Annotated in this window: 61 protein-coding genes and 1 riboswitch (2 of these 62 cut by a window edge); of the genes, 27 read left to right on the forward strand and 34 right to left on the reverse strand. The window is 75.3% G+C overall.

Annotated features, from left to right (window positions below):
- Positions 1–518, forward strand: the 3' portion of a protein-coding gene (locus ACI78S_RS06295; protein WP_456971376.1) for a response regulator transcription factor. Its footprint begins 142 nt before the window's first position; the window shows 518 of its 660 coding nt (coding positions 143–660); its start codon lies off the left edge, out of view; its stop codon occupies positions 516–518.
- A gap of 22 nt (positions 519–540) precedes the next feature.
- Here the strand turns inward: ACI78S_RS06295 and ACI78S_RS06300 are convergent, their stop codons facing one another.
- Both ACI78S_RS06300 and ACI78S_RS06305 read right to left on the reverse strand, forming a co-directional pair.
- Positions 541–1,275 carry a DUF4386 family protein gene (locus tag ACI78S_RS06300; RefSeq protein ID WP_456971377.1) on the reverse strand — a complete coding sequence of 245 codons (735 nt, stop codon included), beginning with the start codon at positions 1,273–1,275 and terminating at the stop codon, positions 541–543.
- 183 nt (positions 1,276–1,458) lie between these two features.
- Positions 1,459–2,073: a GNAT family N-acetyltransferase gene (locus ACI78S_RS06305; RefSeq protein ID WP_456971378.1), complete on the reverse strand. Its 615-nt coding sequence runs from the start codon at positions 2,071–2,073 to the stop codon at positions 1,459–1,461.
- Positions 2,074–2,276: 203 nt separating this feature from the next.
- On the opposite strand from ACI78S_RS06305, the gene ACI78S_RS06310 reads away from it, so the two are divergent.
- Positions 2,277–2,447, forward strand: coding sequence for a hypothetical protein (locus tag ACI78S_RS06310; RefSeq protein ID WP_456971379.1), 171 nt, complete (start codon positions 2,277–2,279; stop codon positions 2,445–2,447).
- A 173-nt stretch (positions 2,448–2,620) separates the two neighbouring features.
- On the opposite strand, the gene ACI78S_RS06315 is transcribed toward ACI78S_RS06310, so the two are convergent.
- A complete protein-coding gene (locus ACI78S_RS06315) occupies positions 2,621–4,453 on the reverse strand; it encodes an ABC transporter ATP-binding protein (protein WP_456971380.1) in 1,833 nt (610 codons plus the stop codon).
- An 84-nt stretch (positions 4,454–4,537) separates the two neighbouring features.
- Here ACI78S_RS06315 and ACI78S_RS06320 point away from each other — a divergent pair, with 84 nt between their 5' ends.
- Entirely contained in the window at positions 4,538–4,966 is a 429-nt protein-coding gene (locus tag ACI78S_RS06320; protein ID WP_456971381.1) for a MarR family winged helix-turn-helix transcriptional regulator, read from the forward strand.
- A 20-nt stretch (positions 4,967–4,986) separates the two neighbouring features.
- Here ACI78S_RS06320 and ACI78S_RS06325 read toward each other — a convergent pair whose 3' ends face one another.
- From ACI78S_RS06325 to ACI78S_RS06340, 4 genes are all read right to left on the reverse strand, one after another.
- Positions 4,987–5,736 (reverse strand): alpha/beta fold hydrolase, encoded by a 750-nt coding sequence (locus tag ACI78S_RS06325; protein ID WP_456971382.1) that lies wholly within the window; start codon positions 5,734–5,736, stop codon positions 4,987–4,989.
- 151 nt (positions 5,737–5,887) lie between these two features.
- A complete protein-coding gene (locus tag ACI78S_RS06330; RefSeq protein WP_456971383.1) occupies positions 5,888–6,313 on the reverse strand; it encodes a hypothetical protein in 426 nt (141 codons plus the stop codon).
- Entirely contained in the window at positions 6,310–7,065 is a 756-nt protein-coding gene (locus ACI78S_RS06335; protein ID WP_456971384.1) for an SDR family oxidoreductase, read from the reverse strand. Before ACI78S_RS06335 ends, ACI78S_RS06330 begins: the two co-directional genes overlap by 4 nt.
- 19 nt (positions 7,066–7,084) lie before the next feature.
- Entirely contained in the window at positions 7,085–8,008 is a 924-nt protein-coding gene (locus ACI78S_RS06340; RefSeq protein ID WP_456971385.1) for an RNA polymerase sigma-70 factor, read from the reverse strand.
- Between the two features lie 88 nt (positions 8,009–8,096).
- Between ACI78S_RS06340 and ACI78S_RS06345 the strand changes: the two genes are divergently transcribed.
- On the forward strand, positions 8,097–9,305 hold the full coding sequence (locus ACI78S_RS06345; RefSeq protein WP_456971386.1) for a globin domain-containing protein: 1,209 nt from the start codon (positions 8,097–8,099) through the stop codon (positions 9,303–9,305).
- A 60-nt stretch (positions 9,306–9,365) separates the two neighbouring features.
- On the opposite strand, the gene ACI78S_RS06350 is transcribed toward ACI78S_RS06345, so the two are convergent.
- The gene (locus tag ACI78S_RS06350) at positions 9,366–10,130 is read right to left on the reverse strand and encodes an alpha/beta fold hydrolase (protein WP_456971387.1); all 765 of its coding nucleotides are present in this window, start codon (positions 10,128–10,130) and stop codon (positions 9,366–9,368) included.
- Between the two features lie 105 nt (positions 10,131–10,235).
- On the reverse strand, positions 10,236–10,853 hold the full coding sequence (locus ACI78S_RS06355) for a dihydrofolate reductase family protein (RefSeq protein WP_456971388.1): 618 nt from the start codon (positions 10,851–10,853) through the stop codon (positions 10,236–10,238).
- A gap of 140 nt (positions 10,854–10,993) precedes the next feature.
- Here ACI78S_RS06355 and ACI78S_RS06360 point away from each other — a divergent pair, with 140 nt between their 5' ends.
- Positions 10,994–12,229 (forward strand): EAL domain-containing protein, encoded by a 1,236-nt coding sequence (locus ACI78S_RS06360; RefSeq protein ID WP_456971389.1) that lies wholly within the window; start codon positions 10,994–10,996, stop codon positions 12,227–12,229.
- A gap of 55 nt (positions 12,230–12,284) precedes the next feature.
- A complete protein-coding gene (locus ACI78S_RS06365) occupies positions 12,285–13,115 on the forward strand; it encodes an SDR family oxidoreductase (RefSeq protein ID WP_456971390.1) in 831 nt (276 codons plus the stop codon).
- 19 nt (positions 13,116–13,134) lie between these two features.
- On the opposite strand, the gene ACI78S_RS06370 is transcribed toward ACI78S_RS06365, so the two are convergent.
- The 5 genes from ACI78S_RS06370 to ACI78S_RS06390 are packed head-to-tail and all read right to left on the reverse strand — an operon-like array spanning position 13,135 to position 15,455.
- Positions 13,135–13,659, reverse strand: a complete 525-nt coding sequence (locus ACI78S_RS06370) for an SRPBCC family protein (protein WP_456971391.1) — start codon at positions 13,657–13,659, stop codon at positions 13,135–13,137.
- On the reverse strand, positions 13,656–13,973 hold the full coding sequence (locus ACI78S_RS06375) for an ArsR/SmtB family transcription factor (protein ID WP_456971392.1): 318 nt from the start codon (positions 13,971–13,973) through the stop codon (positions 13,656–13,658). Before ACI78S_RS06375 ends, ACI78S_RS06370 begins: the two co-directional genes overlap by 4 nt.
- Positions 13,974–14,028: 55 nt before the next feature.
- Positions 14,029–14,361, reverse strand: coding sequence for a thioredoxin (gene trxA / locus ACI78S_RS06380; protein WP_456971393.1), 333 nt, complete (start codon positions 14,359–14,361; stop codon positions 14,029–14,031).
- A 23-nt stretch (positions 14,362–14,384) separates the two neighbouring features.
- Positions 14,385–14,810 carry a winged helix-turn-helix transcriptional regulator gene (locus tag ACI78S_RS06385; RefSeq protein WP_456971394.1) on the reverse strand — a complete coding sequence of 142 codons (426 nt, stop codon included), beginning with the start codon at positions 14,808–14,810 and terminating at the stop codon, positions 14,385–14,387.
- Between the two features lie 57 nt (positions 14,811–14,867).
- On the reverse strand, positions 14,868–15,455 hold the full coding sequence (locus tag ACI78S_RS06390; RefSeq protein ID WP_456971395.1) for a TetR/AcrR family transcriptional regulator: 588 nt from the start codon (positions 15,453–15,455) through the stop codon (positions 14,868–14,870).
- Between the two features lie 96 nt (positions 15,456–15,551).
- Between ACI78S_RS06390 and ACI78S_RS06395 the strand changes: the two genes are divergently transcribed.
- Genes ACI78S_RS06395 through ACI78S_RS06410 form a run of 4 tightly spaced genes read left to right on the forward strand, consistent with a single transcriptional unit; the run spans position 15,552 to position 21,275 of the window.
- Positions 15,552–16,175 carry a hypothetical protein gene (locus tag ACI78S_RS06395; RefSeq protein WP_456971396.1) on the forward strand — a complete coding sequence of 208 codons (624 nt, stop codon included), beginning with the start codon at positions 15,552–15,554 and terminating at the stop codon, positions 16,173–16,175.
- Positions 16,166–17,296 carry an FAD-dependent monooxygenase gene (locus tag ACI78S_RS06400; protein WP_456971397.1) on the forward strand — a complete coding sequence of 377 codons (1,131 nt, stop codon included), beginning with the start codon at positions 16,166–16,168 and terminating at the stop codon, positions 17,294–17,296. The genes ACI78S_RS06395 and ACI78S_RS06400 overlap by 10 nt, the downstream gene beginning before the upstream one ends.
- A gap of 11 nt (positions 17,297–17,307) precedes the next feature.
- Positions 17,308–19,386, forward strand: coding sequence for a hydantoinase/oxoprolinase family protein (locus ACI78S_RS06405; protein ID WP_456971398.1), 2,079 nt, complete (start codon positions 17,308–17,310; stop codon positions 19,384–19,386).
- Complete coding sequence (locus ACI78S_RS06410) at positions 19,383–21,275, forward strand: hydantoinase B/oxoprolinase family protein (protein ID WP_456971399.1); 1,893 nt, start codon at positions 19,383–19,385, stop codon at positions 21,273–21,275. Before ACI78S_RS06405 ends, ACI78S_RS06410 begins: the two co-directional genes overlap by 4 nt.
- On the opposite strand, the gene ACI78S_RS06415 is transcribed toward ACI78S_RS06410, so the two are convergent.
- Together ACI78S_RS06415 and ACI78S_RS06420 are read right to left on the reverse strand one after the other, a co-directional pair.
- Positions 21,276–21,767: a DnaJ family domain-containing protein gene (locus ACI78S_RS06415; RefSeq protein ID WP_456971400.1), complete on the reverse strand. Its 492-nt coding sequence runs from the start codon at positions 21,765–21,767 to the stop codon at positions 21,276–21,278. It lies immediately after the preceding gene.
- Positions 21,768–21,789: 22 nt separating this feature from the next.
- Positions 21,790–22,365, reverse strand: a complete 576-nt coding sequence (locus ACI78S_RS06420) for an NADPH-dependent FMN reductase (protein ID WP_456971401.1) — start codon at positions 22,363–22,365, stop codon at positions 21,790–21,792.
- A gap of 250 nt (positions 22,366–22,615) precedes the next feature.
- On the opposite strand from ACI78S_RS06420, the gene ACI78S_RS06425 reads away from it, so the two are divergent.
- Positions 22,616–23,632: an ATP-dependent DNA ligase gene (locus ACI78S_RS06425; protein WP_456971402.1), complete on the forward strand. Its 1,017-nt coding sequence runs from the start codon at positions 22,616–22,618 to the stop codon at positions 23,630–23,632.
- 4 nt (positions 23,633–23,636) lie between these two features.
- Here ACI78S_RS06425 and ACI78S_RS06430 read toward each other — a convergent pair whose 3' ends face one another.
- From ACI78S_RS06430 to aceB, 6 genes are all read right to left on the reverse strand, one after another.
- Entirely contained in the window at positions 23,637–24,152 is a 516-nt protein-coding gene (locus tag ACI78S_RS06430; RefSeq protein ID WP_456971403.1) for a MarR family winged helix-turn-helix transcriptional regulator, read from the reverse strand.
- Positions 24,149–24,997 (reverse strand): SDR family oxidoreductase, encoded by an 849-nt coding sequence (locus tag ACI78S_RS06435; protein ID WP_456971404.1) that lies wholly within the window; start codon positions 24,995–24,997, stop codon positions 24,149–24,151. Before ACI78S_RS06435 ends, ACI78S_RS06430 begins: the two co-directional genes overlap by 4 nt.
- A gap of 55 nt (positions 24,998–25,052) precedes the next feature.
- Positions 25,053–26,036, reverse strand: a complete 984-nt coding sequence (locus ACI78S_RS06440; RefSeq protein WP_456971405.1) for an anti-sigma factor RsbA family regulatory protein — start codon at positions 26,034–26,036, stop codon at positions 25,053–25,055.
- 106 nt (positions 26,037–26,142) lie between these two features.
- Positions 26,143–26,868, reverse strand: coding sequence for a DUF5701 family protein (locus tag ACI78S_RS06445; RefSeq protein WP_456971406.1), 726 nt, complete (start codon positions 26,866–26,868; stop codon positions 26,143–26,145).
- Between the two features lie 70 nt (positions 26,869–26,938).
- Positions 26,939–28,150, reverse strand: coding sequence for a DUF6986 family protein (locus ACI78S_RS06450; RefSeq protein WP_456971407.1), 1,212 nt, complete (start codon positions 28,148–28,150; stop codon positions 26,939–26,941).
- Positions 28,150–29,721, reverse strand: a complete 1,572-nt coding sequence (aceB, locus tag ACI78S_RS06455) for a malate synthase A (RefSeq protein WP_456971408.1) — start codon at positions 29,719–29,721, stop codon at positions 28,150–28,152. Before aceB ends, ACI78S_RS06450 begins: the two co-directional genes overlap by 1 nt.
- A gap of 44 nt (positions 29,722–29,765) precedes the next feature.
- Between aceB and uraD the strand changes: the two genes are divergently transcribed.
- From uraD to pucL, 3 genes are read left to right on the forward strand one after another with little or no spacing between them, the layout of a single operon-like run.
- Positions 29,766–30,260: a 2-oxo-4-hydroxy-4-carboxy-5-ureidoimidazoline decarboxylase gene (gene uraD, locus ACI78S_RS06460; protein WP_456971409.1), complete on the forward strand. Its 495-nt coding sequence runs from the start codon at positions 29,766–29,768 to the stop codon at positions 30,258–30,260.
- Complete coding sequence (gene uraH / locus ACI78S_RS06465; protein WP_456971410.1) at positions 30,257–30,574, forward strand: hydroxyisourate hydrolase; 318 nt, start codon at positions 30,257–30,259, stop codon at positions 30,572–30,574. The genes uraD and uraH overlap by 4 nt, the downstream gene beginning before the upstream one ends.
- 57 nt (positions 30,575–30,631) lie before the next feature.
- Positions 30,632–31,522, forward strand: coding sequence for a factor-independent urate hydroxylase (gene pucL / locus ACI78S_RS06470; protein ID WP_456971411.1), 891 nt, complete (start codon positions 30,632–30,634; stop codon positions 31,520–31,522).
- A gap of 40 nt (positions 31,523–31,562) precedes the next feature.
- On the opposite strand, the gene ACI78S_RS06475 is transcribed toward pucL, so the two are convergent.
- Positions 31,563–32,063, reverse strand: coding sequence for a hypothetical protein (locus tag ACI78S_RS06475; protein WP_456971412.1), 501 nt, complete (start codon positions 32,061–32,063; stop codon positions 31,563–31,565).
- A gap of 65 nt (positions 32,064–32,128) precedes the next feature.
- Here ACI78S_RS06475 and ACI78S_RS06480 point away from each other — a divergent pair, with 65 nt between their 5' ends.
- Positions 32,129–32,620, forward strand: a complete 492-nt coding sequence (locus tag ACI78S_RS06480) for a phosphoribosyltransferase (protein WP_456971413.1) — start codon at positions 32,129–32,131, stop codon at positions 32,618–32,620.
- A 50-nt stretch (positions 32,621–32,670) separates the two neighbouring features.
- Here the strand turns inward: ACI78S_RS06480 and ACI78S_RS06485 are convergent, their stop codons facing one another.
- The 4 genes from ACI78S_RS06485 to msrA all read right to left on the reverse strand — a co-directional run bounded on the left by ACI78S_RS06485 (position 32,671) and on the right by msrA (position 37,370).
- Positions 32,671–34,254 carry a methyl-accepting chemotaxis protein gene (locus tag ACI78S_RS06485; protein ID WP_456971414.1) on the reverse strand — a complete coding sequence of 528 codons (1,584 nt, stop codon included), beginning with the start codon at positions 34,252–34,254 and terminating at the stop codon, positions 32,671–32,673.
- Between the two features lie 127 nt (positions 34,255–34,381).
- Positions 34,382–35,470: a class I SAM-dependent methyltransferase gene (locus ACI78S_RS06490; protein WP_456971415.1), complete on the reverse strand. Its 1,089-nt coding sequence runs from the start codon at positions 35,468–35,470 to the stop codon at positions 34,382–34,384.
- Positions 35,471–35,525: 55 nt separating this feature from the next.
- Complete coding sequence (locus tag ACI78S_RS06495) at positions 35,526–36,692, reverse strand: class I SAM-dependent methyltransferase (protein ID WP_456971416.1); 1,167 nt, start codon at positions 36,690–36,692, stop codon at positions 35,526–35,528.
- A 24-nt stretch (positions 36,693–36,716) separates the two neighbouring features.
- Positions 36,717–37,370, reverse strand: a complete 654-nt coding sequence (gene msrA / locus ACI78S_RS06500) for a peptide-methionine (S)-S-oxide reductase MsrA (RefSeq protein ID WP_456971417.1) — start codon at positions 37,368–37,370, stop codon at positions 36,717–36,719.
- Between the two features lie 59 nt (positions 37,371–37,429).
- Between msrA and ACI78S_RS06505 the strand changes: the two genes are divergently transcribed.
- Positions 37,430–37,840 carry a hypothetical protein gene (locus ACI78S_RS06505; RefSeq protein ID WP_456971418.1) on the forward strand — a complete coding sequence of 137 codons (411 nt, stop codon included), beginning with the start codon at positions 37,430–37,432 and terminating at the stop codon, positions 37,838–37,840.
- A 100-nt stretch (positions 37,841–37,940) separates the two neighbouring features.
- Positions 37,941–39,218 carry a class I SAM-dependent methyltransferase gene (locus ACI78S_RS06510; protein ID WP_456971419.1) on the forward strand — a complete coding sequence of 426 codons (1,278 nt, stop codon included), beginning with the start codon at positions 37,941–37,943 and terminating at the stop codon, positions 39,216–39,218.
- 38 nt (positions 39,219–39,256) lie between these two features.
- Here the strand turns inward: ACI78S_RS06510 and ACI78S_RS06515 are convergent, their stop codons facing one another.
- Complete coding sequence (locus tag ACI78S_RS06515) at positions 39,257–40,279, reverse strand: 1-aminocyclopropane-1-carboxylate deaminase (protein WP_456971420.1); 1,023 nt, start codon at positions 40,277–40,279, stop codon at positions 39,257–39,259.
- Complete coding sequence (locus tag ACI78S_RS06520; RefSeq protein ID WP_456971421.1) at positions 40,263–40,928, reverse strand: GntR family transcriptional regulator; 666 nt, start codon at positions 40,926–40,928, stop codon at positions 40,263–40,265. Before ACI78S_RS06520 ends, ACI78S_RS06515 begins: the two co-directional genes overlap by 17 nt.
- A 122-nt stretch (positions 40,929–41,050) precedes the next feature.
- On the opposite strand from ACI78S_RS06520, the gene ACI78S_RS06525 reads away from it, so the two are divergent.
- Positions 41,051–41,485 carry a rhodanese-like domain-containing protein gene (locus tag ACI78S_RS06525; protein WP_456971422.1) on the forward strand — a complete coding sequence of 145 codons (435 nt, stop codon included), beginning with the start codon at positions 41,051–41,053 and terminating at the stop codon, positions 41,483–41,485.
- On the opposite strand, the gene ACI78S_RS06530 is transcribed toward ACI78S_RS06525, so the two are convergent.
- Both ACI78S_RS06530 and ACI78S_RS06535 read right to left on the reverse strand, forming a co-directional pair.
- Positions 41,469–42,026 (reverse strand): GNAT family N-acetyltransferase, encoded by a 558-nt coding sequence (locus ACI78S_RS06530; protein WP_456971423.1) that lies wholly within the window; start codon positions 42,024–42,026, stop codon positions 41,469–41,471. The genes ACI78S_RS06525 and ACI78S_RS06530 overlap by 17 nt on opposite strands.
- A gap of 24 nt (positions 42,027–42,050) precedes the next feature.
- Complete coding sequence (locus ACI78S_RS06535; RefSeq protein ID WP_456971424.1) at positions 42,051–42,569, reverse strand: VOC family protein; 519 nt, start codon at positions 42,567–42,569, stop codon at positions 42,051–42,053.
- A gap of 71 nt (positions 42,570–42,640) precedes the next feature.
- On the opposite strand from ACI78S_RS06535, the gene ACI78S_RS06540 reads away from it, so the two are divergent.
- From ACI78S_RS06540 to ACI78S_RS06550, 3 genes are all read left to right on the forward strand, one after another.
- A complete protein-coding gene (locus ACI78S_RS06540) occupies positions 42,641–44,101 on the forward strand; it encodes an aminotransferase class I/II-fold pyridoxal phosphate-dependent enzyme (protein WP_456971425.1) in 1,461 nt (486 codons plus the stop codon).
- Positions 44,102–44,117: 16 nt separating this feature from the next.
- Complete coding sequence (locus ACI78S_RS06545) at positions 44,118–44,816, forward strand: Mut7-C RNAse domain-containing protein (protein WP_456971426.1); 699 nt, start codon at positions 44,118–44,120, stop codon at positions 44,814–44,816.
- Between the two features lie 94 nt (positions 44,817–44,910).
- The gene (locus ACI78S_RS06550) at positions 44,911–46,197 is read left to right on the forward strand and encodes an Nramp family divalent metal transporter (RefSeq protein WP_456971427.1); all 1,287 of its coding nucleotides are present in this window, start codon (positions 44,911–44,913) and stop codon (positions 46,195–46,197) included.
- A gap of 59 nt (positions 46,198–46,256) precedes the next feature.
- Here ACI78S_RS06550 and ACI78S_RS06555 read toward each other — a convergent pair whose 3' ends face one another.
- On the reverse strand, positions 46,257–47,147 hold the full coding sequence (locus ACI78S_RS06555; RefSeq protein WP_456971428.1) for an alpha/beta fold hydrolase: 891 nt from the start codon (positions 47,145–47,147) through the stop codon (positions 46,257–46,259).
- A 64-nt stretch (positions 47,148–47,211) separates the two neighbouring features.
- On the opposite strand from ACI78S_RS06555, the gene ACI78S_RS06560 reads away from it, so the two are divergent.
- The 6 genes from ACI78S_RS06560 to ACI78S_RS06585 all read left to right on the forward strand — a co-directional run bounded on the left by ACI78S_RS06560 (position 47,212) and on the right by ACI78S_RS06585 (position 51,955).
- Positions 47,212–47,817: a TetR/AcrR family transcriptional regulator gene (locus ACI78S_RS06560; RefSeq protein ID WP_456971429.1), complete on the forward strand. Its 606-nt coding sequence runs from the start codon at positions 47,212–47,214 to the stop codon at positions 47,815–47,817.
- A 19-nt stretch (positions 47,818–47,836) separates the two neighbouring features.
- Positions 47,837–47,939: riboswitch (TPP riboswitch) on the forward strand.
- Complete coding sequence (locus tag ACI78S_RS06565; protein WP_456971430.1) at positions 47,936–48,550, forward strand: ECF transporter S component; 615 nt, start codon at positions 47,936–47,938, stop codon at positions 48,548–48,550. It overlaps the preceding riboswitch by 4 nt.
- Positions 48,551–48,593: 43 nt before the next feature.
- Positions 48,594–49,991 carry an ABC transporter ATP-binding protein gene (locus ACI78S_RS06570; protein ID WP_456971694.1) on the forward strand — a complete coding sequence of 466 codons (1,398 nt, stop codon included), beginning with the start codon at positions 48,594–48,596 and terminating at the stop codon, positions 49,989–49,991.
- A complete protein-coding gene (locus tag ACI78S_RS06575) occupies positions 49,988–50,755 on the forward strand; it encodes an energy-coupling factor transporter transmembrane component T family protein (RefSeq protein ID WP_456971431.1) in 768 nt (255 codons plus the stop codon). The genes ACI78S_RS06570 and ACI78S_RS06575 overlap by 4 nt, the downstream gene beginning before the upstream one ends.
- A 37-nt stretch (positions 50,756–50,792) precedes the next feature.
- Entirely contained in the window at positions 50,793–51,326 is a 534-nt protein-coding gene (locus ACI78S_RS06580; RefSeq protein WP_456971432.1) for a DUF1697 domain-containing protein, read from the forward strand.
- A 185-nt stretch (positions 51,327–51,511) separates the two neighbouring features.
- Positions 51,512–51,955, forward strand: coding sequence for an ATP-binding protein (locus ACI78S_RS06585; RefSeq protein ID WP_456971433.1), 444 nt, complete (start codon positions 51,512–51,514; stop codon positions 51,953–51,955).
- A gap of 9 nt (positions 51,956–51,964) precedes the next feature.
- Here the strand turns inward: ACI78S_RS06585 and ACI78S_RS06590 are convergent, their stop codons facing one another.
- Both ACI78S_RS06590 and ACI78S_RS06595 read right to left on the reverse strand, forming a co-directional pair.
- Positions 51,965–54,511 (reverse strand): SpoIIE family protein phosphatase, encoded by a 2,547-nt coding sequence (locus tag ACI78S_RS06590; protein ID WP_456971434.1) that lies wholly within the window; start codon positions 54,509–54,511, stop codon positions 51,965–51,967.
- Between the two features lie 148 nt (positions 54,512–54,659).
- Positions 54,660–54,666 carry the 3' end of a gamma-glutamyltransferase family protein gene (locus ACI78S_RS06595; protein ID WP_456971435.1) on the reverse strand. The gene runs 1,799 nt beyond the window's last position, so the window shows 7 of its 1,806 coding nt (coding positions 1,800–1,806); its start codon lies off the right edge, out of view; its stop codon occupies positions 54,660–54,662.

Below are 54,666 nucleotides of genomic sequence, written 5' to 3' on the forward strand. Positions count from 1 at the left end.
GGCCCGACGTCGTCCTCACCGACATCCGCATGCCCGGCACGGACGGGCTGACGGCGACCAAGCAGATCCTCGCGCTGCCCGACCCGCCGCAGGTGGCCGTCCTCACGACCTTCCACGTCGACGAGTACGTGTACGCGGCGCTGGCCGCGGGCGCGGCCGGGTTCCTCCTCAAGGACACCCCGCCGCGCGAGATCGCCGCGGCCGTTCGGGCGGTCGCCGACGGGACCGCGACGCTCTCCCCCGCCGTGACCGCGGCGCTCATCGAGTCCTACGTCGACCGCCGGGCCGCCCCGCGGCGCGCCGAGGCCCTGCGCAGGGTGGCGGGCCTGTCCGAGCGCGAGCGCGAGGTGCTGCAGCTGCTGGGCAGCGGCGACTCCAACGCCGAGCTCGCCCGCAAGCTCTACGTCAGCGAGGCGACGGTGAAGACCTACGTCTCCCGCCTGCTGACCAAGCTGGACCTGGCCAACCGCACGCAGGCGGCGATCCTCGCCCACGAGGCCGGGCTGCTCGAGAGCTGACCGAGGACCGCCGCCGCGGCGCTCAGGCGTGCGCCCGGGCCGTCGTGCCGGGCCGCAGCACCAGCAGCACGCTGGCGGCCACGGTCCACACCAGGACCAGCAGGAACCCGACGAACCCCACCACGCCGAGGGCGCCGGTCTCGACGCCGTCGTCGAAGACCGCGGCGAAGCCGACCAGCAGGCACACCGCGGCCAGCGCGGCCAGCCACCCGAGCCACCGCGGGAACGCCAGGGTGCTCTGGACGCCGGCCGCGACGGCCAGCAGCATCGCGACGCCCGCCGGGAGGGCCGCCCCGCCCACCCAGTTGTCGAGGACGACGAGCGTGCGGACGATGCTCGGTTCGTCCTCCGCGTCCACGGAGCTCTGGACCAGGGCCAGGTACAGCCCCTCGGAGACCGCGATCACGGCCACGAACGCCGCGGCGGCGATGGCGAACAGGCCGGCGAAGAGCCCGCCGAGCCCCTCGGCCCGGCGCAGCCGGCCCCAGACACCGGCGAGGAAGAAGAGGAAGGCCACGTCGGACAGGAAGCCCAGCAGCAGGGACCACTGGTGGCCGGTGCGGTCCTCCTGGACCGCCCGGACGATCGCGTCCGCCCCCTCGTCGGCGGTGGGCGTCGACGGCGTGAAGAAGCTCGCTATGACGAGGACGAGGAAGACCAGGCCGGCCACGCCGGCGATCAGGTCCCACCTCCGCGCCGAGGCGTGCTCCACGCCTCCCGTCCGGCTGTCCGCAGCAGTTCCCAGGGTGTGGTCCATGACGTCGCCTCCCCGTGTCGGGACCCGGCACGCCGGATTCTCGGCCGGTCGAGTGTGGACCCATCCGGGTCGGGATGGGGACCGTTCCGTCACGCGGGCAGCGCGAGCTCGTGCCGTCACCCGGCGCGGGCGAGCTCGGGGTCGTCGGCCGGTGGTCGGATCACGTGGATCTCGCCCCGGCAGCTAGCTGCTACTGGGGTCGCGCCACATGGGGTACATCACCGGACCACCGTCGGGCAGGGGAAGGGGATCCAGGTCGGCGAAGCCGTGGCGCACGTACAGCTGCCGGTTCCTCTCGCAGCTCGCCTCCAGGTAGGCAGGTGTTCCGTCGTGGTCGCACCGCTCCAGGACCGCACGCAGCAGCGAACTGCCCACCCCGCGGGACTGACGTCGGGGCTCGGCGCCCAGGTACAGCAGGTACCAGTGCGGCGCCAGGGCCTCGTGGCGAGCCTGCATGGCCTTGCGCGCCCGGTCGGCGGCGGGGGCCCGGCTCCCGAGGAGGGCGAGCCAGCGCGGCCCCTGGAGCAGGTCCTCGGAACGGGTGCTCTGCCACTGCCCGGGTGGGAACCAGACTGCGGCACCGCTCCCGTCGGCCGAGACCCAGGTTCCTCCTCGGCGCGCACTGCGCGCCGCCTCCAGCGCGAAGAACTGGCGCAGTCGCGCCTCGCGTCGCCACAGGGACGGCGGCAGGAGGAACGTGAACACCGGGTCCTCGGCGAAGGCGGTCGCCAGGACGTGCACGAGCCGCCGCTGGTCGGAGCGCGTCGCAGGGCGGGCCTGGGGTCGGACGTCCTCCATGCGGCGCAGACTGGACGGCCGGCCGGGATCCACCCAGAGGGCGGCGTGCCGCCCGGGTCCCCTGCGGCGTGGCGCTCACCGCTCGTCGTCACGGCCGCGCCGGAGTACGAGCGGGTTGCCCACGGATCCACCCCTTGCATCGCCGCGACGGGGAACGTGCGCGCGAGCTTCCCCTCGTCCGTCCCGGGTGCCACGCTGAGCCCATGCCGGACAACAGGTTCCGCCTCCCGGACCACGAGCTCTACGCCAGCGCCCGGGTGCCGCTGGACGAGCAGGTCGAGGTGCAGTCCGAGCCGGTTCCCCCACCCGTGGACTGGCGAGGCGACCCGATGCCGTGGGTCGACGGCGGCTCCGGCGACGCGGACGGCGACTGACCGAGCCGCGGGCGAGGAGTGGCGCGAGCAGGACGGAGGCGGTCGTCTTCGACCTGCGGTCGCCCTCACCCGAGAGCAGAGGTGACGCCCGCCGGCACGTCCTGAGCGCGACGACTGCCGTTCCCGCACACCGCACAGCGGTACGAGCCCGCCCGGTCCCTTGCGCGGACCCCTCAGGCGGCCAGCACGACCTCGCGCTCGGCGGCGCCGACCAGCTCGGCATAGCGCCCGCCGAGCGCGAGCAGCTCCTCGTGCGTGCCCTGCTCGACCACCCGCCCGCCGTCGAGGACCGCGATCCGGTCGGCGTCGCGCACGGTCGAGAGCCGGTGGGCGATGGTGACCGTCGTCCGGCCGCGGCTGGCCTCGTCCAGCGCGGCCTGCACCGCCCGCTCGGTGGTGTTGTCCAGCGCGCTGGTCGCCTCGTCGAGCACGAGGACCCGTGGATCGCGCAGCAGCGTGCGGGCGATGGCCAGCCGCTGCTTCTCCCCGCCCGAGAACCGGTGCCCCCTGGCGCCCACGACGGTGTCGTAGCCGTCGGGGAGCGCGGCGATCACGTCGTGCACCTGGGCCCGCCGGGCGGCGTCCTCGATCTCCGCGTCGGTGGCGTCGGGCTTGGCGTGCCGCAGGTTCTCGCGCACCGTGGTGTGCAGCAGGTACGTCTCCTGGGAGACGACGCCGACGATGCGGGCCAGCGTGGCCAGCGGCAGGTCGCGCACGTCGACCCCGTCGACCAGCACCCGGCCGGTGCTCGGGTCGGCGAGCCGCGCGACCAGCGAGGCCAGCGTGCTCTTGCCCGAGCCGGTCGGCCCGACGAGGGCGAGCGTGGTGCCGGGCGGCACGGTCACGTCGACGCCGGCCAGCGCCGGCCGGTGCGCGTCGGGGTAGGTGAAGCCCACGCCCTCGAGCCGCACCTCGCCGCGCACGGCCGCCGGGTCCAGCGCCACCGGATCGGCCGGGTCGGCGATGTCGACCGGCAGGTCGAGGTACTCGAACACGCGGCTGAACAGGGCCATCGAGCTCGTCACCGAGACCCCGACGTCGAGCAGGCCCATGAGCGGGCGGAACAGCGCGGCCTGCAGCGTGGTGAACGCGACGAGCGTGCCGATGGTCATGCCGCCGGACGTGGCCGGCAGCCCGGCGGCCAGGTAGATCAGCGCCGGGATGCCGGCGAAGACGATGCTCATGGTGGCCATGCGCCACCGGCCGGCGAGCTGCGAGCGCACCTCGAGGCCGACCAGCCCGGACGACGTCTCGGTGAACCGCTGCGACTGCGCGGGACCGGCCCCGATGGTCTTCGACAGCAGCACGCCGCTGATCGACAGCCCCTCCTCCACCTGCGCGTGCAGGTCGGCGAGCGCGCGCTGCCGCTGGGCGGTGACCGCGCGGCGCATCCGCGCCACCCTGCGGGTCAACCAGACGGCCGGCGGCAGGACGATCAGCGAGAAGAGGGCCAGCCGCCACGAGAGGGCCACCATGGCGACCACGGTGCCGACGACGGTCGTGGCGTTCGAGGCCAGCGAGGTCGCCGTCGACGTCACCACCGACTGCATGCCGCCGATGTCGTTGGTCAACCGCGACTGCACCTCGCCGCCACGGGTGCGGGTGAAGAAGCCCAGGGACTGCCGCTGCAGGTGGGCGAAGACCGCGGTGCGCAGCCCGTGCATGACCCGCTGGCCGACCGTCGTCGACAGCCACGTCTGGACGACGCCGAGCACGCTGGTGACGGCGGCGACGGCGAGCATGCCGGCGACGGCGGCGACGAGCAGGCCGACGTCCTGGTGCGGCAGGGCGTCGTCGATGACCAGCCGGACGAGGAACGGCGAGGCCAGCGCGACCACCGACGAGACGACGATCAGCGCCACGACCACGGCCACCTGCCAGCGGTACGGGCGGAACAGCGCGGCGACCCGCCGCAGGGAGACCGGGGAGCGTTCCAGCTGCGCGCGGTCGGCGGGGTCCACGGTGCGGCCGGAGCCGCCCCGCCCGCCACCGCCGCCGGGGTTCATGGGGTCCAGAAGGCACCACCTCCGAGTAGATGCTGAGGTTACCTCATGATGTGGTAACCGCAGCGGTGGCGCTACTCTTCCCCCGTGGTCGACGACGATCCGGCGGTGCTCGGCGAGCTGGTGCTGCGCGTCGGCCGCCTGCAGCGGCACCGGTGGCGCGCCGCCCTGGCGCCGTGGGACCTGACGCCGCACCAGGCGCGGGCGCTGCGGGTGGTGGGCAACCGGGACGGCGTCCGCCTCTCCGAGCTGGCCGAGGCGCTCCGCATCGCCCCGCGCTCGGCGACCGAGGTCGCCGACGGCCTGGAGGCGCGCGGGCTGGTGGAGCGCACACCCGATCCCCGGGACCGCCGTGCGGTGGTGCTCCGCCCGACCCCCGAGGGGCGACGGGTCACCGCCGAGGTCGACGCGGCACGGGCCGCGGACTCCCGGGAGCTCTTCGGCCGGCTGCCGGCCGAGGACCGGGCCGGGCTCGAGCGGATCCTCCGCGCCGTCGTCGACGACGCCGGGTCCTGACCCCTGCCGGGGCGGCCGGGTCAGCCCGCTCCCAGCAGGGACCACACCGCCTCGGGCCGCGCCCAGTGCGCGTTGTGACCGGCGCCCTCGATGAGCTGCGCCGAGGGGTCGATCCGCCGCATGGCCTCGAGCGAGGCCATGGCGTCGCCGTCACCGGCCGCCAGCCGCAGCGGCGCGAGGCACCGCTGCAGGATGGCGGGCACCGACGGCCCGACGGCCGAGAAGGCGCGGTTGTCGAGGGCGACCGCCCAGCCGCCCTCGACCTCCCGGACGCCGGCCAGCGCGACGTCGTCCGACGGCTCGGCGAGCCCGCGCAGGCCGGCGAGCGTGAGGTGCCGGGCCGCGGCCTCCTCGCGGGTGGGGAAGACCGTGGGCGGGCGCTCGGCGAGCGTCCGCGCGCCGGCCTCCTCCTCCGCCGTCCAGTCGATCTTCGTGCCGACGGCGACCACGCGGTCGACCGCGACCCCGTACTCGCCGCTGCCCAGCAGAGCGCCGACCACGCCACCGAAGGAGTGCGCGAGCACGGTCACGCGGGTGGCCCCCAGCTCGGTGACCAGCGTGGCCATGTCGGCGGCGTGCACCCCGTACCCGTAGGGCGGCTCGGCCGGCGAGCGGCCGTGGCCCCGCAGGTCGGGCGCGGCCCACCGGCCGGGGACCAGCGGCAGCAGGCGCTCCCACACGGCGCCGGTCGCACCGAGCCCGTGCAGCAGGAGCAGCAGGTCCTCGCCGTCGCCGCCGGTGGCGCAGGCGATGCCGGTCCGCGTGATCACCGATCGCCTCCCTGCAGCCGCGCGAACCGGTGCCGCGCCGCCCGGATCAGACCACGGAGTCGTCCGGGCGACAACGACGGGGTCCGGTCCGCGGGACGGCCGGGCGGGTGCGGCGCGGGTCCGCCGCCGGCCGGGGGCTCGACCGACGTGCTCAGACGAGGGCGTCGTCGCGCTCCCGCGGGGCCGGCCGAGGCGTGAGCAGCGCGATCGCCAGCAGCGCCAGCGGCAGGGCGACCGAGCCCAGCAGGGTGATGACCAGCACCGACGCCTCCAGCTCCGTGGCCCCGTGCAGATGTGCCACGTGGAACACGAGGTGCGGCACCGCGAACGCCAGGTACGCCAGCAGCGCCGTGACCACCAGCCGCCGCTCGAGCCAGACGGCGGCCGCGGTGAGCACGATCGCCAGCCCCAGCGTCGCCCCGCCGAAGTCGCGCATCAGGTGCTCGCTGAACGGTGGCGTGAGGTCGACCGTCGGCACGTCGTCGTAGAAGCTCCGGGGGAAGAACGCCGTCCACAGGCCGAGCGCCCACTCGACCGCGGCCAGCAGCGCCAGCCCCGGCCGCAGCAGGCCGCTCACCGGAGGGCCCCTTCCCGGCCGGCCAGCCACTCCTCGTACGTCTGCCGCCCGTACGCCGGCCCGGGCACCATCGCCGCGCCCGACCGGTAGGCGGCGAACAGCTTCCCGTGCGCCCGCACCGGCAGCACCGGCCGGCGCACACCGGCCGAACGCGCCCACGCCCGCGCCAGCGACGGCAGCGACCTCTGCTCCGGGCCGCCGATGTCGGCCACCCGCCCCGCCGGCGCCGACGACGCCAGCTCGGCCAGCCGGTCGGCCACCTCCTCGACCGCGATGGGCTGCAGCGCGATCGCCGGAGCCACCACGACCGGCAGCCACCGCTGCGCGGTGAACATCATCGTCACGAACGGGTGGAACTGGGTGGCCCGCAGGATCGTGTGCGGCAGCCCCGACTGCTGGATCATCCGCTCGATCTCCACCTTCGACCGGTAGTACGGCAGCGGGATGTCCTCGATGCCGACGATCGAGATGAACACGAGGTGCCGCACGCCGGCTCGCTGCGCGGCGGCCAGCAGGGTGCGCGTGCCCTCGACGTCGGCGCCCTTCGTCCGCGGGTCGCTGGCCAGGTGCAGGACGACGTCGACGCCGTCGAGCGCCGCGTCGAGGCCCGCGCCGGACACCAGGTCCCCGGTCACGAGACCGGGCCCGCTGCGCCGGCTGAGGGAACGGACGTCGTGCCCGGCGGCGCGCAGGCGGGCGACGGTGGGCACGCCGAGCGTGCCGGTGGCTCCGGTGACCAACGTGGTCGTCATGGGAAGGTCTCCTCTCTCCTCACCCGCTCAGACCAGGTAGCCCTCCGATCCGTGACAGCTGCCCCTCGGCGAAGGCGAGCTTGACCGGGTTGAGCACGAAGTCGAAGCCGGTGAGCCGCTCGCCGTCGGTGCGCACCACCAGCACGCCGCGCAGCCCGTCCGGGCCGACGGCGGCGATCGCCGGGGCGCCGTTGACCTCGACGAACGCGGCCGACAGCCCGCCGGTGAACTTGCGGAACAGCCCGACGAGGTAGCGGGCCACCTTCTCCCGGCCCACCACCGGCACCCGCGCCGCGTTCACCACGCCGCCGCCGTCGGCCCGCGAGACGACGTCGTCGGCCAGCAGCGCCTCGAGACCGGCCACGTCGCCGTCCCGCGCGGCGGCCAGGAACCGGGAGACCAGCTCCTGCCAGCGCTCCGCCTCCACCTCGCGGGTCTGCTCGGCGGCCACGTGTCTGCGGGCCCGCGAGTGCAGCTGCCGGGCGTTCGCCTCGGAGACGCCGATCAGCTCGGCGACCTCCCGGGGGCTGTAGGCGAACGCCTCGCGCAGCACGTACGCCGCGCGCTCGGCCGGGGACAGCCGCTCCAGGACGGCGAGGAGGGCGAAGGAGACGCACTCGCGCTGGACGGCGTCCTCCAGCGGGCCGAGCGCGCCGTCGGCGGTGATCACCGGCTCCGGCAGCCAGGGCCCGACGTAGACCTCGCGGCGGGCGCGGGCGGAGGTCAGCGCGGTGAGGCACAGGTTGGTGACCGTGCGGGCCAGGAAGGCGCCCGGGTCGCTCACGCGGGCGCGGTCGGCGCCCTGCCAGCGCAGCCACGCGTCCTGCAGCACGTCCTCGGCGTCGGCGACCGACCCGAGCATCCGGTAGGCGATGCCGAAGAGCCGGCCGCGCTGGGCCTCGAACTCCTCCAACGCGTCGGTCGCCGTCGTCACGGGCAGCATCCTGGCACCCGAGATCCATGGGTAGGGCGCCCCCGGACGGGGCAGGGGCGGGACACGGGGACCGTCGCAGACCGCCTCAGGGGGAGAGATGCTCACCGAGAAGTCCCGGCCCGTCATCGAGGCCACCCTGCCCGTCGTCGGGGACAACATCGGCAAGATCGCCGAGCGCTTCTACCAGCACCTGTTCGGCGAGCACCCCGAACTGCTCGACGGCACGTTCAACCGCGGCAACCAGGCCGAGGGCACCCAGCAGCAGGCGCTCGCCGGGTCGGTGGCCCTGTTCGCCAGCGCGCTGGTGAACCACCCCGACCACCTGCCGGAGCACCTGCTCAGCCGGATCGCGCACAAGCACGCCTCGCTCGGCATCACGCCGGCCCAGTACCAGGTCGTGCGGGACAACCTGTTCTGGGCGATCGCCGACGTCCTCGGCGACGCCGTCACGCCCGAGGTCGTGGCCGCCTGGGACGAGGTGTACTGGCTGATGGCGCGCGCCCTGATCAACCAGGAGCGCGGCCTCTACAGCGCCCGCGGCGTGCGCCCCGAGACCGTCTGGCGCGACTGGGAGGTCGTGGAGAAGCGCCGGGAGACCGACGACGTCGTCACCTTCACCGTCCGGCGCATCGACGACCGGCTGGTGAAGACGTCGCTGCCCGGTCAGTACGTCACCGTGCAGGTGCCCATGCCCGACGGCGTCCGCCAGCCGCGGCAGTACAGCCTCACCCGGGCCGACGACGGCGAGCACCGGTCGTTCGCGGTCAAGCGGGTCACCGGCGACGACAAGCCCGACGGCGAGGTCAGCAACTACCTCCACGACCGGGTGGACGTCGGCGACCGGCTGACCATGTCGCTGCCGTTCGGCGACGTCGTCCTCGACGACTCCGGGCGGCCGGTGGTGTTCGCCAGCGCGGGCATCGGCGTCACCCCGATGGCCGGCATGCTGTCGCACCTGACCGCGGCCGGCTCGCACCTGCCGATCACCGTGCTCCACGCCGACCTGCACGAGGGCTCGTTCGCGCTGCGCCAGCAGGTGCTCGACGACGTCCGGAAGCTGCCGAACGCCCGGATGTACGTCTGGTACGAGCACGGCCCGGACGGCGAGCTGCCCGTCGACGGCCGGTTCGGCGGGATCATGGACCTCGACGACGTCGAGCTGCCCGGCGACGCCTTCTACTACCTGTGCGGGCCGCTGCCGTTCATGCGCGGCATCCGCAGCGTGCTGCTCGACCGGGGCGTGCCGGCGGCCGACATGCAGTACGAGGTCTTCGGGCCGGACCTCTGGCAGGCCGACGTGGACTGAGCAAGGACCCCGCCGCCCCCCACGCCTCGCGCGCTCGGCGCGGGACCCCGCAGCAGGGCCTCACGGGACCACCTCGAGCCGCTCGTGGACGAGGTTCACCAGCAGCTCGGGCGCCTCGACGTGCGGGAAGTGGCCGGTGGGGGTGACGACGAAGGAGACCTCGGGCACCTCGGCCGCCAGGGCCGCCAGCCGCTCGTCGGTCCACCGCTCGTAGGCGACCCAGGCCGGCTGCGCCTCGGCGGGCACGAGCTCGGCCAGCGACTCGCCGGCCCGGGTGAGCAGCAGCGGGCAGCGCGCCCGCCGGTACGCGGCGTGCACGTCGAGCTCGTCGATGGCCCGCATGACGTCGGCCATGTGCTCGCCGAGCAGCAGGGTCGCGGCCTCGGCCAGCCAGGTGACCAGCGCCTCGACCGACGGGTCGTCCGAGGGCAGGCCGGCGTACCGGTCGCGCCGGGTCGGGTTGCCGTGCCCGTCGAGGTTCACCGCCAGCGGGCACTCGGGGTGCCCGGTCGCCCACAGCGCCGCGACGATCCCGCCCACCGAGTGCCCGACCACGGCCGGCCGGTCGAGCCCGAGCTCGCGGACGACCGCCTCGACGTCGGTGACGACGGCGTCCCAGGTCCACGGCGCGACCGGCGTCCCGCCGTGCCCGCGCAGGTCGATCGCGACCGGCCGGTGGCCGAGCGCCCGCAGGCGGTCGGCCGCCACCTCCCAGTCCTCCGACGTCCGCGCGCCGCCGTGCAGCAGGACGACGGCGGTGCCGGCGCCGCCGTGGTCGACGACGTGCAGGGGCACGTCGCCCGAGGTCACCGTCAGCTCGCGCATGCGCCGGAGTGCAGCAGCAGCGGGGCGGTGGCCGCACCCGATTTCCGGCGCACGGGCTGCCCGGCCCGGGTGCGAGGGGATCCGCTCCCCGGCCGGGCGGCCGGCTCAGTCCTCCAGCGCGAAGGAGCCCGTCTCCACCTCGCCGGCGCGCTGGTAGCTCGCGATGATCGCGCCGGTCGTGGTGACCGCCGACTTCGTGAGCCGCCAGCTGCGCGGGATCGTGCCGTCGCCGAACAGCCGCTTGCCCTGCCCCAGCGTCACCGGGTCGATGATCAGCCGCAGCTCGTCGACGAGGTCCTCGCGCAGCAGCGTCTGGATCAACCCGGCGCTGCCGTGCACCTGCAGCTCGCCGCCGTCCTGGGCCTTGAGGGCCCGCACCGCCTCGGCGACGTCGCCCTCGAGCAGCTGCGCGGTGTCCCAGTCCAGCGAGGTGAGGGTCCGCGACGCCACGTACTTGGGCTTGGTCTGCAGCCCCACGGTGACGTTGTCGTCGCCCTCCACCCGGGGCCAGTGGGCGGCGAAGATCTCGTAGGTCGTGCGGCCGAGCAGGAAGTCCTGCGCGCCGGCGAACCACTCGTCCATCTGCTGCCCGAACACCTCGTCGGCGTACGGGAACGACCAGCCGCCGTACGCGAACCCGCCCGACGGGTCCTCCTCCGGCCCCCCGGGGGCCTGCATGACCCCGTCGAGGGTCAGGAACGTGGTGACGACGAGCGGGCGCATGGCTTCCTCCTGCGGTTCGTGGGGCTCCGTCGTCAAGACGTCGAACGGGACCCCCGCTCATCGACAGCAGGGGGAGAAGTTTCCGGCCCCCCGGTCGGTTGCGCGCTACAGAACTCGCGGCGGTGCGCCGATGGAGCCGCATGGGCAGGCAGCGCACCGACAGCGAGCGGCAGATCGCCGAGCTGCTGCAGACGGCGAAGAAGTCGCTGCGGCTCTCCGTCGCCTTCCTCAGCCGGCTCGACGGCACCACGCAGCACCTCGAGGTGGTCGAGTCGAGCATCCCGGTGCTGTTCCAGGAGAAGGTGACCCAGGTCCGGGAGACCTCGCTGTGCCAGGCGATCCTGGACGGCAAGCTCCCCCCGGTCGTCCCGGACCTCAGGGACTTCCCGGCCGCCATGGCGCTGCCGGCCGCCCGGATGCCGCGGATCCGCAGCTACGTCTCCGTGCCCGTACGGCTGTCCGACGGCTCCCTCTACGGCACCTTCTGCGCCGCCGGCCTCACCTCCGACAGGGAGCTGACCGAGCGGGACGAGGCGCTCATGGACGTGCTGGCCTCCGCGGCGGCGGTCGTCGTCGAACCGGAGGTCCGCGAGCAGGAGCGGCGCACCGAGATCCTCGGGCGGATCGGGCCCGTGCTGGCCGCCGGGGGGCCGACCGTCGTCCTGCAACCCGTCGTCCGGCTGCGCACCGGCGAGCGGATCGGCACCGAGGCGCTCAGCCGCTTCCCGGCCGAGTGGGGGACGACGCCCGACGTCGTCTTCGCCGAGGCGCACAGCGTCGGCGAGGGCCACCGGCTGGAGCTGCTGGCGCTCGAGCGGGCGGCCGCCCACCTCGACCTCGTCGGCGGCTACGTCGGCATGAACCTCTCCCCGGCCACGCTGCTCACCGACGAGGCGGCGGCGCTGTTCGACCGCCTCCCCCTCGGGCGCGTCCTGCTCGAGCTCAGCGAGCACGACCCGGTCGAGGACTACGCCGCCCTGACGCGGGTGCTCGACCCGCTGCGCGCCCGCGGGCTGCGGCTGGCCGTCGACGACGTCGGCGCCGGCTTCAGCTCGCTGCGGCACATCGTCGTGACCTCCCCCGACGTCCTGAAGCTCGACCGCAGCCTCGTGTCCGGGGTGGACGCCGACCCGGTGCTCTCCACCCTCGTGCGCTCGCTGGTCGAGTTCGCGCACGGCTGCTCGGCGCAGGTGGTGGCCGAGGGCGTGGAGACCGCCGCGGAGGCCGCGGCGCTGCTGGCGCTGGGCGTCGACCTCGGGCAGGGCTGGCACTTCGGCCGCCCCGGCCCGCCGGAGGCGCTCGTCCTCCCCGACCCGCGTCGGGCGGTCGAGGGGCCCCGGGAACAGAACCCGCTCGCCGGCACTTGGGGCCGGTAAGAGGAGGCGCATCCGGTTCAGCCCTCCTCGGTCGGCCGGCGAGCGAGGAGCAGACATGCCCAAGACGTGGTTCATCACCGGCGCATCCCGCGGCTTCGGCCGGGAGTGGGCCGTCGCGGCGCTCGAGCGCGGCGACTCGGTCGCCGCCACCGCCCGCGACACCGCGACGCTCGAGGACCTGGTCGAGCGCTTCGGCGACCGGGTGCTGCCCATCGAGCTCGACGTCGACGACCGGGAGGCCGACCTCGCCGCCGTGGAGCGGGCGCACGAGCACTTCGGCCGCCTCGACGTCGTCGTGAACAACGCCGGCTACGGGCAGTTCGGGATGATCGAGGAGATCTCCGAGGCGGAGGCCCGCGCCCAGTTCGAGACCAACGTGTTCGGCGCCCTGTGGGTGACCCAGGCGGCGCTGCCGTACCTGCGGGCGCAGGGCTCGGGCCACATCCTGCAGGTCTCGTCGATCGGCGGGATCAGCGCGTTCCCGAACATCGGCATCTACAACGCCTCGAAGTGGGCGCTGGAGGGCTTCAGCCAGGCGCTGGCCCAGGAGGTGGCCGACTTCGGCATCAAGGTAACGCTCATCGAGCCGGGCGCCTTCTCCACCGACTGGGGCGGCGCCTCGGCCCGGCACGCGACGCCGAACCCGGCCTACGACGAGTTCCGCGAGAAGGCCGCCGAGCAGCGCCGCGCCCGGGTGGCCGGCACCGGCGACCCGGCCGCCAGCGCGGCGGCGGTGCTCGCCGTCGTCGACGCGGAGGACCCGCCGCTGCGGATCTTCCTCGGCGGGACCCCGCTGCGCATCGCCACCGCCGACTACGAGTCCCGGCTCGCCGAGTGGCGGGCGTGGGAGGACGTCGCGATCGCGGCCGCCGGCCCGCAGACCTGAGCCCGCTCCAGGCCCTCCCTCAGCGGTCGACGGGGTCGGGGATCGGCGCGCCGGAGGGCAGCCCGGCGTCGATGTGGGCCTGCAGGACCGGCTGCCACTCCTCCACGTCGCCGTGCGGCCCGCCGGTGGGGACGCCGTCGAGCCGCTTGCCCAGCACGTCGAGGCAGACGTACCACCCGCCGGCGTTGCGCGCGGCCGCCTCGCGCTCGTCGAGGACGTCGACCAGCGTGAGCCGGCACCAGCCGTCGCCGACCGGCTCGAGGGTCAGGTGCAGCTCGTCCTCGTACCAGGTGAACGACAGCCGGTGCGGCGGGTCCCAGACGAGGACCGTGCCGTCGGCCGCCGCGGCGTACGGGTCGTCGGCGAAGGCGATGCGCCCGCCCTCCCGCGGCTCGATCTCCACCTTCGACGGGAACCAGTGCTGGAGCTCGGCGGGGTCGCTGATCGCCGTCCACACCCGCTCGACCGGGTGCCGGTAGGTCCGCACGAACCGGACCGCCGGGCGGCCCTCGTGCTCCACGTACGTGCCCAGGTCGTCCTTCACGATCGCTGCTCCATCCGGTCGAGGTGGCTGCCGAGCGCGTCGAGGCGGTCGTTCCAGAGCGAGCGGTAGGGGGCCAGCCACTCGTCCAGCTCGGCCAGCGGGGCGGGGTCGATCGCGTAGATCCGCCGCTGCGCCTCCGGGAGGACGGTCACCAGCCCCGCCTCCCGCAGCACCCGGAGGTGCTTGGACGTCGCCGGCTGGGTCAGCCCCAGCTCCACCACCAGCTCCCCGACGGCTCGCGGCCGCTCCCGGAGCAGGCCGAGCACGGCCCGCCGGTTCGGGTCGGTCAGCGCCGCCCAGGTCGCCTGGCGCACGACCGAAAGCATGCCTTGACAGGCATATGCCCGTCAAGGCATGCAAACGGATCCCTCAGGCGGCGACGCGCAGGTGCGGCTCCAACGCGGCCATCAGCGCCGCCTGCGGCCGGGCGCCGACGACCGTCGTCACCAGCTCGCCCTTCACGAACAGGGCCAGCGTCGGCATCCCCATCACGCCGTAGCGGCGGGTGACCTCGGGGTTCTCGTCGACGTCGAGCGCGACGACCGACATCCGGCCGGTCTGCTCGGCGGCGATCCGCTCGAGCACCGGCTTGATCATCTTGCACGGCGGGCACCAGTCGGCGGTGAAGTCGACCAGCACGGGGCGGTCGCTGCCGAGGACGTCGGCGGCGAAGGTGGCATCGGTCGTGACGGGCAGGGACACGAGGACCTCCTGGGTGCGGCGGGTCAGCGGTTGACCTGGGCGATCAGCCGGTCGTGCGGGCCGGTCTCCGCGCCGCACTCGCAGACGAGGCGGGCGGTGACCCGGCCACCGCAGCCGCCGTGGCGGTAGACGACCTCCTGCGGGGCGCCGGCGCCGAGGTGGCGCTCCCCCCAGTCGGACATCGCGGCGAGCAGCGGGAGCAGGTCGGCCCCGGCGTCGGTGAGCACGTACTCGATGCGCTCACGGCTGCCGGGGAGCCGGTAGGGGCGGGGGGCGAGGACGCCGGCCGCCGTCAGCCGGCGCAGCCGGTCGGACAGCACGGTCCGCGGCGCCCCGGTGGCGGTCGCCAGCTCGTCGAACCGGCGCAGGCCGAGCGACACCTCGCGGACGACGAGCAGCGCCCATCGCTCCCCCACGAGGGACAGCACCTGCGCCACTCCGTCAGCCATAATCCAAAGTCTAGACCCTGGACCCAGCCTCTCCGCAAGCCCGTGTGCCGGAACCGCTCAGCCGGCCCGGTCCCGCGGCGACACGAACGGCACGAGCACCTCGTCCACGATCTGCACGACCACCTCGTCGTCGATCGGGTCGCCGGTGATGAGGAAGCGGTGCCAGAGCACCCCCTGCCCGAGTTCGCGGGCGATCTCCACCGGGACGTCGGGGCGGACGTCGCCGCGCGCGATGCCGCGCGCGAGCAGGTCGGCCATCTCCCGCTTCCGCCAGCCGATGACGCCCTCGCGGAAGGCCGCGGCGAAGTCGGGGTCGTCGGCCATGGCGGTGACCACCGCCTGGACGACCCGGCTGCCCGGCCCGGTCAGGACGGCGGCCCAGCCGCGCAGGATGGCCAGCATGTCGGTGCGGTAGCTGCCGGTGTCCTCGGCCGGGATCACCCCCGCGGCCTGCCTCAGCAGCACGTCGCGCAGCAGCGCCGCGCGGTCGGACCAGCGGCGGTACAGCACCGGCTTGCTGGTGCCGGCGCGCGCGGCCACCGCCTCCATGGTCACCGCGCGGGCTCCCCCTGCCACGATCAGCCCGACGACGGCGTCGGCGATGGCCGCCTCGAGCTCGGCTCCGCGCCGCCGCACGACCGCCATGGCACCCACCCCGGAGAGAAACGCTTGCGTATCTCGCTCGGCCACCCTAGCGTTCCACCGGTCGAGAAACGCTTCCGTATCTCCATGGAGTCCGAGATGCCCCTCCCCCTCCTCGCGCCGCTCCGCCCGCGCGACTCCGCGCGGGTGACCGTCGCGGCCTTCCCGCACGGGCGGCGGCGGGTGACCATCGACCACGAGCCGCTCGACGGTGTGACGCCGGCCGAGGTCCTCGACTGGTTCCGCTCGATCGGCCGGACCGTCGACTACGACGGCGAGCAGGTCCCCCGCTACCTCGCCTGGCACCCGCGGGACCACCTCCGCTGGGAGCTGGCCCGCCCGGCGCCCGGCGGCGGCGCGGGCGAGGGCGCCCGCTTCCGGATCGTCGAGCAGTTCGCCGGCCGGCCCGAGTACCGCATCGACGTCGTCGACCGCGTGGAGAAGCTCGACGGGACCGGCATCCGGCTGGTGCAGCGCGTGGCCGGCGTCGTCGTCCTGCAGCTCGAGCACACCTGGTCGGCCGGCCGGGGCCGGACGCACTACGTGAGCGTGCTCGACCTCGGCGCCCGCGGCGCGGCGATGGCGCCGGTCAACCGGCTCCTGCAGCGCCGTTTCCCCGACCCCATGGTGGACGCCTGGACCACGCACAACGTCGAGGAGGTCGGCCGGCTGGAGCTCCTCCTGCCGATGCTGCGCACCGGGGACGGTGCGCTGTGCGGGTAGCCGTCGTCGGCGCCGGGATCGGTGGGCTGGCCGTCGCGGGGGGCCTGCAGCGCGCCGGCGCGGAGGTGACCGTGTTCGAGCGGGCCGAGCAGCTGCGACCGAGCGGCTCGGGGCTCTCGCTGTGGGCCAACGGGTTCACCGCGCTCGACGCGCTCGGCCTCGGCGACGCCGTCCGGGCCGTCGCGGGCGACGCCCCGACCGGCCTGGTGGCCGGCCAGCGCCGGCCGGACGGCAGGTGGCTGGTCCGGACGCCGGCCGGCGCCGTGGGCGGGCTGCGCGTGGTGCACCGGGCCGACCTGCACAGGGTGCTGCTCGGCGCCCTCCGCGAGGGGTCGCTGCGGCCGGGCTGCGCGGTCGGCGCCGTCTCCGCCGCCGGCGACGAGGTGGTGCACGACGGCGGGACCGAGCGGTTCGACCTGGTGGTGGCCGCCGACGGCATCGCCAGCCGCGTGCGGTCGGGCTGGCCCGGCGACCCCGGCCGCCGGTACTCCGGCTACGCCGCCTGGCGGGGCGTGACCGCCGAGCCGGTCGACCTGCTGGGCGCGGCGGGGGAGACCTGGGGCCGGGGGCTGCGCTTCGGCATCGCGCCGCTGGCCGACGGCCGGGTCTACTGGTTCGCCGTCGCCTCGATGCCCGCGCGCACGGAGATCGCCGACGAGCACGGGGAGGTGGTCCGGCTGTTCGGCGGCTGGCACGACCCGATCCCGGCGCTGGTCGCCGCCACCCCGCCCGACGCCGTCGCTCGGCTCGACATCCACGACCTGGCCGCACCGCTGCCCACCTTCCGCCGCGGCCGCTGCGTGCTCCTGGGCGACGCCGCCCACGCCATGACGCCGGACCTCGGCCAGGGCGCCAACCAGGCGCTGGAGGACGCCGCGACGCTCGTGCGGCTCGTGGCACGCGGCGACCTCGACGCGGCGCTCGACGGGTACGACCGGCTGCGCCGGCCGCGCACCCAGCGGATCGCCCGCCGCGCCCGGGCGCTGGGCCGCGTGGCGCAGTGGCGCCACCCGGTGGCCGCGGGGGTGCGCGACACGGTCCTGCGGCTCACGCCGGCGGCCGCCGCCGGCCGCCAACTCGCCGCCCTGGAGGCCTGGCTCCCCCCGGTATCTCAGCGCTAAGGTACCGAGCCATGAGTGCGCCGACCCGACGGGTTCGCATCGGGATCGACACCGGGGGGACGTTCACCGACGTCGTCGCCGTGGACGAGGAGACCGGCCGCACGACGACCACGAAGACCCCCTCCACCCCCGCCGACCCGGCCGAGGGCTTCCTGGCCGGGGTGCGCAAGGTCCTCGGGCTGCTGGAGCTGGACGGCACGGCGATCACCGCAGTCAGCCACGGGACGACGGTGGCGACCAACCAGCTGCTCGAGGGCAAGCTCGACCGGATCGGGTTCATCACCACCGAGGGCTACGAGTCGGTGCTGGAGATCGCCCGGCAGTCGGTGCCCGACGGCTACGGCAACAGCTACTTCTGGGTCAAGCCGCCGCGGATCGTGCCGGCCGACCTCGTGCGCACCGTGCGCGGGCGGCTGGACTTCCGCGGCGAGGAGGTCCGCCCGTTCGACCGGGACGACGCCGTCGCCGCCGTCCGCTTCTTCAGGGACGCCGGCATCCGCACCCTCGGCGTCTGCTTCCTGCACTCCTACGCGAACGACGCGCACGAGCGGGCGATGCTCGAGGTGATCGAGGCCGAGCACCCCGAGGCGGTCGTCTCGCTGTCCAGCGAGGTGCTGCGCGAGTACCGGGAGTACGAGCGCTCGGTGACGACGCTGGTCGACGCCGCGGTCAAGCCCAGGGTGGGCGCCTACGTCACCAACATCCGCACCCGCCTCGACGAGATCGCGCCGGGCGTGCCCTTCTACGTGATGAAGAGCAACGGCGGCGTGCTCTCGGCGCAGGAGGTCGTGCACCAGCCGATCACCACCATGCTGTCCGGCCCCGCGGCCGGCGCGCTCGGCGCGGCGCTCATCGCCGGCACCGCCGGTTTCGACCGCGTGCTCACCTGCGACGGCGGCGGCACCTCCACCGACGTCACCGTGGTCATCGACGGGGAGCCGACGCTGACCACCGAGGGGTCGGTGGGCGACTACCCCTCGAAGATCCCGATGATCGACGTCGTCACCGTGGGCGCGGGCGGCGGCTCGATCGCCTGGCTCTCGCCCGAGGGCACGCTCAAGGTCGGCCCGAAGTCGGCCGGCGCCGACCCGGGCCCGATGTGCTACCCGTCCGGCGGCGACCAGCCGACCGTCACCGACGCCCACGTCGTGCTCGGCCGCATCCCCCCGCACCTGCTCGGCGGCGAGATCCCGCTGTCGGTCGACGCCGCCCGCGCCGGGCTGGAGCGGCTGGGCGCCTCGCTGGACCTCGACCTCGAGCGCACCGCCACCGGCATCCTGGAGATCTCGGCCTGGAACCAGGCCAACGCGCTGCGCCAGGTCACCGTCGCCAAGGGCCTCGACGTGCGCGACTTCACGCTGACCACGTTCGGCGGCTCGGGCTCGCTGCTGGCCTGCCGGCTCATGGACGTCCTCGGCCTGCCCCGCACGCTGGTGCCGCCGAACCCGGGCAACGTCAGCGCGTTCGGGCTGCTCACCGTCGACGTCCGCAACGACTACGTGCAGACGGTGGTGAGCAAGCACGCCGACCTCGACCTCGACCGGGTCAAGGCCGTCTACGCCGAGCTGGAGGCCCAGGCCCAGGAGGCCCTGGACGGCGAGGGGTTCGGCCGCGACGAGCAGCGGATGCAGCGCACCGCCGACCTGCGCTACGTCGGCCAGGCGTTCGAGGTGCGCGTGCCGGTCGCCGACGGTGTCCTCGACCGCGCCGCCGCCGAGGCGGTGGCCCAGGCCTTCCACGCCGCGCACCGCCAGCTCTACGGCTACGACTTCGCCGACGACCCGCGCCAGGCGGTGGAGTGGGTCAACCTGCGGGTGAGCGGGATCGGGCCGATCCGCCGTCCGGACATGGTGGCCCTCGAGCCGCGCGACGGCGGGACGGACCGGGCCGTCACGGGCTCGCGGCGGGTGTTCTTCGACGACTGGGTGGACACCCCCACGTACGACCGGCCCGACCTGGCGCCGGGGGACGTGGTGCGCGGCCCGGCCATCATCGAGGAGTTCGGCTCGACGGTGCCGGTGCACCCGGGCTTCCGGGCGACGGTGGACACCTACGGCAACCTGCTGCTCACGAAGGAGTCGGACCGATGAACCACCGAGACGGCCGTTCCGGTGGGAGCAAGGTGGAGGCCGACCCGGTCCTCGTCGAGATCGTCGCCGGCACGCTCGCCGCGATCGAGAAGGAGGTCGAGACCTCCATCGGGCGGACGTCGCGCTCGCCGATGATCCGCGACGCGCACGACTTCCGCGCCGGCATCCACGACCGCAGGCTGCGCAAGCTCACCGGCCGCTCCTACTCGGCGCTGGTGCACCCCGTCGTCCGGGACTACCCGATCGAGACGATGCACGTCGGCGACGTCTTCTTCCACAACGACGTCTACCTCTCCGAGGGCGGCATCGGGCACCTGCCCGACCTGTGCGTGACCGTGCCGGTGTTCGCGGCCTCGCCCGAGACCGGGGAGCCGGAGGTGGTCGCGTTCATCCAGGCGTTCGGCCACCACGACGACATCGGCGGCGCCGTGCCCGGCTCCATGCCGTCGGCGGCGACCAGCGTGTACGAGGAGGGCCTGATGGTCCCCCCGATCAAGCTGTGGGACCGCGGCGTGCCCAACGAGAGCGCGCTGAAGATCATGACCCGCAATTCGCGGATGCCCGACTCGCTGGCCGCCGACCTCGACGCCGAGTGCTCGGCCTGCCTGGCCGGCGCGCGGCGGCTCGGCGAGCTGTTCGACCGCTACGGCGTCGCCGCGGTCGAGGCGTGCTTCGAGGCGATCCTGGCCAGCTCCACCGAGGTCTACCGGCGGGAGATCCTCTCGCAGATCCCCGACGGCACCTACGTGTGGGAGGACTACGCCGAGCACGACGGCGTCGAGGAGCCGAAGCTGCACCGGCAGCGGATCACGCTGACCATGGACTCCTCGAAGGAGACCCCGCTGGTCATCGACTTCACCGGCACCGGCCCGCAGGCCAAGGGCCCGATCAACCACTGCGGCGACTACGCCGACGGCAACTTCCTCAAGAAGTGGCTCGCGCCGATCCTGCGCAACCTGGCCGAGACGCCGGAGCGGATGGCGCAGCTCGACGTCAACGAGGGCGTCGTCCCGCTGATCGAGATGCGCTTCCCCGAGAAGGGCACGCTGCTCACCCCGATCTTCCCCGCGCCGACCAACGCCCGGACGTTCGTCATCCTGCGGCTGCTCGGCGTGCTGGCCGGCGTGCTGGCCAAGGCCACCGGCGGCCGGATGCCGGCCGACCAGGAGACGATCCGCTACACCGGCGTCTACGGCACCGACCTCGACGGCAACCCCTACCTGATGCGCGAGGTGCTCGGCGGCGGCTCGGGCGGCCGGTACTACGCCGACGGCGAGGACACCATCCACGTCGTCCCCGACTCGCGGAACCTGCCGACGGAGTTCACCGAGGGCCGTTTCCCGCTGCGGGTGGAGCGGCTCGGGCTGGCGATCGACTCCGGCGGCCCGGGGCGCTACCGCGGCGGCTGCGGCTACGAGAAGCACATCCGGGTGCTGCGCGACGCGCACTTCATGTCGATCGCCGACCGCTCGATCCTGTCCTGCTGGGGCGTCAAGGGCGGCAAGGCCGGGCGGCCGTTCCAGATCACGGTCGACCCGGGCGGCCCGGACGAGCACGACGTCGACGCGCTCGCCGACGCCGAGCCGCTGAGGGCCGGCACCGTCGTCCGGATCCGCACGACCGGCGGCGGCGGCTGGGGCGACCCGCTGGACCGGCCGGTCGAGGAGGTGCTGCGCGACATCGCGTGGCGCAAGGTGAGCGTCGCCGGTGCCCGCGAGGACTACGGCGTCGTGGTGGGCGAGGACGGCACGGCAGACGTCGAGGCGACCGAGGAGCTGCGTTCCTCGATGCGGGCGGCGCGCACCGGCGACGAACCCTTCTTCGACCGCGGGCCCGGCTACGCCCAGCTCTCGGGCGGCGCGGCCTTCAACGAGTTCGACGTCCTCTGATCAGCCGCGATCACGGCGCCGGAACCACCTCCGGGGCCTCCGGCGCGGTTCCGGCGCCGTGATCGCGGAGACACCCTCGGGCTCCGGCGGGCGGGTGGCCCGCCAGCGCTCGAGCAGCGCGTCGAGGTCGGCCATCCCGGGGACGGCGTCGGCGCGGTCGGCCGGACGGCGCCAGTGCGCGGCCACGCGGCCGTTGAACTCCTCCACCAGCGCCCGCACCGCCGCCTCCGAGGGCAGGTGCGCGACGACGTCGGGCAGCCCGTCGCGCTCCTTGCGCAGGGCCAGGCCCGGCGGCAGCATCCCGTCGGTGCCGCCGTTCTCCCGCCGAGCCCACTCCAGCGCCCAGTCGTAGCTGGTCTGCTCGCGGTCGCGGCGGGGCAGCGGCCGTCCCGCCCCGGCGAGGTCCTCGAACGCGCCCCGCGCCCGGGCCTGCGAGATCTGCTGGTCGATCCAGGTCTCGAAGGACATCCCGCGGGGCTTGCGCTCGGTCATCGCCTCCCGTTGATACCCGCGTTCAGGCGGCGGTGCGCAGCGAGCGCAGCGCCGGGGTGACGCGGGCCAGCTCGTCGAGCACCGCCTTGGCGCCGGCCTCGAGCTCGGCGTCGGGCGCGAACTCGTCGTCGTCGGTGAGGAACCGGGCGAAGAACGGGATCGAGACGGCCTCGACGACCGGCAGCACGCGCAGCGAGGCCAGCACCGGCTTGATCGCCGTCGCGGCGCGCAGGCCGGCCGAGACGCCGCCGTAGCTGACCAGCCCGGCCGCCTTGTCAGCCCACTCGACCGAGAGGTGGTCCAGGGCGTTCTTCAGCGAGGCCGGGAAGGAGTGGTTGTACTCGGGCGTGACGAAGACGAAGGCGTCGGCGCGCAAGACGGTGGCGCTCCAGTCCCGGGTCGACCGGTGCACGTACCGCTGCAGCCGCGGGTGGTGGGGCTCGTCGAACACCGGCAGCCCCACGTCGGCCAGGTCCACCAGCTCCACCTCGAACCCGGAGTGCTCCTCGGCGAACCGCTGGAACCAGCGGGCCACGGCGATGCCCTTGCGGCCGGCGCGGGTGCTGGCGGAGATGATCTGCAGGACGGGACGGGTCACGGTGGTGCTCCTCGGCAGGGTGGCGCTTGCTTGACGTCTCAACAGTTCGCAACGGCAACCGATTCCGCCCTCACTCCCCGTGACCGCACCGGAGTCACGATCCGGCCACGACCGGCCGGTTCCGCTTGCCCGGGCCGCCGACTGCTGCCGTCCGCGGGGGCGTTCGCGCAGCGTGCAGACCTGCCACGAACGGGTGACACGCGCCGTCGGCCGCGAGCGCCGCGCGTGACGCTCCGTGCAGGCTGTCCCGGTGCCGTCGTCCTTCGTCCCGGGGTTGCCGGACCTGCCCCCCGACCTCGCCGGACCGGTGGCGGTGGAGCTGGCCAAGCCGGTGCGCGACATCCCGGCCCCGACCGCCCTGCCCGGCGGCTGCCGCTACGAGCCCAAGTGGGACGGCTACCGGCTGGTGGTCGTGCGCTCGGCGCGGGCCACCCGGCTGTGGTCCAAGCAGGGCCGCGACCTGACCGACCGCTTCCCCGACATCGCCGCCGCGGCCGTGGCGCAGGTGCCCGCCGGCAGCGTGGTCGACGGCGAGGTGGTCGTCTGGAACGGCTCGCGGCTGGACTTCGGCCTGCTCCAGCAGCGCATGTCCACCGCGCCCGGCCGGATCGCCGCCCTGGTGGCCGCCGCGCCGGCGTCCTACGTCGCCTTCGACCTGCTCGCCGCCGGCGGGTCGGACCTGCGCCGCCGCACGCTGCGGGTGCGCCGGGAGCAGCTGGAGGCGATGGCATCCCGCTGGGCGCCGCCGCTGCAGCTCTCGCCGCTCACCGCCGACCTCGACGAGGCCCGGCAGTGGTTCGCCGACTTCCGCCCGGCCGGCGTCGAGGGGCTGGTGGTCAAGGGGGCGTCGAGCCGGTACGCCCCGGGCCGCCGGGAGTGGCTGAAGGTCAAGTCGTGGGAGACCACGGAAGTCGTCGCCGGCGGCGTCATCGGCCCCATCGAGCGGCCGAGCCAGCTCGTCGCCGGGCTGGTGCGGGACGGCGAGCTCGTCGTCGTCGGCCGGACCAGCCCGCTCTCGCCCCGGCAGGCCGCGGAGCTCGCCGCCGTCCTGCGCCCCGCCGGGCCCGACCACCCCTGGCCCGACCGGATCGGCACCGGCCGGTTCGGCGGCGGCCGGCTGTCGGTCCCGCTGACCAAGGTCGAGCCCGACGTCGTCGTCGAGGTCAGCGCGGACGCCGCGCTGCAGGCCGGCGTGTTCCGGCACCCGATGCGCTTCGTCCGCGTGCGGTCCGACCTCACGCCCGGCGACGTCCCGCCGCTGGCCTAGTCCCTCACGGCTCCTGCGGGGTCCGGCCGAGGGCGACGAGGAAGCGGCGCAGCAGGTCGGCCAGTTGGGCGCGGTCGGCGGCGGACAGCCCGGCCAGCAGCCGGCGCTCGGTCTCGAGGTGGTCGGGCAGCGCGGCGTCGAGCGCGGCCCGGCCGGCGTCGGTCAGCGTGACGACGACGGCCCGCCCGTCGGTCTCGCTGCGCTCGCGGGTGATGAGCCCCTTCTCCTCCAGCCGGTCCAGCCGCTGGGTGATCGCGCCCGAGGTCACCAGCGCGGTGCGCATCAGCGCGGTGGGGGTGAGCTGGTAGGGCGCGCCGGCCCGGCGCAGCGCGGCGAGGACGTCGAAGGCCGGGGCGTCGAGCCCGTGCCGGGCGAAGGTGGCCCGCTGGGCCAGGTGGACCTCGCGCTGGGCCTGGGTGATCCGGCCGATGATGCCCATCGGCGAGCAGTCCAGGTCGGGCCGCTCGCGGCGCCACTGCTCGAGGATCAGGTCGACGGCGTCGCGCCCCTCCCCGCTCACGCGGGGACCCCCTCGTCGTCCGGGTGCACGTCGGCCAGGTGCTCGGCGAAGGTGCGCGGCGGCCGGCCGAGCAGGGCGGTGAGCACCCGCGGGCTCCCGGTGAACCCGTGCGCCCGGTAGTGGTCGAACATCGTGCGCAGGCAGCGTCCGGCGTAGGAGGCCGGCACCTCGCCGGTCGGGACGACGTCCTCCGCCACCACGTCGCGGCCCAGCCGCTGGCCCATGAGCTCGGCCAGCCGGGGCGCGGTGAGCGGCTCGGGGCCGACCGCCTCGAACGTGCCGCCGTCCAGCCCGTCCTCGGTCAGCAGCACGGCCGCGGCCTCGGCCACGTCGCGCAGGTCGACCAGCGACTGCGCCTGCCGCAGCCCCCAGCGGCTGCGCAGCACCCCGCCGGCGGCCACCTCGGGCAGCAGGGCGTCGAAGTTGTCGGCGTAGGCGCAGGGCTGCAGCACCCGCCACGGGACGCCGCTGGCGTCGAGGGCTTCCTCGGCCCGGTCCTTGCCCGCGTGGTGCGGCATGGCCCGCGCCTGCGGGCGCAGCACGGAGTGGTAGACCAGCCGGGGCAGTCCCGCACGGCGGGCCTCGGCGAACAGCGCCCGGGCACCCTCGGGCTCGTCGGGGTCGAAGTTGGGCCAGACCAGGTAGAGCGCGTCGGCACCGGCCAGCAGCGACTGCCAGGGCTGCGGCTGGGTCAGCTCGCCCCGCACCACCTCGGCGCCGAGCGCCTCGAGCTCCGGCCGTGGCCCGCGGCGGGCCACGACGGCGCGCACGGCGAGGCCGCGCTCGCGCAGTGCCCGGACGACGGCGGTGCCGGTGGGACCACCGGCGGCCGTCACCACGATCACGCCGATACCTCAGCAGTGAGGCATCTGGGACGTCAAGCGACCCGGCGGCGGGTCCTCAGCGCAGGGCCGTGCTCAACCGCACGGTGAGGCCGGTCGGCCCGGGCAGCAGGTCGACGTGGTCGAACAGCTTGCGGGCCAGCCAGAGACCCATGCCGCCGCGCCCCAGGTCGAAGCCGTGGGCCGGGATGAAACCGGCCAGGGTGCCCTCGAACGACGTCCCGCTGTCGGTGATGGCGCACACCAGCCGGTCGCGGTCGGCGTACAGCCGCCCCGAGACGGGCCGGCGGCCGTGCCGGAAGGCGTTGGCGGCCACCTCGCTGATGCCCAGCCGGAGGTCCTCCAGCTGCTCCTCGTCCCGCACCAGGCCGGGGAGCGCCCCGGTGAGCCGGTGCCGCAGCTCCGGCAGCGAGGGGGCGTCGTCGACCACCACCAGGGCGGGGGTGTCCTCCAGCGGCTCCCGCGGGGTGGGCAGGGCGCGCACGTACTCGGCGGGGTCGAGGTAGGCCCCGTTCGGCGTCCACGCCGCCCCGGAGACCAGGTGCGGGTGCGTGCTGCGGGCGCTGTCCACCAGCTCCGCCGGCAGCCGCCGGCTGTCGTAGACGCACAGGTTGGTCAGCGGCAGCTCGGCCGCGACGCGGTTGACGGCGGCCTCGATGCGCTTCTCCTCGCGCACCTGGCGCGGCTCGTCGGTGGCGGGCACCTCGGCCAGGACGCGCACCCGGCTCGCCCCGTCCAGGCCGGCCCGGACGGTGTACTGGCGCAGGTGGGTGAAGACGTCGGGGCCCGACGTGCCGTCGGGGACGAGCCCGCGGTCGACGGGGACGTCCCGGCCGGCGGGACCCAGCGCGCGCAGGACGAGCTCGGCGCTCTCCTCCGTGCAGCTGATCACGACCAGCTCACCGGACGCGAGGCCGTCCTCCACGAAGGGGACGGCGACCTCCAGCAGCGCGGTGTCGGAGTCGAACACGGCGGCACCGTGGCGGAAGCCGCCGCCACCGCTCGGGTCGGCGTGGTCCACGGCCGGTCCGACGACGGGCACGGCTGCAGGAGACAACCCCTCAGACGTACCGTTCACTGGCCCTCGACCGTCTCCCCGGGCGGTGCTGCCCGCTGCTGCTGCCGTCAACGCTCACATGGATTCTCGGTCAGTCCGCCCCCGACCTTGACACGGGGTGGTGAGATCCGCGTCCCGAACCGGGCGGGGGCGCGGCCAGCCGGCCGCCGCACGAGGCGGTGCCCAGCCATGTGTGCGGGGCGCCCTGGTAGCACCAGCCGAGACGGGGGCGGCGGGCGCTGACCCACAGCGCGGGCACCCGCTTGTCGCCGGCGCGGGAGCCGGCCAGGGAGAAGCAGTTGCGCGACCGCAGCACCCCGTGGTCGGAGACGAGGACCGCCAGCCCCTCGGCGACGGTCAGCGGCGTGCGCCCGGCCGCCGCGATGTCCTCGGTGGCCCGCGTGGGCGGCAGGCCGAGCGTGGCCGGCCCGGGGTCGACGTCGAGCAGCAGGTAAGGGGTCGCCGGGACGTCGAGCTCCGGCAGCGGCCGGAAGCCGGCGAGGTCCTCGGGCTCCATCGTGGTGAAGCCTGCGCCGCCGACCATCCGGACGGTGCGCAGCACGTCGACGACCGGCGCGTCGGGGACGACGACCACGAAGGGGATCCCGCAGCTGGCGGGCAGCGTCGGCAGCAGGTCGCGCAGCGGCTCCAACCAGGCGCGGAAGCACTCGTCGGCCAGCTCCCGCCAGCCGGGCAGCCCCGCGGCGACCAGCGCGTCCACCTGCCGGTCGAACTCCAGGTCGGCCTCCGTGCGGACGACCGGCGGCTGCACGCTGCTCGTCGGCCCCACGGTGGTCGTGCGCTCCACGGTGGTCATCGGGTCCCTCTCGTCCACGGGCGGGCGCCGCGTCGTCGCGGGCTGCCGGTCTGGCACGATCGGCGGCGCCTCAGGGTCCCCCAGGCCGCCGGCCGGCCAGCTTAACGACCTCAACCGACGACACGCCCGTCGCCGTGACCACCTCGTCCTCCGCGAGGGCGCCGCAGTCCAGCCCGCGCAGCACCACCCCGGCCAGCGCCCGGGCGGTCGCGGGCTCGTCGAGCACGCCGCCTGCGGTGCGGTCGAGGTAGGCCGACAGGCGGGCGCCGGCGGCCGGCAGGGCCGCCCGGAAGAAGGCGTAGGTGGCCACGTACCGGGTGACCAGCTGCGCGGGGTGCAGGTCCCAGCCCTGGTAGAAGCCGCGCTCGAGCGCCCGCCGGACGAGCCCGGCGTGCAGCCGCCAGGCCGCGTGCACGTGCGCGCGCGGGCCGACGGGCAGCACGTTGGTCGAGCCGTCGACCGCCCGGGCGCCGGTGCCGGCGACGGCCACCTGCGCCACCTGCTTGGCGAAGTCGGCCGCCGGGTGGTCGGAGGACTGGTACGCGGCGGCGATGCCCAGGGCGGCGCTGTAGTCGTACGTGCCGTGGTGCAGCCCGGTCAGCCGGGGGCCCGCCGCGTGCACCATGCGGGCCAGGGTCGCGGTGCCGTCCGGGCCGAGCACCGCCTGCGGGGTCTCCACCTGCAGCTCCAGGTCGAGGGCCACGCCGTGCGCGTCCTCCAGCGCGTCGAGCACCGGCAGGAACGCGCGGACCTGCTCGACGTCGGTCACCTTGGGCAGCGTCACGGTCGCCCGCCGACCCGGGCTTTCGGTACCGAAGGCCCCGAGGAAGAGGTCGAGGGTGCGGACGCCGCGGCGCCGGGTGGGCCCCTCCAGCGACTTCGCCCGCACGCCCACCGCGGGCAGCGGCTCGGCGGCGATCGCGGCCGCGGCCCGCAGCACGTCGTCGTCCTCCCGGTCGGGACCGCCCCGGTAGCCGTCCTCGGCGTCGACGCGGAGGTCCTCCAGGGGCTCGGCCGCGAGCTTGGCGCGCACCCGGGGCAGGACCTCCTCGACCACGGCCGGGTCGAGGCCGAGGTCGGGCAGGCCGTGCTCGTCGAGGGCGGCGAGCGCGGCCTCCCCCCACGAGCGCGCGAGCCCCGGGCCGACGGCGTCGGCGGGCACGTAGCAGGTGTGCACCGGTTGCCGCCCGGACCGCTCCCCGGGGAAGGCGGCCAGCCGCGCCGCGTCGACCGGGCCCAGCCGCCGGTCCAGCTCGGCGTAGACGCTCTCGTCCAGGCCCATCAGCCGATGAGCTCGTAGGCCGGCAGGGTGAGGAAGTCCGGGAAGTCCTCGGCCAGCGCGACCTGCTCGAACAGCCGCCGGGCGTCGTCGAGCCGCGGTAGCTCGCCGATCCCGGCCACCTCCTCGGCGACGACGGAGCGGACCAGCTCCGCGGTGACCGTCTCGCCCGTGTCCAGCACGACGCCGTTGCGCACCCACTGCCACACCTGCGAGCGGCTGATCTCCGCGGTGGCGGCGTCCTCCATCAGGTCGTGGATGGCGACCGCGCCGTTGCCGCCCAGCCACGCGGCCAGGTAGCGGATCGCCACCTCGACGTTCGACCGCAGGCCGGCCATGGTCCGCCCGCCGGGCACCCCCGCGACGTCGAGCAGCTGCTGCGGGGTCACCGAGACCTCCGGCCGCTGCCGGTCGAGCTGGTTGGGCCGCTCGCCGAGGACGCCGTCGAAGACCTCCCTGCACACCGGCACCAGGTCGGGGTGGGCCACCCAGGAGCCGTCGAAGCCGTCGCCGGCCTCGCGGGTCTTGTCCTCGCGGACCTTGGCCAGCGCCCGCTCGTTGACCTCGGGGTCGCGGCGGCTGGGGATGAACGCCGCCATGCCGCCGATCGCCATCGCCCCGCGGCGGTGGCACACGGCGACGAGCTGGTCGGTGTAGGCCCGCATCATCGGCGCGGTCATCGTCACCGCGCCCCGGTCGGGCAGCACGAACTCCGGCCCGGCCTCGCGGAAGACCTTGATCACGCTGAACAGGTAGTCCCAGCGGCCGGCGTTGAGCCCGGCGGCGTGGCTGCCCAGCGCGTGCAGCATCTCCTCCATCTCGAAGGCCGCCGGGATGGTCTCGATGAGCATGGTCGCCCGGATCGAGCCCTCCGGGATGCCCAGCACCTGCTCGGCGTGGTCGAACACCCGGGCCCACAGCGCCGCCTCGAGGTGGCCCTCCATCTTCGGCAGGTAGAAGTAGGGGCCGGACCCGCGCCGCAGCTGCTCGGCGGCGTTGTGGAACAGGTACAGCCCGGCGTCGACCAGGGCGCCCACGGTGGGCCGGCCGTCGACCAGCAGGTGCCGCTCGTCGAGGTGCCAGCCCCGGGGGCGGGGCACGGTCGTGGGCAGGACGGCGTCGTCGCGGATCCGGTACTCGCGGCCGTCGGGCGCGGTGAACTCCAGGGCGCGGCGGACGGCGTCGCGCAGCACCACCTGCCCGCCGACGACGTTGCGCCAGTGCGGGGTGTTCGCGTCCTCCAGGTCGGCCAGCCAGACGTTCGCGCCGCAGTTGAGCGCGTTGATCGCCATCTTCGGCTCGGTCGGCCCGGTGATCTCGACCCGGCGGTCGACCAGCCCGGGCGGGGGCGGCGGCACCCGCCAGTCGCCCTCCCGGACGTCCCGGGTCTCCGGCCGGAAGTCGATCCGGCGCTCGGCGGCGATCTCGGCCCGCCGGGTGGCGCGGGCGGCGAGCAGCGCGTCGCGGTGCCCGCCGAAGCGGGTCTGCAGGTCGGCGACGAACGCCACCGCCTCGGGAGTGAGCACCTCCTCCGCGCGCTCGACGCCGGGCCCCTCCACGCGCACGTCGGCCATCGCGGGACTCCTTCCCTCGTGAGCAGGGCTGGCATCCTCCCACCGTGGCCCTCGACGACTTCAACGCCGACCCACCGGACCGGGCGGTCCAGGCGCTGCGGGCGTGCAACGCCGCGCCGCGGTTCGCCGCCGAGGTGGTGGCCGGCCGCCCCTACCGCGACGTCGAGACGCTCGTCGCCCGCGCCGAGGAGGTCGTCCGGGCGCTGCCGTGGGCCGAGGTCCAGCTCGCGCTGGCCGCCCACCCGCGCATCGGCGACCGCGTGGAGGGCTCGTCGGCCGAGGCGCAGGCCTCGCGGCGGGAGCAGAGCTCGATGGCGGGGGCGGACGACGACGTGCGCGCGGCGCTGCTCGAGGGCAACCGCGCCTACGAGGAGCGCTTCGACCACGTGTTCCTGATCCGGGCCGCGGGCCGCTCGCCGGAGGAGATGCTCGCCGAGCTGCGCCGCCGGCTCGGGAACGACGAGGCCGCCGAGCGGGTAGAGGTCACCGAGCAGCTGGCCCAGATCACGGGCCTCAGGGTGAGGGGACTCGTCGGATGAGCGTCTCGACGCACGTGCTCGACTCGACCAGCGGCCGGCCGGCCGCGGGCATCGCCGTCCGGCTGTTCGCCGGCGAGGAGCTGCTGGCGCAGGGCGTCACCGACGCCGACGGGCGCTGCCGGCTGGTCGAGGGGCCGACCGAGCCGGGCCGGCACCGGCTGGTCTTCGCCACCGGCGCCTGGTTCGCCCACCGCGGCCAGGAGACCTTCTTCCCGGAGGTGGTCCTGAGCTTCACGGTCCGGACCGGGACCGAGCACCACCACGTGCCGCTGCTGCTGGCCCCGTTCGCCTACTCCACCTACCGCGGCTCGTGACGCGGAGTGCGACGGGCGCGGAAACCGCGCCGTGGCACTCCAGGGCATAGTGCGCGCATGGCGATCAGGCTCGGGCGCAACCAGTACGGCAAGGCCGAGGTGCGGGTGGTCGCCGTCGACCGCAGCACGCCGCGGCACACCCTGGTCGACCTGGACGTCAGCAGCAGCCTGCGCGGCGACTTCACCGCGGCCCACACCGCCGGCGACAACGCGCACGTGCTCACCACCGACGCGCAGAAGAACACCGTGTTCGCCTTCGCCCGCGACGGCGTCGGCCAGCCGGAGGAGTTCGGCCTGCGCCTGGCCCGCCACTTCGCCGGCGCCTACCCGTGGATCACCGGCGCCCGGGTGGCCGTGGACTCCTACGGCTGGGAGCGCATCGCGGTCGGCGGCACCCCGCACGACCACGCCTTCCGGCGGTCCGGCGGCGAGGTGCGGACGGCGGTGGTGACGGTGGACGGCGGCGCGGCGCACGTGCTGGCCGGCCTCTCCGACCTCGTCGTCCTCAAGACCACCGGGTCGGAGTTCTGGGGCTTTCCCCGCGACCGGTACACCACCCTGGCCGAGACCCGCGACCGCATCCTCGCCACCGCCGTCACCGCGCGCTGGCGCTACACCACCACCGAGCTGGACTTCGCGGACTGCTTCGCCGGCATCCGCGGGGCGCTGCTGGAGACCTTCGCCGTGACCCACTCCCTCGCCCTGCAGCAGACCCTGCACGCCATGGGCGAGGCGGTGCTCGAGCGGTTCGGCGAGGTGGCCGAGATCCGGCTGTCGATGCCGAACAAGCACCACTTCCTGCAGGACCTGTCGGCGTTCGGGCTGGACAACCCCGACGTCGTCTACCACGCCGACGACCGGCCGTACGGCCTGATCGAGGGCGTCGTCGAGCGCGACGACGTCCCGCCCGCCGAGATCGCCTGGCTGGGGACGCCGGGCTTCTGCTGACCGGCCTGCTCCTGGACGGCCCTGCCCCTGACCTGCCTGCTCAGCCGGCCTCGACGCCGATCCCGCCGAACACGGCGACGGCGTGCACCCGCAGGTCGGCCTCGTGCTCGTCGTGGGTGCGCGTGAGCCCGCCGTCAGTGCCCACGCCGCCGATGCCCCGGAAGCGCGACCAGACCCGCCAGTCCGCCGGCACGCGCACGGCCAGCCCGCCCATCACCGCGCGCACGGTGAGGTCGACGCCGGCCGTCTCGCCGATGCCGGTGAGGTCGATCTCCCCGCCCGCCATGCCGAGGTCGACGCGGATGCGGGACAGCTCCGGGTTGACCGGGCGCAGCTCGAGCGGGCCCAGGGTGCGCACCCGGCGGATGCTCCGCGTGCTCTCGTCGCCCTCGTCCAGCCGCCGGGCGGCCAGCCGGCCGGCCAGGCCCACCACGAGCTGCAGGCCGAGCCAGGCGGCCAGCCAGGGCAGCACCCGCCGGGCGATCCGTCCCGCCATCCCGCCGGTCGCCCTGCCGCCGGTCGCCCTGCCGCCAGTCGCCATGCCGCCAGCGTGCCCGTCCCCGGCCCGCCTGCCCAGGGGCCGGACGGCCCTGCCACCATCGGGCGGTGGGCGAACCGCGGGAGACGCTGACCTACGAGGCCTTCGGCACCGCCGGCCGCGAGCTGGCGCAGCAGGTGGCCGACGACGGCTTCGAGCCCGACCTGATCCTGTCGATCGCCCGCGGCGGCCTGTTCCTGGGCGGGGCGCTGGGCTACGCGCTGGACGTCAAGAACCTCTTCGTGATGAACGTCGAGTTCTACACCGGCGTCGACGAGCGGCTGGACCTGCCCGTCGTCCTGCCGCCGACGCTCGACGTCGTCGACCTGACCGGGGCGAACGTGCTGGTCGCCGACGACGTCGCCGACACCGGCAAGACCCTGGAGCTGGTCCGCGACTTCTGCGCCGGGTACGTGGCGGAGGTGCGCACGGCGGTGATCTACGAGAAGCCGCGCTCCATCGTGCGCTGCGACTACGTCTGGAAGCGCACCGACCGCTGGATCGACTTCCCCTGGTCCACGCTGCCGCCGGTGCGTGAGCGGCGCCGCTCCCGGTCGTAGGCGGGCGCCGGCGGCGGGAGACCCTCCGCCGCCGGCGCCCCTTCTCCCGGTCAGTACCGGAAGCGGGAGACCGAGGAGTGCAGCGCGGAGGCCATCCGCGCCACCTCCTCGATGGCCGACCGCGCGTCGGCCATGGCGTGCGTCGTCGACCCGGTGGCGCTGGCCACGGCGGCGATGTTCTCGGCGATCCGGTCGGCCGACTGCGCCGCCTCGCTCACGTTGCGGTTCATCTCGGTCGTCGTCGCGGTCTGCTCCTCCACCGCCGCCGCGATGGTGCCCTGGGAGTCGTTGATGACGGCGATGATCGAGGCGATCTCGCCGATGGCCCGCACCGCGCCGTCGGTGTCGGCCTGGATCGCCTCCACCCGGTGCGAGATGTCCTCGGTGGCCTTGGCCGTCTCCTGGGCCAGCTCCTTGACCTCGTTGGCCACCACCGCGAAGCCCTTGCCCGCCTCCCCGGCGCGCGCGGCCTCGATGGTCGCGTTGAGCGCCAGCAGGTTGGTCTGCTCCGCGATGCTGGTGATGACCTTGACCACGCCGGCGATCTCCAGCGACGACTCGCCCAGCTTGGCCACGGTCGCGGTGGTGGCACCGGCGACGTCGACGGCCTGGGCGGCCACCCGGGCCACCTCCGCCGCGTTCTGCGCGATCTCGCGGATGCTGGCGCCCATCTGCTCCGAGCCGGCGGCGACCGTCTGCACGTTGGTCGACACCTGCCCGGCCGCGGTGGCCACGACCCCGCTCTGCGTGGCGGACTCCCCGGCCAGGCGCGCCATGTCCTGGGCGCTCGCCGACAGCTGCTCGGTCGCCGAGGCCAGCGTCGTCGAGCTGTCGCCGATCGCGGCCACCACGGTGCGCATGTCGGCCATCGCTGCCTCCAGCCCCACGGCCATCCGGCCCACCTCGTCGCGGCTGGTCACGCCGGTCTCCCCGCGCAGGTCGCCCTCGGCGAGCGCGGCCACGACCGCGCCCACCCGCCGCAGCGGGCCGACGACGGACCGGGTGATCACCCAGCCCAGCCCGGCGAGCAGCGCCACGCCGCCCGCGGCGACGAGGACGGCGAGGGTGATCGCCGTGCCGCGCTCGGCCGTCGTCCGCTCGACCGCGGCCGCGGCGTGCGCGTCGATCGCCTCGCCCACGGAGGGCAGCGACTCCTCCAGCGCGCCGAACTGGTCCCCGAAGCTCGGGTAGAGCGCCGCGGCCGCCGCCGGGTCGCGCCCGGCCAGGGTGACCACCTGGTCCGCGGCGGCGAGGTAGCCCTCCACGTCCGGGACGACGCCGGCGACCGCGGCGTCGACCTCGTCGCTCAGCGGGGCGGCGGCCAGCCGGTCGAGGATGTCGCGGAAGGTGGCGCCGTGGTCGCCGAGGTCGGCGACGGCGCCCCGGTACTGCTCCCCCGCCCCGCCGCTGAGCAGCGCCTGCAGCACGTCGGCCCGGACGGCGTCGTGCATCATGTCCGCCTCGAGCGCCAGCCCGGTGGCCTCGTTGGCGCGCAGCAGGGTCTCGGCCCGCTCCCCGGTGTCCTGCAGCGACCGGACGGTGAGGACGGCGAACGCGGCGAGCGCGAGCGCCCCCGCGGCGACGAGGACGGCGAGCTTGACGCCCAGCGGGCGGTCGGACCAGAAGCGAGCCACAACGCTCTCCAGCGAAGGCCGGCTGAACCGGTGGGCGGTCCACCGTGCCGCTGCCATCGGCACATCGCTGGAGCGACTACAGCCGAGAGCTTGAAGACTTGAAGTCTTGACCCTCTCGTGACCTCCGTCACTCCTGCCGCAGGCGGTAGAAGCGGAAGAAGTCGTTCTCGACGGGGAGGACCTCGATGCCGACGAAGCCGGCCGTGCGCGCGTACCGCTCCAGGGTGGCCGGCCGCATCACGGTGCCGGTGCCGACCGAGGGCCGGGTCGACAACCCGTCCGGCAGGCAGCAGAAGAGGCTGTAGCCGTACATCAGCCGCTCGATCTCGTCCCCGGGTGCGGTGAACTCCTCGGCCACCCGCTCGTCGGCGACCAGGACGGTGCCGCCGGGACGCACCATCCGCCGCATCGCCGCCAGCACCGCCACCGGGTCCGGCAGGTCGTGCACGCACTCGAAGGCCAGCGCCAGGTCGTACGCGCCGTCCTCCGCGACGTCGCCGACGTCCACCACGTGGAACCGCACCCGGTCGGCGACGCCGGCCTCCAGCGCGTTGCGCTGGGCCTGCTCCACCGAGGGGACGTCGACGTCGTAGCCGTCGACGCGCGCGGTCGGGTACCCGGTGGCGATCCCCACCGACGACCACCCCATCCCGCAGCCCACGTCGGCGACCCGGCCGCCGCCGCGCAGCGCGGCGTCGACGTCGGGCAGCGTGGCCAGCACGTCGGGCACCAGGGCTGTGAGGAAGAACGGGCGGTTGACGGCGGCCTGGCCCTCCCACGCGTCGGGGCCCATCTCGTGCCAGCCCAGGCCGCGGCCGCCGCGGTAGACCTCCACCAGCTTCTCGAGGTTCCGGGTGAAGGCCAGGGCGAGCCGGGGCATCGGCGCCATGTACAGCGGGTCCACCTCGTCGACCAGGATCCGGCGGTGCTCCTCGGGCAGGGTGTAGCGGCGCGCGTCCGGAGCGGCGCGGACGTCGTCGACGGCCAGGTAACCGGCCACCGCCTGCTGCTCGAGCCACTCGCGGGCGTAGCGGGCCTCGGTGCCGGTCCGCCCGGCCAGCTCCGGCGCCGTGGCGGGCGCCTGGGCCAGGGCCCGGTACCAGCCCAGCCGCACCCCGAGCTCCACCGCCGCCACCTCGAACGTGCCGATCACCGCGCCGAGCAGCCGGTCGGCGAGGGCGCCCTGCACCACGGGATCGGGTTCGGTCGTCGTCACGGACCCCGACGGTGGCCCGGGCCGGTGCCCGCCGACAGGGCCTTCCGTCCCGACGTCAGCGGCGGGTGGACACGGTGACGGTGAAGCGCCGGTCGCGGGCGACCACGCGGGTGGGGCCGACCAGCCGGCGCAGCGCCACCGGGTGGGGCAGCGGCGAGTTGAACACCGTCCACAGCCGGCCGCCGGGCCGGAGCACGCGGCCGGCGGCGGCGAACAGCCGGTCGGCCGCGGTGGTCACCACCGCGGCGCCGACGTGGAACGGCGGGTTGCAGACCACCAGGTCGACCCCGCCGTCGGGCACGCCGGCGGCGGCGTCGTCGCGCAGCACCGTGACCCGCACGTCGTTCGCCGCGGCCGTCGCCGCCGCGGACGCCACGGCGGCCGCCGACTGGTCGGTGGCCAGCACCTCCAGGTCCGGGTGGGCCCGGGCCAGCGCGGTGGCCAGCACCCCGGTGCCGCAACCGAGGTCGAGCGCGGTGCTCCCGGCGACATCGCCCGGCCGGTCGCGCAGCAGCGCGCGGGTGCCGAGGTCGACCTTCGTGCCGGCGAAGGCGGCGCCGTGCGCGCAGACGGTGAGCCCGAGGTCGGGGTGGTGCCGGCAGCGCGGGAACGACGACGGTCCCGGTCGCGGGCCCCGCGCCACGAGCAGCCGCGACTTCTGCCGGGCCAGCGTGGCGGTGACGTCGGCGAACGAGTCGCGCAGGACCTCGTTCATCGCGTGCGTCATGTGCTTGACCCGCCCGCCGACGAGCACGGTCACGTCGGGCGCCGCCGACGCGGCCACCACCTCGGCGATCTCCCGCAGCGCGTCGAGCGCCCTGGGCGCCTTGACCAGGACGACGCGGGCACCGCGGGCCAGGCCGGCGTCGAGGCCGGTCGAGCGGTAGGCGCCGGCGAGCCCGGTGCGCCCGGCGTTGAGCGCGAGCGCCTGCTCGGCGACCAGCAGGTCCTGGTGGACGCGGACGTCCTCGGCGCCGTGCACCGCCACGGCGCCCAGCGTGAGGGCGCCGTACGAGTCGTCGACGACCGCGACCTCACCCGGGCCGGCCGCCCGGAGCAGGCCAGCGGCCTCGTCGAGCAGCAGGCGGTCGGTGGCGTCGACGGCGACGAGGTCCGGCGCCTCGACGTCGGGCTCCCGCGACAGCCGCGCGAACAGCGCCTCGCCCCGCGAGATCGCCATCCCGGTGGTGCCGCGCCCGGGCTCCGGAACGGAGTCAGGCACCGAGACGGCCATGTCGGTGGTCGTTCAGACGCCGGGGAGGCCGACCGGGCAGGAGACGCCGGTGGAGTGCACCGGGCAGTAGCCGTTGGGCACCTTGTACAGGTACTGCTGGTGGTAGTCCTCGGCGTAGAAGAACTCCCGCAGCGGGGCGATCTCGGTGGTGATCTCCCCGTAACCGGCCTCCTCCAGCCGCTGCTGGAAGGCCTCGCGGCTGGCGCGGGCGGCGGCCTCCTGCTCGGGGCCGTCGTAGTAGATCGCCGAGCGGTACTGGGTGCCGATGTCGTTGCCCTGGCGCATGCCCTGGGTCGGGTCGTGGTCCTCCCAGAACACCTTGAGCAGCTGCTCGTAGGAGATCTGCGCGGGGTCGAACACGACGAGGACGACCTCGGCGTGCCCGGTGCGCGCCGAGCAGACCTCCTCGTAGGTGGGGTTCGGCGTGTACCCGCCCGCGTAGCCGGCGGCGGTGGAGTAGACGCCCGGCGTCTGCCAGAAGACCTTCTCCACGCCCCAGAAGCAGCCGGCGCCGAAGACGGCGGTCTGCAGGCCCGCCGGGAACGGCGGCTGGATGCGGTTGCCGTTGACCGCGTGCACCTCGGGGATGCCCGGCAGGGGCGTGGGGCGGCCGGGGAGGGCGTCGGCGGACGAGACCGGCTGCGTCTTGAACCGGGAGAAGACCATGTCCCGAGCGTAGGACGGCGCTGCAACCCGCCGGACGGCGCGCGGTGCAGGATGCGGTGGTGATCCGGACCCGCGAGTGGCAGCTGGCCCCCCAGCCGCACGGCGAGCCCGTCCCCGCCGACGTCCGCCTGGTCGAGCTCGAGCGGCCCGAGCCCGCCGAGGGGCAGGTCGTCGTCCGCCTGCTGGTGATGTCGGTGGACCCGTACGTGCGCGGCCGGATGCGCCCCGGCCCCTCGTACGCCCCGCCCTGGCAGGTCGGCGAGACGATGCGGGGCGGCGCCGTCGGCCGGGTCGTCGGCTCCCGGTCCCTCCGGCCTTCCTCGACCTCGTGCGCGGGGGCGACACCGGGAAGATGGTCGTCCGGCTGGCTTCCTGACCCGCGGCGTCCGGGTTTCCTCGATCGGCCGCGCCGGGCAGACCCGCAGGTGGCGGCGGCCGCACCCGATCGGGTGCACCGACGAAGGTCGTAGCGGCGAGCCTGTTGCCGGAGCGGGGCGGCACCGCGCACGATCCGCGCAGCAAGCCCGATCGACGACGCCGTCGGTCCGTGCGGGAGGAGAGGAGCGGGCCATGACCACCGTCCACGCCGACCGGACCGACCGGCCCGGGTTCCCGGTGCCGCGCCCCGACGAGGCGCACTGGCCCGGGCTGGCGACGCCGCCGCGCGCCCCGTTCCGCGCGCGCGTCGCCGAGGCGGTGTTCCGCTCCGCGGTGGCCCCGCTGCCGATCCGCGTCGTGCTGCCCGACGGGCGGGTGCTGGGGGCCGGCGGCAAGGACGCGCCGGTCATGCGCCTGGTCCGGCCGCAGGCGTTCTTCGCCCGGCTGGGCGCCGACGTCAAGATCGGTTTCGGCGAGGCCTACATGACCGGCGACTGGACGACCGGCGCCGGCACCGACCTCGCCGACCTGCTCTCGGCCTTCGCCGCCCGCCTCGCCCGGCTGGTGCACCCGGCGCTGCAGAAGCTGCGGCACGCGGTCGAGCGGACCCAGCCCGCGCACGAGGAGAACACCAGGGAGAACAGCCGGGGCAACATCTCCCGGCACTACGACCTGTCCAACGAGCTGTTCGCCGAGTTCCTCGACGAGACCATGACCTACTCGTCGGCCTGGTTCGAGCCCGGTGACGACCTGCGGTCCGCCCAGCTGCGCAAGATCGACGGGATCCTCGACCTGGCGCGGGTGCGGTCGGGCATGCGGGTGCTGGAGATCGGCTCCGGGTGGGGGGCGCTGGCGATCCGGGCGGCGCAGGAGCGGGGCGCCTCGGTCACCACGCTCACCCTCTCCTCGGAGCAGCGGCGCCTGGCCCTCGAGCGCGCCGCCGCGGCGGGCGTGGCCGACCGGGTCGACGTCCGGCTGCAGGACTACCGGGACGCGCGCGGGCAGTACGACGCCGTCGTCTCGGTGGAGATGATCGAGGCGGTCGGCGAGCGGTACTGGCCCACCTACTTCACCGCGCTGGACCAGCTGCTCGCCCCGGGCGGGCGCGTGGGCCTGCAGTCGATCACCATGCCGCACGACCGGATGCTGGCCACCCGCCGCGGCTACACCTGGATCCACAAGTACGTCTTCCCGGGCGGGATCATCCCGTCATTGCGGGCCATCGAGGACAACCTGGCCGCGCACACGCTGCTGTCCGTCGTCGAGCGGCGCGAGCTGGGGCCGCACTACGCGCGCACGCTCGCGCTGTGGCGGGAGCGGTTCCTGGCCAACTGGAGCCGGCTCGAGGGCGCCTTCGACGACACCTTCCGCCGGATGTGGGAGTTCTACCTCGCCTACTGCGAGGCGGGGTTCCGCGTCGGCTACCTCGGCGTCAGCCAGCTCGGCCTGGCCCGCACCCCCACCTGGTGAGGTGGTGGGGGCTCTCTGCACCGAAGCCCCCCACCACCTCACGAGAAGAGCGCGCTGTAGCCGTTGAGCGCCGGCTGGCCGCCCAGGTGCGCGTAGAGCACCGTGGACGACGGCGCGATCTCGCCGCGGCCGACGAGGTCGATCACCGCCGCCATCGACTTCCCCTCGTAGACGGGGTCGGTGACCATGCCCTCGGTGCGCGCGGCGGTCTCCATCGCCCGGATCGTGGTCTCGTCGGGGATGCCGTAGGTCCCGGCGTGGTAGCGCTCGTCGAGCTCGACGTCGTCGGCGGTGAGCTCCCGCTGCACGCCGATCGCCTTCGCCGTGCGCTGGGCGATCCGCAGCACCTGCTCGCGCGTCTCGGCCGGCTTGGCGCTGGCGTCGATGCCGAGCACCCGGCGCGGCCGGCCGCCGGCCTCCTCGAGCTGGGCGAAGCCGGCCACCATGCCGGCCTGGGTGGAGCCGGTGACCGAGCAGACGACGACGGTGTCGAAGAAGACGCCGAGCTCGGCCTCCTGCGCGGCCACCTCGTGCGCCCAGCCCGCGAAGCCGTGCCCGCCCAGCGGGTGGTCGCTGGCGCCGGCCGGGATGGCGTACGGCTTGCCGCCGCGCGCCTCGATCTCGGCGAGCGCCGCCTCCCAGCTCTCCTTGAACCCGATGCCGAACCCGGCCTTGACCAGCCGGACGTCGGCCCCGGCCAGCCGGCTGATCAGGATGTTGCCGACCTTGTCGTAGACCGCGTCGGGCCAGTCGACCCAGCTCTCCTGCACGAGCACGCACGACAGGCCCACGCGGGCGGCGACGGCGGCGACCTGGCGGGTGTGGTTGCTCTGCACCCCGCCGATCGAGACGAGCGTGTCGCAGCCCTGCGCCAGGGCGTCGGCGACGAGGTACTCGAGCTTGCGGGTCTTGTTGCCGCCGAAGGCGATGCCGGAGTTCACGTCCTCCCGCTTGGCCCAGACCGCGGCGCCGCCCAGGTGCTCGGTGAGCCGGTCGAGCCGGTGCACCGGCGAGGGCCCGAACAGCAGCGGGTAGCGGGGGAAGTCAGCGAGGCTGGTCATCGGTCTCCTCGAGTTCGGACAGCAGCGCCGTCCAGATCACGGTCGTGGTGGCGACGGCGGCGGCGACGTCCCCCGCCGCGCAGGCGGCGATCAGGCGGTCGTGCAGCGCGACCGACGGGTGGGCGTCCCCGGGCGCGAAGCGGGCCCGCTCCAGGCGGCGGATGGCCGGCGTGAGGCGCTCGACGGTGGCGGTCAGCGCCGCGTTCCCGCAACGGGCCAGCAGCACGCCGTGCAGGTCGTCGTCGGCGGCGATCGCGGCGTCGACGTCGCCCGCGGCCACCGCCGCGGCGAACCGCTCGTTCGCGGCGCGCATCGCGGCGACGTCGTCCTCGGTCACCCGGCGGGCCGCCTCGCGCGCGGCGAGCTCGTGCATCGCCCGGACGACGACGGCGGCGTCGCGGACCTGGCGGACGACGAGCGGGGTCACCCGGGTGTGGCTCTGCGGCTTGGCCTCGACCAGCCCCTCGTCGGCGAGCCGCGCCAGCGCCGCCCGGACCGGGGCCACCGAGAGGCCGAGGCGGGCCGCCAGCTCGGCGTCCTTGATCACGGCCCCCGGGGCGAGGTCGCCTGCCACGATCGCGGTCCGGATCCGCTCGGTCGCCTGGTCGCGCAGCAGGACCCGGCCGACGGGGGCGAGGCCGCTGGACACCACTGACATTTCAGATGTCAGATCCCGTTCCGTCAAGCCCTCCCACCGGAATGGCCATTTCGGTGCGGGAGCTGGCAGGGCAGGGCCTCGTGCGGACGGCGGCCGACCCGCACAGTCGGCGCATGTTCGCCGACTGGGCCCCGCCCGCCGAGGCCGCCGCCCACTTCGCCCACCGCCTGGCGGTCGAGACCGACGTCAGCGACGTCGCGGCCGCGCTCGGCGCAGGCGGCTTCGTGCTGCTCGACAGCCGCAGCGCCGAGGCGTGGGCGCAGGGGCACGTGCCGGGCGCGCTGCACCTGCCGGGGCGGGAGATCCCGGCGCGGGCCGCGGCCGAGCTGGACCCGGCCGTCCCGGTGGTCACCTACTGCTGGGGACCCGGCTGCAACGGGGCCACCCGGGCGGCCCTCGCGCTCGCCCTGCTCGGCTACCGGGTGCGCGAGATGATCGGCGGCTTCGAGTACTGGGCGCGCGAGGGGCTCCCCGTGGAGACGGCCGACGGCACCCGCCGCGCGGACGCCGACCCGCTGACCGCGCCGGTCCTCAGCTGCGGGTGCTGAGCGCCGGCGGCGGGTCGTCGGAGAGGCGCGCCCAGAGCAGCTCGTCGTGCTTGACGCCGTCGCCGTAGCGGTAGGACCGTCGCAGCGCGCCCTCGCGGGTGAACCCGGCCTTCTCGGCCACCCGCCCCGACGCGGCGTTCTCCACGGCGTGGCAGAGCTCGATGCGGTCGAGCCCGAGCGCGGCGAAGGCCCAGCGGCAGACGGCGTCGACGACCAGCGGCGCGATCCCGCGCCCGCGGGCGGCCGGCGCCGTCCAGTAGCCGATCTCGGCGTCCCCCTGGGCGCGGTCGATCGAGTGCAGGGAGACCGAGCCGAGCAGCTCTCCCGTGGCGGTGTCGGTGACGGCAAAGGAGGCGTGGTCGCCCCTGCTCCAGTCCATCCGGCCGCGGATCATGCGGGCGACGTCCTCCCGCGACGCCGAGCCCGCGCCGTTCCACAGCCGGATCTGCGGGTCCCGCAGCGCGGCCCACGCGGCCTCGGCGTCGTCCTCCCGCCAGGGGCGCAGCAGCACCGGCCCCACCGGCAGCTCGAACGGGTCCACGGCAGGCGATCCTGCCGTGCGCCCTCAGGCGAGGGTGGGGATGGAGACCCCGACGCCGCCGCGGGTCCCCGCGCCGTACCGCTCGATCTCCTTCTCGAGGTCCAGCGGCCGGATCGCCATGGCCTGGGCCCGGACGTCGTCGGTGATGAGGTCGGCCGGCAGCAGCCAGGACACCTCGAACTCGAGGCCGTCGGGGTCCTGGGCGTAGAGCGCCTTGGTGGTGGCGTGGTCGGAGGCGCCGACCAGCGCGCCGACCTGCAGCAGGGCGTCGCGGACGCGGGCCAGCTCCGCCAGGGTGTCGACCTCCCACGCCAGGTGGTACAGCCCGACGGTGCGCCGGCCGGCCTCCGAGGGGGCGGCGCCCGCGCCGATGGCGAACAGCCCGAGGTCGTGGTCGTTGGTCGACCCCTCGGCCTGCAGGAACACCGCCCGCCCCGGGATCTCCGCCTTGACCCGGAAGCCGAGCACGTCCCGGTAGAAGGCGAGGCTGCGCTCCACGTCGCGGACGTAGAGGACGGCGTGGTTCAGGCGCTGGACCGGCATGGCCCCAGCATCCCGCATATTGCTTCAGTGTTCAAGTATTTGCGGGACGGTCGCCGGGTAGGCCGCCCGCCATGGACCAGTCCCGCGTTCCCGTCCTCGAGGCCCTGCAGGAGTTCCGCCGCCGGGGGGACGTCGTCTACGGCCCGCCCGGGCACAAGCAGGGACGCGGTGCCGACCCCCGGGTCGTGGAGATCCTCGGCGAGGCGCTGTTCGCCGACGACGTCCTCTCGCTCAACGGCCTCGACGACCGGCGGCAGTCGCAGGGCGTCGTCAGCCAGGCGCAGGACCTCATGGCCGACGCCGTCCACGCCGACCACGCCTTCTTCTCCACGTGCGGCAGCTCGCTGTCGGTGAAGACGGCGATCATGTCGGTGGCCGGCCCCGGCGAGCGGCTGATGATCAGCCGGAACGCGCACAAGTCGGTGATCTCGGGCCTGATCATCAGCGGCGTCCAGCCGGTGTGGGTGCACCCGAAGTTCGACCCCGACCGCAACCTCGCGCACCCGCCGGAGCCCGACGACGTCCGCCGGACCCTGGAGGCCAACCCCGACGTCAAGGGGATGCTGCTGATCACCCCGACCGACTGGGGCACCTGCGCCGACATCGCCGGCACCGCGGAGGTCGTGCACGCCCGCGACCTGCCGCTGATCGTGGACGAGGCCTGGGGCGCGCACCTGCCGTTCCACCCCGACCTGCCGGCGTGGGGCATGGACGCCGGAGCCGACCTGGTCGTCACCAGCGTGCACAAGATGGGCGGCGCGGTCGAGCAGAGCTCGGTGTTCCACCTGAAGGGCGACCGCATCGACCCCGACGTGCTCAAGGCCCGGGAGGACCTGCTGGGGACGACGAGCTCGTCGGCGCTGGTCTACCTGACCCTCGACGGCTGGCGGCGGCAGATGGTCGAGCACGGGGAGGAGCTGCTCGGGGTCGCCCTGGAGCGGGCCCGGCGGCTGCGCGCGGCGATCCACGAGCTGCCCGGCGTCGACCTCGTGGACCGCGAGGTGGTGCGGCCCGGCGGGGCGTTCGACCTCGACCCGCTCGTGATGACCATGGACGTGCGCGGCCTCGGCATCACCGGCTACCAGGCCGGCGACTGGCTGCGGGCCCACCGGCACGTCGACATCGGCTCGGCCGACGCCTGCCGGATCAGCGCCCGGCTCACGCACGCCGACGACGACGAGACCGAGCGGCTGCTGATCGCGTCGCTGCGGGCGCTGGTGGAGGACGCCGGCTCGATCGAGCGGCCGCCGGCGGTGGACCTGCCCGAGCCCCGGGCACTGGAGCTGGAGTCGGTCATGTCGCCGCGCGCGGCTTTCTTCGCCCCGGTGGAGCAGGTGCCCGTCGCCGAGGCGGCCGGCCGGGTCGTCGCGGAGATGGTCAGCCCCTACCCGCCCGGCGTCCCGGTGCTGGCGCCCGGCGAGCGGATCACCCTGGAGGTGCTCGACTACCTGACCACCGGCATCGAGGCCGGGATGCTCGTCCCCGACGCGGCCGACCCCTCGCTGAAGAGCCTGCGCGTCGTCGCGCAGTGACGGTGGCGGGCACGCCGTGACCGACGTCGTCGTCCGGGTCGAGGCGTCGCTGGCCTTCCTGCTGCCGCTGCGCGACCGCGCGGCGCGGCAGCGGCGGCTGGCGTTCGACCCGGACGCGACGGTCGGCCACCTGGTGCAGGCCGCCGGCGTGCCGCTGACCGAGGTGGGCACCCTCGCCCTGGACGGCGAGCCGGCGCCGGCCACGGCCCGCACCGCGCCCGGCGGGGTGGTCGACGTCGGCCCGGCGCCGCGGCCGCAGCCGGTGCCGCCCGGCGGCTTCCTGCTCGACGTCGGCCTCGGGGCGCTGGCCCGGCGGATGCGGCTGCTCGGCCTGGACGTGGCGTGGTCGAACGACGCCGACGACCCCGCGCTGGTGGCGCGCGCCCGCGCCGAGGAGCGGGTGCTGCTCACCCAGGACCGCGGGCTGCTGATGCGCCGCGCGCTGCCGGCGGGCGCGCTGGTGCGCGGCAGCGGGGCCGACGAGCAGCTCGCCGACGTCCTCGACCGCTTCGCACCCGCGCTCGCGCCGCTGACCCGCTGCACCGCCTGCGGCGGGCCGCTCGTCGCCGTCCCCGAGGAGGAGGTCGCCGACCGGCTCCCGGCCGGGACGCGGCGGACGTACGACGACTTCTCCCGCTGCACGGCCTGCGGGCGGGTGTACTGGCGCGGCGCGCACGCCCGGCGGATCGACGCGCTGATCGCACGCTCCCGGTAGGTCGGCCCGCGCGGGCCACCGACTGGCCCCGGTGTGTCACGCGGGGCGGGCACCGGCAGGAGCGACCGTCCACCCGCTCCCCTGCGAGGCCGCCGTGTACCTCTCGAAGACCGAGGCCGCCGTCCTGCCGACGATCCGGCTGGGGACGCCGGACCGGCCCGCGCCCGGCGGGCGCCGGCGGTTGTGGCCGCTGCTGGGCCCGGCCTTCGTCGCCGCCGTCGCGTACGTCGACCCCGGGAACTTCGCCACCAACTTCTCCGGTGGCGCCTCCTTCGGCTACACGCTGCTGTGGGTCATCGTCGCGGCCAACCTCATGGCGATGCTCATCCAGTCGCTGACCGCCAAGCTCGGCATGGCCACCGGCCGGGACCTGGCGACGCTGTGCCGCGAGCGGCTGCCGAAACCGCTGACCCGGGTGCTGTGGCTGCAGGCCGAGGCGGTGGCGATCGCCACCGACCTGGCCGAGATCGTCGGCGGCGCGGTCGCGCTCTACCTGCTGTTCGGGGTGCCGCTGCCGGTCGGCGGCTGCATCACCGCGGTCGTCGCGTTCGTGCTGCTGGCCGCCCAGTCGCGCGGGCACCGGCCGTTCGAGCGGGTGATCGCCGGGCTGCTGCTGGTCATCGGCGCCGGCTTCGCCTACACCCTGGTCGGCTCGGGGGTCAGCCTCGGCGGGCTGGCCGGCGGCATGGTGCCGTCCTTCGACGGGCCCGAGAGCCTGGTGCTGGCCACCGGCATCCTCGGGGCCACGGTGATGCCGCACGTCATCTACGTGCACTCGGCGCTCACGCCCGGCCGCTACGGCGACGTCGTCAGCGCCGGCCGCACCGCCCGGGGACGGCGGCGGCTGCTGCGCGCGCAGCGGCTCGACGTCCTGCTGGCCATGGGTCTGGCCGGCATCGTCAACGCCACCATGCTGGTCATCGCCGCCCAGCTGTTCACCGGGTCGGCCGACGCCGGCTCCCTGGAGCGCGTGCACGCCGGCCTCGGCGACGAGCTGGGCGCCGGCGCGGCGGCCGCCTTCGGCATCGCGCTGCTCGCCTCGGGCTTCGCGTCGTCGTCGGTGGGCACGCACGCCGGGCAGGTGGTCATGGCCGGCTTCCTGCGCCGCAGCATCCCGGTGCTGGCCCGCCGGGCGATCACCCTGGCGCCCGCGCTCGCGGTGCTCCTGCTCGGCGCCGACCCGACGCAGGCGCTGGTGTGGTCGCAGGTGGTGCTCTGCTTCGGCATCCCGTTCGCGCTGGTGCCGCTGCTGTGGCTGACCAGCCGGCGCGACCTCATGGGCGGCTGGGTCAACCGGCGGGTCACCACGCTGACCGGCTCGGTCATCGCCGCCCTGATCATCGGGCTGAACGCCTACCTGCTCGCCGGCCTCGTCCTCTAGGCGGGCTTTCGGTACGGAAAGCCCCCGCCGTCCCCGGGCTTTCGGTACCGAAAGCCCGGTCAGGGGGTGGGCGTGCGGGCCCGGTCGGCGGTGGCGCGGATCTCGTCGGCCATCGCCGGCCACAGCGCCCGCGGTAGCTCGTGCCCCATGCCGGGGTACTCGACGTACCGCGCGCCGGGCACCGCGGCCGCCGTCGCCCGCCCGCCCTCGGGCCGGATCACCACGTCGCCGTCGCCGTGGAGGACGAGCGTCGGCACGCGGACGGCGGCCAGCTCGGCCCGCAGGTCGCGGGCGGCGCGCTGCGCGGCGTTCTGGCGCTTCGCGCCGGGGCCGGTGAGCCCGGCGGCGTCACGGGGCACGGCGACCCGCAGCATCTCCAGGTGCCCGTCGCGGTCCGGCGGGTAGGCCGGCGACCCGGTGACCGCCTGCATGGCCACCATGAAGTCGGCCATCGCCTCGGGGGTCGTGGGCCGGCCCTGCTCCTTGGCCGGCCGCCGGGCGCGGCGCACCAGCCGCAGCACCGTGCGGGGCCGCATCCGGCCGATCCGCGGCGACGGCGTGGACATGATCGAGGCGAGCGAGAGGACCCGGTCGGGGTGCTCGACCGCCAGCAGCTGGGCGATCATCCCGCCGAGCGAGGCGCCGACCACGTGGGCGGCCGGCCAGCCGACGGCGTCGAGCACCGCGACGGCGTCCGCGGCCATGTCCGAGAGCGTGTACGCCGGTCTGCGGCCGGGCGGCACGTCGAGGTGGGTGGACAGCCCGACGTCGCGGTTGTCGAACCGGACGACGGTGAAGCCGCGGGCGGCGAGCTCGGCGCAGAAGCCGTCGGGCCAGCCCACCATCTGCGCGCCCAGGCCCATCACCAGGAGCAGCGGCTCGCCGCCGGGCTCGCCGAGCTCCTCGTAGGCGAGCTCCACGTCGCCGTTGGTCGCCGTCCGGATCGCCATGCCGCCTCCTCCGCTATTGGATACAGATGTACCACAAAGGGGGCACGTGCGCGAGGATGTGCCCGTGCCGAAGCGCGTGGACCACGACGAGCGGCGCCGCGTGCTCACCGAGGCCCTGCTGCGGATCGCCAGCACCCGCGGCCTCAAGGCGGTCACCATGCGCGAGGTCGCCGCCGAGGCCGGCGTCTCGCTGCGGGTGGTGCAGTACTACTTCACCGACAAGCGCACCCTCATGCTCTCGGGCCTGGCTGAGCTGGCCGCCCGGCTGGACCGGCGGGTCCGCGAGCGCGCCGCCGCCCTCGGCACCGGGCTGCCGCCGCGCACGGTCCTGGAGGTCGTGCTCACCGCGATCCTCCCGATGGACGAGCAGAGCCGGGCGGACTCGCTGGCGTGGACGGCGTACTACGCCGACGGGCTGACCGAGCCGGACCCGGTCAACGGCGTCCAGTACCCGAACGCGCTGGAGAACTGGCTCACCCGGGTGGTCACCGGCGCGCAGGAGGCCGGCGAGGTCGCCGCCGACCGCGATCCGCGCACGGAGGTGGTGGGCCTGCTGGCGATGGCGAACGGGCTCACCTCCAGCGTGCTCGGCACGCAGCGCAGCGCCGCGCAGGCCGCCGCGGTGGTCCGCTACCACCTCGACCGCCTCTTCGCGCCGACGGCGCGCTAGGCTTCGCGGCACAGGAGAACACATCCGACAGGGGAGCGCTCCGGCGCTGAGAGTGCGGTCCGCCGCAGACCCTCGAACCTGATCCGGGTAATGCCGGCGCAGGGAGTCTGGAGGAACCATGGCCGACCAGGCCGTCCGTCCGTCGTCGTCCGACGTCCGCACCACGTCCAAGCGCTGGCGCACCGTCGACATCGTCGTCACCGCCGTCCTCGGCGTCGCCTTCGGCGTCGTCTTCTGGGCCTGGGGCCTGCTGTGGGCGGCCACCGACCCGGTGTTCACCGCGTTCCCGCCGGCGCAGGCGGTGATGTACGGCGTGTGGCTGCTGCCGGCCGTGCTGGCGCCGCTGATCGTGCGCAAACCGGGCGCGGCCCTGTTCGCGGAGCTGATCGCCGCGACGGTCTCGGCGCTGCTGGGCTCCACCTGGGGCACGCTGGTGATCGTGTACGGCCTGCTCCAGGGCCTCGCCGGCGAGGCCGGGTTCGCGGTCTTCGGCTACCGCCGCTTCGGCTGGCCGCAGGCGCTGCTCGCCGGCGCGCTGACCGGCGCCACCGCCGCCGTCCTCGACCTCGTGAACTACTACCCCGACTGGACGGCCGGCTGGAAGACCACCTACGTCCTCCTGGTCGTGGCGAGCACGACGCTCATCGCCGGCGCGGGGGGCAAGGTGCTCGAGCGGGCCCTCGGCACGACCGGCGCCCTGGCGCCGTTCACCGCCGGCCGCACCAGGGTCTGAGACGGTCGGCGACGCCGCCGGGCCGGAGCCGGCCGAGCTCCGGCTGACCGGCTGGGGTTACCGGCACGCCACCCGGCACGCGTGGGCGGTCCGGCACGTCGACCTGCGGGTGGCGGCCGGCGAGCGCGTGCTGCTGACCGGTGCCTCGGGCTCGGGCAAGTCCACGCTGCTGCACGCGCTGGCCGGGCTGACGTCGGCCGACACCGGCGAGCAGGAGGGCGGGCTCACCGTCGACGGCCGACCACCGGCCGACGTCCGGCACCGGACGGCGCTCGTGCTGCAGGACCCCGACGCCCAGCTGGTGATGACCCGCGCCGGCGACGACGTCGCCTTCGGCCTCGAGAACGTCGGGACGCCGCCGGCGCGGATCTGGCCCGCGGTCGACCGGGCGCTGGCCCTCGTCGAGTTCCCCCATGGCCGCGACCGGGCCACGGCCGCGCTCTCCGGCGGGCAGAAGCAGCGGCTGGTGCTGGCCGGTGCCCTCGCCGGCCGGCCCGGCCTGCTGCTGCTCGACGAGCCGACGGCGCAGCTGGACCCCGACGGGGCCGAGGTCGTGCGGGCGGCGGTCGCCGGCGCCGTCGCGGACCGCCGCACCACGCTGGTGGTGATCGACCACGACGCCGAGCGCTGGCTGCCGCTGGTCGACCGCGTGGTGGAGCTGCTGCCCGGCGGCGGCGCCGTCGAGCACGGCGCGGGCTGGCGGCCGGCACCGCTGCGCGTGCCGGCGCGCCGCGCCACCCGCCGGGGCGACGTCCTGCTCACCGCCGAGGCGGCCGGCTACACGCACCGGGGGGCCGCGACGCCGTCGCTGCCGCCCACCGACCTCGCCCTGGCCGCGGGTCGGACCGTCGCCGTCACCGGCCCCAACGGCACCGGCAAGTCCACCCTGGCGCTGCTGCTGGCCGGACTGCGGGCGCCCACGACCGGCCGCGTCGTCGCCGCGCCGTCGCTCACCGCGGGGCTGCGCCGCCCCGACCGGCCACCGGCCCGGTGGCGGGCGGACGAGCTGGTCCGCCGCATCGGCACCGTCTTCCAGCACCCCGAGCACCAGTTCCTCACCTCGCGGGTGCGCGACGAGCTGGCCCTCGGCCCGCTGCGCGCGGGGCACGGCGACGACGCGGCGCACCGGCTGGCCGAGGAGCTGCTGGAACGCCTGGGCCTGGCCGCGCTGGCGGAGGCCAACCCGTTCACGCTGTCCGGCGGCCAGCAGCGGCGGCTCTCGGTGGCGACCGCGCTGGCGACCCGGCCGGCGGTGCTGGTGCTCGACGAACCCACCTTCGGCCAGGACCGGGACACCTGGGCCGAGCTCGCCGCGCTGCTCGCCGAGCAGCAGGACGACGGGCGGGCCCTGCTCGTGGTCAGCCACGACACCGCCCTGGTGTCCGCGCTCGCCGACGAGGTGCTCGACCTGCGGCCGACCGGCGCGGCGGTCCGCCGGTGACCGCCCCGCTGCGGCTGGGACCGGCCCGCGAGGTCCCGCTGTCGTCGATCAACCCGGTGGCCCAGCTGACGGCGATCGCCGTCCTCCTGCCGGTGCTGCTGGTGAGCGGCGACCTGCTCACCCCCCTGGTGGTGCTGGCCGCGGAGGTGGCCCTGCTCCCCGCGGCCGGGCTCACCACCCCGCGGGCCGTGCTGGCCCGCACCTGGCCGCTGCTGCTCGGAGCGGCCGGGGTCTCCTGGGTCAACGTCGTCTTCGGTGACCCCGGCCGGGAGGGCGTCTGGCTCGACGCCGCCGGGCTGGCGGTGCGGGTGCTCGCCCTGGCCCTGCCCGGGGTGCTCCTGGTGTCGGCCACCGACCCGGTGCGGCTCGCCGACGCGCTGACCGTGCACTGGCGGGTGTCGCCGCGGTTCGCCTACGGCTCGGTCGCCGCGCTGCGGCTGGTGCCGCTGCTCATGGCCGAGTGGGAGAGCATCCGGCTGGCGCGGCGGGCGCGCGGGCTGGAGCCCGGCCGCGACCCGGTGGCCTGGCTGCTGCTGATCGGGTCGACGGCGTTCGCCCTGCTGGTGGCCGCGGTGCGCCGGGGCGTGCGGCTGGCCACGGCGATGGACGCCCGCGGCTTCGACTCCGGGGTGCCGCGGAGCAACGCCCGCGGATCGGTCCTCCGGGCCCGCGACGCGGTCTTCGTCGCCGGGGCGGTCGCGGTCGGCGCGGTGGCCGTCGGGGTGAGCCTGGCCGCGGGGAGCTGGGAGCCCGTCTTCTCCTGACCGCGCCGGCGTCCGGGGCACGGCTAGCGTTCCCGGGGTGGCGAGCACCCGGTACGTCGCCCTGCTGCGAGCGGTCAACCTCGGCCGCACCCGGCGGGTGCCCATGCCGCGGCTGCGCGAGCTGCTGGCCGCGCGCGGCCACGGCGACGTCCGCACCCACCTCGCCAGCGGCAACGTCGTCCTCGACAGCCCGCTGGCGGAGGACGAGCTGGCCGCGCAGCTGTCGGCGGCGATCGAGGAGGAGTTCGGCTTCGCGGTGCCGGTCGTCGTCCGCACCGGCGCGGAGCTCGCCGACGTCGTCGCGGCCGACCCGCTGGGCGCGCTGGCCACCGATCCCGCCCGCTACTCGGTGACGTTCTTCCCGACGGAACCGGACCCCGCCCGGGTGGCGGCGGCGCCGCGGGCGGAGGGCGGGGAGCACGTCCTGCGCGGTCGCGAGCTCTACCTGTGGCTGCCCGGGGGCCTGCAGGGCTCCTCGACGGGGAGCCGGAAGTGGGACGAGCTGCTGGGCGTGGCGGGCACGAACCGGAACTGGAACACCGTGACCCGCCTGGCCGATCTCGCCCGCTGAGATCCCGGGCTGCCGGACCGGCCGGTCCGTGGTGGACTCACGCCCAGGCGGACCCGCGCCGGGAGCACGCGGTCACCCGTCCGGGGTGACACGCGTCCCATCACGTTTGGCGGCGCCCCGTGGAGCCCATACGCAGGTGTTCGGTCGCCCACCTCCAGGCGGCCTCGGCGGCAAGGGGACAGCACGTGGCGGGCAGGGCGGGGCCGATCTGGCCGTCGGCGACCCCGCCCTCGGCCTTCGACGGCCTCGTCTGGCAGCTCACCGACGTGGCCGAGCTGCCCCGCGTCCGCCAGGAGCTGCGCCGCCACGCCACGACCACGGCGCTGCGGCACGACGCCCGCAGCGAGGACCTGCGCGACCAGCTCGTGCTGGCCCTCGACGAGATGGCCAGCAACGCGCTGCGGCACGGGGGCGGCCGGCAGGTCTCCGCGGCGGTGCGGCTGACCGAGCACGCCTACCTCGTCGAGGTGACCGACGGGGCGCCCGCCTCGCCGCCGGTGCCCGCGGTCGACCGCGACCCCAGCGAGGGCGGCCTCGGGCTCTACCTGATCGCGGAGCTGGCCACCGCCCACGGCTGGTACGCCGACGGCCCGACCAAGGTCGTCTGGGCGCTGCTCCCCCGCGGCTGACGGCGGCCCCTACTCCGGGGGCACGTCCGGCGGCAGCCGCGTCGGGCCCGCCTCCGGCGGCCGCGGCCGGTCCTGCGGGTGCAGGCGGATCGCCACGAGCGCGACGTCGTCCTGCAGCCCGTCGGGGCGCAGCCGCTCGATGAGCAGGTCGCAGAGCTCGGCCAGCGGCCGGTCGGCGAGCTCGGCCACGGCGTCGCGCAGGCGCTCGATGCCGTCGTCGAGGAGCAGGTCGCGCCCCTCGACCAGGCCGTCGGTGTAGAGCAGGACGGTCGCGCCCCGGCGGAAGGTGACGACGGACTCGGTCCGCCGCGCCGTGTGGTCGACGCCGAGCATCAGCTCCGCCCGCTCGCCGGCGAGCAGGTCGATCCGCCCCTCCGGGTGCAGCAGCAGGGGCGGCGGGTGCCCGGCGTTGGACCAGCGCAGCCGGGTGAGCCCGGCGGCCCTCTCCTCCGGGGTCTGCTCCACGCGGGCGATGGCCGCGGTGGCCAGCGCGTGCATCTCCAGCCCGTGGACGGCGCGGTCGAGCTCGCCGAGCACCTGGGCCGGCGCTATCCCGTCCCGGTAGGCGATCCCGCGCAGCAGGCCGCGCAGCTGGCCCATGACCGCGGCCGCCTCGGTGTCGTGGCCCACCACGTCACCGATGACGACCACCGCCGCGCCGTCGGGCTGCAGGAACGCGTCGTACCAGTCGCCGCCGACCTGCGCGGCCTCCATCGCCGGGTGGTAGCGCACCACGATCTCGGCGTGGTCGGGCTCGGGCGGCGCGGTGAGCATGCTGCGCTGCAGCCCCTCGGCCAGCCGCCGCTGCTGCTCGTAGAGGCGGGCGTTGTCCAGCGCCAGGCCGGCGCGGTCGGCGACCTCGCGGGCGGCCGAGACGTCCTCGCCGTCGGCCGGGGCGCGGTCGGCGCCGCGGTAGATGCTCAGCGCCCCGAGGGTGCGGCCGCGCGCGGTCAGCGGCAGGGCGGTCGCCGTCGCCGGGGCGAGCGCGTCGAACAGCGGCCGCGCCTCCGGCGCGATGCCGGGCAGGATCGCCGCGGGGACGTCGGGCACGGCCACGACCCGCCCCTCCGCCAGGGCGAGGAAGATCGGGGCCTCGGGGTCGACGGCGGCCAGCCGCAGCTCCGCGTAGCGGGCGGTGGTCTCCCGGGCGGCGGGGTCGCGGTGCCAGCTGCCGACGTCGCGCATCCGGCCGTCCTCGTCGAGCAGGCTGACGATCGCCCAGTCACCGAGCACGGGGACCACCGCCTCGGCGAGCTGCTGCAGGGCGGCGCTCTCGTCCTGCCCGTCGCCGATGGCCCGCGAGAGCAGCGCGCTGACCTCGGCCACCAGCGCCAGCCGGTCGGCGCTGCGCTGGGCCCGCTCCTCGGCCGCCCGGCGCTCGGTGATGTCGTGGAAGTACACCGACAGGCCGTCGGGCCCCGGCCAGGCGCGCACCTCGTACCAGGCGTCCAGCGGGGGCGGGTAGTACGCCTCGAACACCCGCTCCTCGCCGGAGCTCATGGCACCGCGGTAGTACGTCTCGAAGTCGCTGCCGACGGCCGCCGGGAACAGCTCCCAGATCGAGCCCCCGATCAGCTCCTCGCGGGACTGCTGGAGGAGCCGCTCGGCCTCGGCGTTGACGTAGGCGAAGCGGAAGTCGCGGTCGAGCGAGAAGAAGGCGGCGGGCATGGTCTCGAGCACGCGCGCCACGCGCGCGTCGGCGTCCCGCTGCTCGGTGGTGTCGTACGCGGCACCGAGCAGGCGGACGGCGACGCCCCGGTCGTCGCCCACGGCCCGGCCGCGGGCGTCGATCCAGCGCACCTCCCCCGACGGCAGCACGACCCGGTACTCCGCCTCGTAGGTGCCGCACGTCTCGATCGCGTGCCGCAGCGCCTCGGACACCCGGGGCAGGTCGTCGGGGTGCAGCCGGGCGTTGAACGCCTCGATGCTCTCGGTGAAGGTGGCCCGGTCGTAGCCGAAGAGCTGCACCAGCCGGTCGTCCCAGATCAGCCGGCCGGTGGTGAGGTCCCAGTCGAAGCTGCCGATCTCGGCGGCGTCGATGGCCAGCTCGAACCGCAGCCGGTGCGCCTCGAACTCGCGGGCGAGCGCCGAGAGCTCGAGCTCGGTGGCGACGGAGTCGGCCATCTGGCCGGCCAGGGCGACGTCGCCGTCGGTCCACCGGCGCGGCCGGCGGTCGGCGATCACGAGCGCGCCCACCGTGTGCCCCTCGAACCCGGCCAGCGGCAGGCCGAGGAAGGCGCCGAGACCGCGCTCGGTCACGGCCGGGAGACCGGCCGTCCGCGGGTCGCGGGCGGCGTCCTCGACCACCAGGGCCTCGCCGGTGGTGGCCACCAGCGCGGCGACCGAGTCGTCGAGGGGTGCCACGCTGCCGACGACGCCCGTGGGCAACCCGGCGCCGCTGACCACGGACTCGGTGTCGCCGAGCAGCGAGATGCGCACCATGGGCGCGCCCAGCAGCCGGACCACCAGTTCCGCGAGGCGCTGCAGCGGGCGCGCTCCGGTGGCGTTCCTCTCCAGGCGGCGCACGGCGGCCAGGCGGCCGTCAGGCGAGCTCACGCCGGTTCCTCCCACCACTGGGTGCGGCCTGCTGTTGGACCGCCGCGGCGAGGCAGGGTCACTCGCCGATCTCCGACGCTCCTTTCTCTCACGGCGGACCGGTCGCGCACAACGTATGTGTCGGAACAGACAGGAGCCGGGCCGGTACTCAGCGT

This window comes from Geodermatophilus sp. SYSU D00815 (assembly GCF_054050035.1).

Bases quoted from the DNA above. Each gene is read 5' to 3' on its own strand.
- ACI78S_RS06305 (WP_456971378.1), bottom strand. From the start codon at position 2,073: ATGGAGGACGTCCGACCCCAGGCCCGCCCTGCGACGCGCTCCGACCAG.
- ACI78S_RS06340 (WP_456971385.1), bottom strand. From the start codon at position 8,008: ATGCTGCCCGTGACGACGGCGACCGACGCGTTGGAGGAGTTCGAGGCC.
- ACI78S_RS06355 (WP_456971388.1), bottom strand. From the start codon at position 10,853: ATGCGCCCGCTCGTCGTCACCACGTTCCTGACCCTCGACGGGGTCATG.
- ACI78S_RS06360 (WP_456971389.1), top strand. From the start codon at position 10,994: ATGGGCAGGCAGCGCACCGACAGCGAGCGGCAGATCGCCGAGCTGCTG.
- aceB (WP_456971408.1), bottom strand. From the start codon at position 29,721: ATGGCCGACGTGCGCGTGGAGGGGCCCGGCGTCGAGCGCGCGGAGGAG.
- pucL (WP_456971411.1), top strand. From the start codon at position 30,632: ATGGCGATCAGGCTCGGGCGCAACCAGTACGGCAAGGCCGAGGTGCGG.
- msrA (WP_456971417.1), bottom strand. From the start codon at position 37,370: ATGGTCTTCTCCCGGTTCAAGACGCAGCCGGTCTCGTCCGCCGACGCC.
- ACI78S_RS06365 (WP_456971390.1), top strand. From the start codon at position 12,285: ATGCCCAAGACGTGGTTCATCACCGGCGCATCCCGCGGCTTCGGCCGG.
- ACI78S_RS06335 (WP_456971384.1), bottom strand. From the start codon at position 7,065: ATGACGACCACGTTGGTCACCGGAGCCACCGGCACGCTCGGCGTGCCC.
- ACI78S_RS06535 (WP_456971424.1), bottom strand. From the start codon at position 42,569: ATGCCGGTCCAGCGCCTGAACCACGCCGTCCTCTACGTCCGCGACGTG.
- ACI78S_RS06445 (WP_456971406.1), bottom strand. From the start codon at position 26,868: ATGACCACCGTGGAGCGCACGACCACCGTGGGGCCGACGAGCAGCGTG.
- ACI78S_RS06555 (WP_456971428.1), bottom strand. From the start codon at position 47,147: ATGGCGATCCGGACGGCGACCAACGGCGACGTGGAGCTCGCCTACGAG.
- ACI78S_RS06345 (WP_456971386.1), top strand. From the start codon at position 8,097: ATGCTCACCGAGAAGTCCCGGCCCGTCATCGAGGCCACCCTGCCCGTC.
- ACI78S_RS06510 (WP_456971419.1), top strand. From the start codon at position 37,941: ATGACCACCGTCCACGCCGACCGGACCGACCGGCCCGGGTTCCCGGTG.
- ACI78S_RS06515 (WP_456971420.1), bottom strand. From the start codon at position 40,279: ATGACCAGCCTCGCTGACTTCCCCCGCTACCCGCTGCTGTTCGGGCCC.
- ACI78S_RS06315 (WP_456971380.1), bottom strand. From the start codon at position 4,453: ATGAACCCCGGCGGCGGTGGCGGGCGGGGCGGCTCCGGCCGCACCGTG.
- ACI78S_RS06410 (WP_456971399.1), top strand. From the start codon at position 19,383: ATGAACCACCGAGACGGCCGTTCCGGTGGGAGCAAGGTGGAGGCCGAC.
- ACI78S_RS06450 (WP_456971407.1), bottom strand. From the start codon at position 28,150: ATGGGCCTGGACGAGAGCGTCTACGCCGAGCTGGACCGGCGGCTGGGC.
- ACI78S_RS06540 (WP_456971425.1), top strand. From the start codon at position 42,641: ATGGACCAGTCCCGCGTTCCCGTCCTCGAGGCCCTGCAGGAGTTCCGC.
- ACI78S_RS06395 (WP_456971396.1), top strand. From the start codon at position 15,552: ATGCCCCTCCCCCTCCTCGCGCCGCTCCGCCCGCGCGACTCCGCGCGG.
- ACI78S_RS06565 (WP_456971430.1), top strand. From the start codon at position 47,936: ATGGCCGACCAGGCCGTCCGTCCGTCGTCGTCCGACGTCCGCACCACG.
- ACI78S_RS06415 (WP_456971400.1), bottom strand. From the start codon at position 21,767: ATGACCGAGCGCAAGCCCCGCGGGATGTCCTTCGAGACCTGGATCGAC.
- uraH (WP_456971410.1), top strand. From the start codon at position 30,257: ATGAGCGTCTCGACGCACGTGCTCGACTCGACCAGCGGCCGGCCGGCC.
- ACI78S_RS06475 (WP_456971412.1), bottom strand. From the start codon at position 32,063: ATGGCGACTGGCGGCAGGGCGACCGGCGGCAGGGCGACCGGCGGGATG.
- ACI78S_RS06350 (WP_456971387.1), bottom strand. From the start codon at position 10,130: ATGCGCGAGCTGACGGTGACCTCGGGCGACGTGCCCCTGCACGTCGTC.
- ACI78S_RS06385 (WP_456971394.1), bottom strand. From the start codon at position 14,810: ATGGCTGACGGAGTGGCGCAGGTGCTGTCCCTCGTGGGGGAGCGATGG.
- ACI78S_RS06390 (WP_456971395.1), bottom strand. From the start codon at position 15,455: ATGGCGGTCGTGCGGCGGCGCGGAGCCGAGCTCGAGGCGGCCATCGCC.
- ACI78S_RS06525 (WP_456971422.1), top strand. From the start codon at position 41,051: ATGTTCGCCGACTGGGCCCCGCCCGCCGAGGCCGCCGCCCACTTCGCC.
- ACI78S_RS06300 (WP_456971377.1), bottom strand. From the start codon at position 1,275: ATGGACCACACCCTGGGAACTGCTGCGGACAGCCGGACGGGAGGCGTG.
- ACI78S_RS06310 (WP_456971379.1), top strand. From the start codon at position 2,277: ATGCCGGACAACAGGTTCCGCCTCCCGGACCACGAGCTCTACGCCAGC.
- ACI78S_RS06405 (WP_456971398.1), top strand. From the start codon at position 17,308: ATGAGTGCGCCGACCCGACGGGTTCGCATCGGGATCGACACCGGGGGG.